The sequence below is a fragment of the Mycobacterium barrassiae genome, from assembly GCF_025822765.1.
Taxonomy (GTDB): domain Bacteria; phylum Actinomycetota; class Actinomycetes; order Mycobacteriales; family Mycobacteriaceae; genus Mycobacterium; species Mycobacterium barrassiae.
This window is the reverse complement of sequence record NZ_JACKUK010000039.1, coordinates 1-54,461: the sequence shown is the minus strand read 5'-3', so window position 1 is coordinate 54,461 and position 54,461 is coordinate 1. Positions and strand designations below refer to the sequence as shown.

General features: G+C 65.0%; 59 protein-coding genes and 2 pseudogenes (1 of these 61 running past the window's edge). 21 read left to right on the top strand and 40 right to left on the bottom strand.

Annotated features, from left to right (window positions below; genetic code table 11):
- From H7J93_RS25620 to H7J93_RS25610, 3 genes are all read right to left on the bottom strand, one after another.
- Window positions 1–251, bottom strand: the beginning of a protein-coding gene (locus tag H7J93_RS25620; protein WP_267309126.1) for an MOSC domain-containing protein. 397 nt of this gene lie to the left of the window's left edge; only the first 251 of its 648 coding nucleotides appear in the window; it begins with the start codon at window positions 249–251; the stop codon falls past the left edge of the window.
- 40 nt (window positions 252–291) lie between these two features.
- Complete coding sequence (locus H7J93_RS25615; RefSeq protein ID WP_267309100.1) at window positions 292–705, bottom strand: hypothetical protein; 414 nt, start codon at window positions 703–705, stop codon at window positions 292–294.
- Between the two features lie 171 nt (window positions 706–876).
- Complete coding sequence (locus H7J93_RS25610) at window positions 877–1,158, bottom strand: DUF732 domain-containing protein (protein ID WP_267309099.1); 282 nt, start codon at window positions 1,156–1,158, stop codon at window positions 877–879.
- 252 nt (window positions 1,159–1,410) lie between these two features.
- Between H7J93_RS25610 and H7J93_RS25605 the strand changes: the two genes are divergently transcribed.
- On the top strand, window positions 1,411–1,845 hold the full coding sequence (locus H7J93_RS25605) for a DUF4383 domain-containing protein (RefSeq protein WP_267309125.1): 435 nt from the start codon (window positions 1,411–1,413) through the stop codon (window positions 1,843–1,845).
- A gap of 3 nt (window positions 1,846–1,848) precedes the next feature.
- Here the strand turns inward: H7J93_RS25605 and H7J93_RS25600 are convergent, their stop codons facing one another.
- Window positions 1,849–2,124: a hypothetical protein gene (locus H7J93_RS25600; protein WP_267309098.1), complete on the bottom strand. Its 276-nt coding sequence runs from the start codon at window positions 2,122–2,124 to the stop codon at window positions 1,849–1,851.
- A 169-nt stretch (window positions 2,125–2,293) separates the two neighbouring features.
- Between H7J93_RS25600 and H7J93_RS25595 the strand changes: the two genes are divergently transcribed.
- On the top strand, window positions 2,294–2,659 hold the full coding sequence (locus H7J93_RS25595; RefSeq protein WP_267309097.1) for a hypothetical protein: 366 nt from the start codon (window positions 2,294–2,296) through the stop codon (window positions 2,657–2,659).
- 58 nt (window positions 2,660–2,717) lie between these two features.
- On the opposite strand, the gene H7J93_RS25590 is transcribed toward H7J93_RS25595, so the two are convergent.
- From H7J93_RS25590 to H7J93_RS25580, 3 genes are all read right to left on the bottom strand, one after another.
- On the bottom strand, window positions 2,718–4,631 hold the full coding sequence (locus tag H7J93_RS25590) for a serine/threonine-protein kinase (protein ID WP_267309096.1): 1,914 nt from the start codon (window positions 4,629–4,631) through the stop codon (window positions 2,718–2,720).
- 72 nt (window positions 4,632–4,703) lie between these two features.
- Window positions 4,704–5,360, bottom strand: a complete 657-nt coding sequence (locus H7J93_RS25585; RefSeq protein WP_267309095.1) for an FKBP-type peptidyl-prolyl cis-trans isomerase — start codon at window positions 5,358–5,360, stop codon at window positions 4,704–4,706.
- A 77-nt stretch (window positions 5,361–5,437) separates the two neighbouring features.
- Window positions 5,438–6,349, bottom strand: a complete 912-nt coding sequence (locus tag H7J93_RS25580; protein WP_267309094.1) for an MBL fold metallo-hydrolase — start codon at window positions 6,347–6,349, stop codon at window positions 5,438–5,440.
- Between the two features lie 240 nt (window positions 6,350–6,589).
- Between H7J93_RS25580 and H7J93_RS25575 the strand changes: the two genes are divergently transcribed.
- A complete protein-coding gene (locus tag H7J93_RS25575) occupies window positions 6,590–7,015 on the top strand; it encodes a hypothetical protein (RefSeq protein WP_267309093.1) in 426 nt (141 codons plus the stop codon).
- A gap of 31 nt (window positions 7,016–7,046) precedes the next feature.
- Here H7J93_RS25575 and H7J93_RS25570 read toward each other — a convergent pair whose 3' ends face one another.
- Entirely contained in the window at window positions 7,047–7,379 is a 333-nt protein-coding gene (locus H7J93_RS25570) for a hypothetical protein (RefSeq protein ID WP_267309092.1), read from the bottom strand.
- Between the two features lie 93 nt (window positions 7,380–7,472).
- A complete protein-coding gene (locus tag H7J93_RS25565; protein ID WP_267309091.1) occupies window positions 7,473–8,432 on the bottom strand; it encodes an NADP-dependent oxidoreductase in 960 nt (319 codons plus the stop codon).
- Between the two features lie 199 nt (window positions 8,433–8,631).
- On the opposite strand from H7J93_RS25565, the gene H7J93_RS25560 reads away from it, so the two are divergent.
- A complete protein-coding gene (locus H7J93_RS25560; RefSeq protein ID WP_267309090.1) occupies window positions 8,632–9,486 on the top strand; it encodes an enoyl-CoA hydratase/isomerase family protein in 855 nt (284 codons plus the stop codon).
- On the opposite strand, the gene H7J93_RS25555 is transcribed toward H7J93_RS25560, so the two are convergent.
- The 3 genes from H7J93_RS25555 to H7J93_RS25545 form a co-directional block, all read right to left on the bottom strand.
- Window positions 9,476–9,913 carry a hypothetical protein gene (locus H7J93_RS25555; protein WP_267309089.1) on the bottom strand — a complete coding sequence of 146 codons (438 nt, stop codon included), beginning with the start codon at window positions 9,911–9,913 and terminating at the stop codon, window positions 9,476–9,478. The two genes, H7J93_RS25560 and H7J93_RS25555, sit on opposite strands and share 11 nt — an antisense overlap.
- A 43-nt stretch (window positions 9,914–9,956) precedes the next feature.
- Window positions 9,957–10,772: an LLM class F420-dependent oxidoreductase gene (locus H7J93_RS25550; RefSeq protein ID WP_267309088.1), complete on the bottom strand. Its 816-nt coding sequence runs from the start codon at window positions 10,770–10,772 to the stop codon at window positions 9,957–9,959.
- A 106-nt stretch (window positions 10,773–10,878) separates the two neighbouring features.
- Window positions 10,879–11,697 (bottom strand): enoyl-CoA hydratase/isomerase family protein, encoded by an 819-nt coding sequence (locus H7J93_RS25545; protein ID WP_267309087.1) that lies wholly within the window; start codon window positions 11,695–11,697, stop codon window positions 10,879–10,881.
- Window positions 11,698–11,916: 219 nt separating this feature from the next.
- Here H7J93_RS25545 and H7J93_RS25540 point away from each other — a divergent pair, with 219 nt between their 5' ends.
- On the top strand, window positions 11,917–12,654 hold the full coding sequence (locus H7J93_RS25540) for an SDR family NAD(P)-dependent oxidoreductase (RefSeq protein ID WP_267309086.1): 738 nt from the start codon (window positions 11,917–11,919) through the stop codon (window positions 12,652–12,654).
- A 12-nt stretch (window positions 12,655–12,666) separates the two neighbouring features.
- Here the strand turns inward: H7J93_RS25540 and H7J93_RS25535 are convergent, their stop codons facing one another.
- From H7J93_RS25535 to H7J93_RS25515, 5 genes and pseudogenes are all read right to left on the bottom strand, one after another.
- Window positions 12,667–13,296, bottom strand: a complete 630-nt coding sequence (locus H7J93_RS25535) for a TetR/AcrR family transcriptional regulator (RefSeq protein WP_267309085.1) — start codon at window positions 13,294–13,296, stop codon at window positions 12,667–12,669.
- 231 nt (window positions 13,297–13,527) lie between these two features.
- A complete protein-coding gene (locus tag H7J93_RS25530) occupies window positions 13,528–14,151 on the bottom strand; it encodes a TetR/AcrR family transcriptional regulator (protein WP_267309084.1) in 624 nt (207 codons plus the stop codon).
- The gene (locus tag H7J93_RS25525; protein WP_267309083.1) at window positions 14,144–15,397 is read right to left on the bottom strand and encodes a cytochrome P450; all 1,254 of its coding nucleotides are present in this window, start codon (window positions 15,395–15,397) and stop codon (window positions 14,144–14,146) included. Before H7J93_RS25525 ends, H7J93_RS25530 begins: the two co-directional genes overlap by 8 nt.
- A gap of 165 nt (window positions 15,398–15,562) precedes the next feature.
- Window positions 15,563–16,484 (bottom strand): annotated as a pseudogene (locus tag H7J93_RS25520) (MBL fold metallo-hydrolase).
- A gap of 62 nt (window positions 16,485–16,546) precedes the next feature.
- Window positions 16,547–17,107, bottom strand: a complete 561-nt coding sequence (locus tag H7J93_RS25515; RefSeq protein WP_267309082.1) for a TetR family transcriptional regulator — start codon at window positions 17,105–17,107, stop codon at window positions 16,547–16,549.
- 85 nt (window positions 17,108–17,192) lie between these two features.
- Between H7J93_RS25515 and H7J93_RS25510 the strand changes: the two genes are divergently transcribed.
- Entirely contained in the window at window positions 17,193–18,089 is an 897-nt protein-coding gene (locus tag H7J93_RS25510; protein WP_267309081.1) for an SDR family oxidoreductase, read from the top strand.
- A 13-nt stretch (window positions 18,090–18,102) separates the two neighbouring features.
- On the opposite strand, the gene H7J93_RS25505 is transcribed toward H7J93_RS25510, so the two are convergent.
- Window positions 18,103–19,779, bottom strand: a complete 1,677-nt coding sequence (locus tag H7J93_RS25505) for a GMC family oxidoreductase (RefSeq protein WP_443677672.1) — start codon at window positions 19,777–19,779, stop codon at window positions 18,103–18,105.
- A 167-nt stretch (window positions 19,780–19,946) separates the two neighbouring features.
- Here H7J93_RS25505 and H7J93_RS25500 point away from each other — a divergent pair, with 167 nt between their 5' ends.
- The 3 genes from H7J93_RS25500 to H7J93_RS25490 all read left to right on the top strand — a co-directional run bounded on the left by H7J93_RS25500 (window position 19,947) and on the right by H7J93_RS25490 (window position 22,637).
- Window positions 19,947–20,741, top strand: a complete 795-nt coding sequence (locus H7J93_RS25500; protein ID WP_267309079.1) for an SDR family oxidoreductase — start codon at window positions 19,947–19,949, stop codon at window positions 20,739–20,741.
- Between the two features lie 55 nt (window positions 20,742–20,796).
- Window positions 20,797–21,693, top strand: a complete 897-nt coding sequence (locus H7J93_RS25495) for a helix-turn-helix transcriptional regulator (protein WP_267309078.1) — start codon at window positions 20,797–20,799, stop codon at window positions 21,691–21,693.
- A gap of 161 nt (window positions 21,694–21,854) precedes the next feature.
- A complete protein-coding gene (locus H7J93_RS25490) occupies window positions 21,855–22,637 on the top strand; it encodes a dienelactone hydrolase family protein (protein ID WP_267309077.1) in 783 nt (260 codons plus the stop codon).
- An 85-nt stretch (window positions 22,638–22,722) separates the two neighbouring features.
- Here the strand turns inward: H7J93_RS25490 and H7J93_RS25485 are convergent, their stop codons facing one another.
- Complete coding sequence (locus H7J93_RS25485) at window positions 22,723–23,325, bottom strand: TetR/AcrR family transcriptional regulator (RefSeq protein ID WP_267309076.1); 603 nt, start codon at window positions 23,323–23,325, stop codon at window positions 22,723–22,725.
- 170 nt (window positions 23,326–23,495) lie between these two features.
- Between H7J93_RS25485 and H7J93_RS25480 the strand changes: the two genes are divergently transcribed.
- Entirely contained in the window at window positions 23,496–24,281 is a 786-nt protein-coding gene (locus H7J93_RS25480; RefSeq protein ID WP_267309124.1) for a crotonase/enoyl-CoA hydratase family protein, read from the top strand.
- A 202-nt stretch (window positions 24,282–24,483) separates the two neighbouring features.
- Here the strand turns inward: H7J93_RS25480 and H7J93_RS25475 are convergent, their stop codons facing one another.
- From H7J93_RS25475 to H7J93_RS25460, 4 genes are all read right to left on the bottom strand, one after another.
- Window positions 24,484–25,821 (bottom strand): trimethylamine monooxygenase, encoded by a 1,338-nt coding sequence (locus H7J93_RS25475; RefSeq protein WP_267309075.1) that lies wholly within the window; start codon window positions 25,819–25,821, stop codon window positions 24,484–24,486.
- Between the two features lie 10 nt (window positions 25,822–25,831).
- A complete protein-coding gene (locus tag H7J93_RS25470; RefSeq protein ID WP_267309074.1) occupies window positions 25,832–28,144 on the bottom strand; it encodes a trimethylamine N-oxide demethylase in 2,313 nt (770 codons plus the stop codon).
- On the bottom strand, window positions 28,144–28,518 hold the full coding sequence (locus H7J93_RS25465) for a cupin domain-containing protein (protein WP_267309073.1): 375 nt from the start codon (window positions 28,516–28,518) through the stop codon (window positions 28,144–28,146). The genes H7J93_RS25470 and H7J93_RS25465 overlap by 1 nt, the downstream gene beginning before the upstream one ends.
- Before the next feature lie 280 nt (window positions 28,519–28,798).
- Window positions 28,799–29,008: a hypothetical protein gene (locus H7J93_RS25460; protein ID WP_267309072.1), complete on the bottom strand. Its 210-nt coding sequence runs from the start codon at window positions 29,006–29,008 to the stop codon at window positions 28,799–28,801.
- A gap of 795 nt (window positions 29,009–29,803) precedes the next feature.
- On the opposite strand from H7J93_RS25460, the gene H7J93_RS25455 reads away from it, so the two are divergent.
- The gene (locus tag H7J93_RS25455; protein WP_267309071.1) at window positions 29,804–30,628 is read left to right on the top strand and encodes an endo alpha-1,4 polygalactosaminidase; all 825 of its coding nucleotides are present in this window, start codon (window positions 29,804–29,806) and stop codon (window positions 30,626–30,628) included.
- A gap of 91 nt (window positions 30,629–30,719) precedes the next feature.
- Here H7J93_RS25455 and H7J93_RS25450 read toward each other — a convergent pair whose 3' ends face one another.
- Together H7J93_RS25450 and H7J93_RS25445 are read right to left on the bottom strand one after the other, a co-directional pair.
- Complete coding sequence (locus tag H7J93_RS25450; RefSeq protein WP_267309070.1) at window positions 30,720–30,872, bottom strand: DUF1330 domain-containing protein; 153 nt, start codon at window positions 30,870–30,872, stop codon at window positions 30,720–30,722.
- A 325-nt stretch (window positions 30,873–31,197) separates the two neighbouring features.
- The gene (locus H7J93_RS25445; RefSeq protein ID WP_267309069.1) at window positions 31,198–32,820 is read right to left on the bottom strand and encodes a cation:proton antiporter domain-containing protein; all 1,623 of its coding nucleotides are present in this window, start codon (window positions 32,818–32,820) and stop codon (window positions 31,198–31,200) included.
- 237 nt (window positions 32,821–33,057) lie between these two features.
- Between H7J93_RS25445 and H7J93_RS25440 the strand changes: the two genes are divergently transcribed.
- Entirely contained in the window at window positions 33,058–33,507 is a 450-nt protein-coding gene (locus H7J93_RS25440) for a hypothetical protein (protein ID WP_267309068.1), read from the top strand.
- Between the two features lie 8 nt (window positions 33,508–33,515).
- Here the strand turns inward: H7J93_RS25440 and H7J93_RS25435 are convergent, their stop codons facing one another.
- The 5 genes and pseudogenes from H7J93_RS25435 to H7J93_RS25415 form a co-directional block, all read right to left on the bottom strand.
- Window positions 33,516–35,009, bottom strand: coding sequence for a flavin-containing monooxygenase (locus H7J93_RS25435; RefSeq protein ID WP_267309067.1), 1,494 nt, complete (start codon window positions 35,007–35,009; stop codon window positions 33,516–33,518).
- A complete protein-coding gene (locus H7J93_RS25430; protein ID WP_267309066.1) occupies window positions 35,006–36,793 on the bottom strand; it encodes a flavin-containing monooxygenase in 1,788 nt (595 codons plus the stop codon). Before H7J93_RS25430 ends, H7J93_RS25435 begins: the two co-directional genes overlap by 4 nt.
- Before the next feature lie 87 nt (window positions 36,794–36,880).
- Window positions 36,881–37,099 (bottom strand): annotated as a pseudogene (locus H7J93_RS25425) (hypothetical protein); the annotation flags it as partial.
- A 12-nt stretch (window positions 37,100–37,111) separates the two neighbouring features.
- Window positions 37,112–37,522 (bottom strand): VOC family protein, encoded by a 411-nt coding sequence (locus tag H7J93_RS25420; protein WP_267309065.1) that lies wholly within the window; start codon window positions 37,520–37,522, stop codon window positions 37,112–37,114.
- A 4-nt stretch (window positions 37,523–37,526) separates the two neighbouring features.
- The gene (locus H7J93_RS25415) at window positions 37,527–37,907 is read right to left on the bottom strand and encodes a helix-turn-helix transcriptional regulator (RefSeq protein ID WP_267309123.1); all 381 of its coding nucleotides are present in this window, start codon (window positions 37,905–37,907) and stop codon (window positions 37,527–37,529) included.
- A gap of 168 nt (window positions 37,908–38,075) precedes the next feature.
- Here H7J93_RS25415 and H7J93_RS25410 point away from each other — a divergent pair, with 168 nt between their 5' ends.
- Window positions 38,076–38,648 (top strand): dihydrofolate reductase family protein, encoded by a 573-nt coding sequence (locus H7J93_RS25410; protein WP_267309064.1) that lies wholly within the window; start codon window positions 38,076–38,078, stop codon window positions 38,646–38,648.
- On the opposite strand, the gene H7J93_RS25405 is transcribed toward H7J93_RS25410, so the two are convergent.
- The 3 genes from H7J93_RS25405 to H7J93_RS25395 form a co-directional block, all read right to left on the bottom strand.
- Window positions 38,639–39,454, bottom strand: a complete 816-nt coding sequence (locus tag H7J93_RS25405; RefSeq protein WP_267309063.1) for an acyl-CoA thioesterase domain-containing protein — start codon at window positions 39,452–39,454, stop codon at window positions 38,639–38,641. The two genes, H7J93_RS25410 and H7J93_RS25405, sit on opposite strands and share 10 nt — an antisense overlap.
- A 33-nt stretch (window positions 39,455–39,487) precedes the next feature.
- Window positions 39,488–40,027 (bottom strand): phosphate-starvation-inducible PsiE family protein, encoded by a 540-nt coding sequence (locus tag H7J93_RS25400; RefSeq protein WP_267309062.1) that lies wholly within the window; start codon window positions 40,025–40,027, stop codon window positions 39,488–39,490.
- Window positions 40,028–40,101: 74 nt separating this feature from the next.
- Window positions 40,102–40,716 carry a class I SAM-dependent methyltransferase gene (locus H7J93_RS25395; RefSeq protein WP_267309061.1) on the bottom strand — a complete coding sequence of 205 codons (615 nt, stop codon included), beginning with the start codon at window positions 40,714–40,716 and terminating at the stop codon, window positions 40,102–40,104.
- Window positions 40,717–40,762: 46 nt separating this feature from the next.
- Between H7J93_RS25395 and H7J93_RS25390 the strand changes: the two genes are divergently transcribed.
- Window positions 40,763–41,209 (top strand): MerR family transcriptional regulator, encoded by a 447-nt coding sequence (locus tag H7J93_RS25390; protein ID WP_267309060.1) that lies wholly within the window; start codon window positions 40,763–40,765, stop codon window positions 41,207–41,209.
- Here H7J93_RS25390 and H7J93_RS25385 read toward each other — a convergent pair.
- The gene (locus tag H7J93_RS25385) at window positions 41,161–41,892 is read right to left on the bottom strand and encodes a YwaF family protein (protein ID WP_267309122.1); all 732 of its coding nucleotides are present in this window, start codon (window positions 41,890–41,892) and stop codon (window positions 41,161–41,163) included. The genes H7J93_RS25390 and H7J93_RS25385 overlap by 49 nt on opposite strands.
- A gap of 14 nt (window positions 41,893–41,906) precedes the next feature.
- Window positions 41,907–43,301, bottom strand: a complete 1,395-nt coding sequence (locus H7J93_RS25380; RefSeq protein ID WP_267309059.1) for a purine-cytosine permease family protein — start codon at window positions 43,299–43,301, stop codon at window positions 41,907–41,909.
- 98 nt (window positions 43,302–43,399) lie between these two features.
- Here H7J93_RS25380 and H7J93_RS25375 point away from each other — a divergent pair, with 98 nt between their 5' ends.
- Window positions 43,400–44,875, top strand: a complete 1,476-nt coding sequence (locus H7J93_RS25375) for an MFS transporter (RefSeq protein WP_267309058.1) — start codon at window positions 43,400–43,402, stop codon at window positions 44,873–44,875.
- Window positions 44,876–44,882: 7 nt separating this feature from the next.
- On the opposite strand, the gene H7J93_RS25370 is transcribed toward H7J93_RS25375, so the two are convergent.
- A complete protein-coding gene (locus H7J93_RS25370) occupies window positions 44,883–45,356 on the bottom strand; it encodes a type II toxin-antitoxin system Rv0910 family toxin (protein ID WP_267309057.1) in 474 nt (157 codons plus the stop codon).
- Between the two features lie 377 nt (window positions 45,357–45,733).
- On the opposite strand from H7J93_RS25370, the gene H7J93_RS25365 reads away from it, so the two are divergent.
- The 4 genes from H7J93_RS25365 to H7J93_RS25350 are packed head-to-tail and all read left to right on the top strand — an operon-like array spanning window position 45,734 to window position 49,819.
- Entirely contained in the window at window positions 45,734–46,852 is a 1,119-nt protein-coding gene (locus H7J93_RS25365) for an ABC transporter ATP-binding protein (protein ID WP_308204965.1), read from the top strand.
- Window positions 46,853–46,910: 58 nt separating this feature from the next.
- A complete protein-coding gene (locus H7J93_RS25360) occupies window positions 46,911–48,098 on the top strand; it encodes a polyamine ABC transporter substrate-binding protein (protein WP_267309056.1) in 1,188 nt (395 codons plus the stop codon).
- 3 nt (window positions 48,099–48,101) lie between these two features.
- A complete protein-coding gene (locus H7J93_RS25355; protein WP_267309055.1) occupies window positions 48,102–48,977 on the top strand; it encodes an ABC transporter permease in 876 nt (291 codons plus the stop codon).
- Entirely contained in the window at window positions 48,974–49,819 is an 846-nt protein-coding gene (locus H7J93_RS25350) for an ABC transporter permease (RefSeq protein WP_267309054.1), read from the top strand. Before H7J93_RS25355 ends, H7J93_RS25350 begins: the two co-directional genes overlap by 4 nt.
- Here the strand turns inward: H7J93_RS25350 and H7J93_RS25345 are convergent, their stop codons facing one another.
- From H7J93_RS25345 to H7J93_RS25330, 4 genes are all read right to left on the bottom strand, one after another.
- Window positions 49,820–50,170, bottom strand: a complete 351-nt coding sequence (locus H7J93_RS25345; protein ID WP_267309053.1) for a hypothetical protein — start codon at window positions 50,168–50,170, stop codon at window positions 49,820–49,822. It lies immediately after the preceding gene.
- A gap of 14 nt (window positions 50,171–50,184) precedes the next feature.
- On the bottom strand, window positions 50,185–51,057 hold the full coding sequence (locus H7J93_RS25340; RefSeq protein WP_267309052.1) for an EamA family transporter: 873 nt from the start codon (window positions 51,055–51,057) through the stop codon (window positions 50,185–50,187).
- 171 nt (window positions 51,058–51,228) lie between these two features.
- Entirely contained in the window at window positions 51,229–51,552 is a 324-nt protein-coding gene (locus H7J93_RS25335; RefSeq protein ID WP_267309051.1) for a hypothetical protein, read from the bottom strand.
- 285 nt (window positions 51,553–51,837) lie between these two features.
- The gene (locus tag H7J93_RS25330; protein WP_267309050.1) at window positions 51,838–52,374 is read right to left on the bottom strand and encodes a GreA/GreB family elongation factor; all 537 of its coding nucleotides are present in this window, start codon (window positions 52,372–52,374) and stop codon (window positions 51,838–51,840) included.
- Between the two features lie 492 nt (window positions 52,375–52,866).
- On the opposite strand from H7J93_RS25330, the gene H7J93_RS25325 reads away from it, so the two are divergent.
- Window positions 52,867–53,520 carry an Rv1733c family protein gene (locus H7J93_RS25325; RefSeq protein ID WP_267309049.1) on the top strand — a complete coding sequence of 218 codons (654 nt, stop codon included), beginning with the start codon at window positions 52,867–52,869 and terminating at the stop codon, window positions 53,518–53,520.
- 53 nt (window positions 53,521–53,573) lie between these two features.
- On the top strand, window positions 53,574–54,158 hold the full coding sequence (locus H7J93_RS25320) for a DUF5994 family protein (RefSeq protein WP_267309048.1): 585 nt from the start codon (window positions 53,574–53,576) through the stop codon (window positions 54,156–54,158).
- Window positions 54,159–54,461: the final 303 nt, after the last annotated feature.

The window sequence follows — 54,461 nt, the reverse complement described above, 5'->3', positions numbered from 1 at the left end:
AGCGGACGTTCGAGGCGCGTCTCCCACTCGTCGAGATCCTCGCGCGCATAGACGTAGACCGCTTGATCGTCGCCGCCGTGGAATTTCTGGTTTCCGATGGTGTCGCCGACGAGGCCGCTGCCGAGGCCGCCGCGCATCGGGCCGGGCGATCGGACCATGACGGCGCCTGTGGTCGCGGATTTGTCGATGCCTGTCTGCCGTGATGGCGCATCGGGATTCGCCCGGACACGCGCCAGGTTGACCGACAACACATTTGCCACGCGTACAGGGTAGTGGCGCGCCCGTGGTGGCCTAACCGGCAGGGGCGAACGCCGGGTCCGACGGCGGCGGTGGCCCCATCGGCATCTGCCGCACCGGGGTGTACGGCGCCGACGGGTTGGGGAAGAGCTTGGTCACGATGTCATTCGGATTGGTGAAGTTGCCAATGATGTCGCCGAACGACCCGAGCTCGCCGCTCTGCTGCAGCTGCTCGGCGGGTATCGTGGGCACCGTCGGCGCGCCGGGCGGCGGCGGGGGAGATGCGGGCATCGGACCACCGGCTTCCACGATTCCGGTCACCACGCCCGGAATCTGCGGGACCACGGGGTCGACGGGTACCGGCTGCGCAGGCGCGACACCGGCGCCCGCGATGGCGCCCAACGCTACGATCGCGAACCCGCCGACACCGATCGCCCAGCCAGCCGACGTGCGCGGGCGTCTGTTCATGACTGTGCCTCGATTCTGAAACCGTCCCGATGAGTTTCCCACGTCATGAGGCGTGGGCGCTACCGGTTAGCGTTCGCGCGGAACAGGCTGGGAGACAGCCGCATTGACAAGTCCGTCACTTCCCGTGCGGGAATCACCTGCTGTGCAGTCGATTCCACGTGTCGCGACGTATCAGCAGTCGAGTTCCACGACGGCGGCGCTGACGATTTCCCCGGCGGCAGAGATCGAGACGCCCAGATCGTTGCGCACCATGACGACACCATCCGAGGCCGGCATGCCGCCGCTGAGCGCGCTGCAGATCTTGGCACCTTCGGACCGCAATTGCTGTTCGGTGAGGAATGCGTAAGTGGTCTGCATCGTCTCGACGAATTCGTCCTCACTCGCCACCGCGGGTGCAGCGAACGCGACGGCAGCGGCACCGACCGACAAAGGGACCCCGACCCTGTACTTCAACTCAACACCTCCGATAGACGCGTGATCCCGCCGCACTCACGAGGAGGCGTGCACGGGATCACGGGTTGCACCTCGGCGTCCATACAGGTCGAGACGCCGAAATCTTTGCCTAAGTAAGTACAGCTTAGACGGTCTATCGGTCTTGGGCCGAATCGTCGCGGGCCAAGGGAGGGGAACGAAGTTCTTGATAGCGATCTACTACAGGACGTAGTATTCGAGGTGATTCCGACGATCTTCGACGGAGGCACCCTTGTGAGGTGGAGTTTCGCTCAGTTCGGATTGCTGATCATCTGTGTGTTCCACGTCGTCCAGGCCGTCATCGGCTTCATCGCTGAGCCGAGTTTTGCGACAGGACCTGACGCGCCGACCGCCCAGATTCTGGGGATGGATTACAACGGCTGGCATGCGGTCGCCGGCCTCGCGCTCTTCGGTCCGGGCCTGTTCTTCGTGATTCGCAAGTCGTGGTCGGTGCTGTACCTGCTCGTCGCCGCGGTGGCGGGGGCACTGCCCGGCATCTGGGCGTTCTTCTCGAACCAGGTGGCCTACATCTTCGCGTTTCCGAACAACATCACCGACGCGGTGGTGCATCTGGTGTCCGCGGCGGTGATGGTCGCGGTCGCTGCCGTGCAGATCCGGCTGGACGGCGGATTTCGAAACTCGCTCGCGGATCTACGAAACGCGCGATAGGGCTCACACTGACCCGTCGCCCTTGAGTCCGGGCGGTGGGTTCAGCCCAGGCGGCGGGTTCAGGCCGCGGGACGGGTTGAAGCGGTCCGACGGACGGGGCGGATCCGGCTGCGGGTCGAATCCCGCGCAGCTCGCGCAGGGGAGCAGTGGGAGGTCGGCGAGGGTGGTCGCGTTCGCCGCTCCGGCTCCGGAGAACAGCACTGCGGACGCCGCGGCACCGGTGACTGCCGAACCGAGCGTCGCTGTGACGAACCGCCGAAAGTGTTGAGTGGTGATCATGGTGTACTCCTTTCGGTGGGGCGCCGCCGTCGACGCCTCCAGTGCGCCAAGTAGAGATCGCCGTCGGCGCTACCGATCCCAAACTCATGTTGGGATCGGTAGCGCGGCTGTGGACGTGTACTTGTGCATGAACACAAACAATCGGAGGCGACTCATCGCCGGTGGGCTGATGGCATTCGGCGTTGTGATCGCCGGTTCGGGGCCGTTCCAGGGCACTGCTCAGGCGTTCCCCGGCGATCCGGCACCGCTGCGGTCCTGGCCCGGCTGTCCGGAGGACAACCCGTCCGGCCCATGTCGTTGGTGTCCAGGGGACCCGCCGGTGCAGACCGGCAATCTTCGTGTGAACCCGGTGATTTGGGATAACAACGTGTGTCACACGTACTGGTACGTCTACCACGGGCAGGGCAATGTCGCGTCGAACATCTTCGAGGGTGAGGTGCCACCGCCGCCGCCTCCACCGCCGCCCGGATTCACGCCGCCGCTCTCACCGGGGTGGTGCTGGACGTTGTTCATTCCGACGACGGCGTGCCCGTAACCCCCGCGATTTGTGTGCGTTCAGGAGCGCTCACCGCGCCAGAACGCACACAAATCGCTTAGGAGCCGGTGCGTTCGAATGTGTCGGTGAAATCCCCACCGCCGGCGCAGGCGCCTCCCGCCGCGACGGTTTGCTTCCCGCGTCCGGTGAGCAGCGCGATCGGGTCGTCCAACTGCTTCGGCATCGGATACTCGGCGGTGATCGTCACCTGCGCTGTGCCACCACCCGGGCACGACGTCGTACCCGCTTCATCACGCGTCCACTTGTCGTCGGCAAAGATGAGGGTGACGACCCCGTCGGGCGAGTGGAACAGACTCATGCACCGGTCCCCGGTCCGCAGACAGTAAGTGTTGGCGGACAGCACATTTCCCGGTACGACGTTGCCGTTGGTGAACGTCGTCGTCTGGCGGTAGCTGCCGTGCAGCGCCTCCGCGGGGCTGACGGCGCGCGGCGGCAGGACCGCAGGATCCGGAACCTTGGTCGGGTCAGGGTCACCGGTGCGGGTGAACTTGACCGTCCGCTTGGCGGCGCAGGCACCGTTGGTGGACGCCCTGATCGTTTCGCCGGTCAAGGTGCCGTCGGATTGCGGTTGCAGCGTGAAGATCACCCAGAGCTCGACGGGTTGGTCGCCGCCGCACTGCGCCGACGAGAGGCCGACCGCGACCCAGGTGCCACCCAACTGGTCGAACGTCAGGTTTGACAGCAGGGCCATACCCGCGCCGCTGACGTTCGCCGCGGTCGCGACACAACCGGCGGATCCGCATTCCGAGCGGACAGCCCAATTGCTCGTTGTTGCAGGCGCATTCGGGACGGGCTTGTCCTCGAGGTCGGTCCCTGGACCGTAGTCGGCGGTGTAGGTGCCGCTGAACTGCGCACCATTCGCCGCCGGCGGGCCGGCGGGGGACTTGTCACGTCCGGTGAACTCCACGACGGCGATGACACCGGCTACCAGGATGAGGGTCGCGACGAAGACCAGGGCGCCGACGAGCAGACCGCGCTTTCCTCCGGGGCGCGGAGGCGCCGCCATCGTGGGCGGCGCCTGCAGATTCGGGACACTGTGCGGCGGATAGGAGAACACCGGCGGTGCGCTCGGCGGCGGGGCCCCGCCGGGTGGCGGCGCCCACTGCGGGGGCGGCGGCATCGGAGGGTTCGGATGCTGACTGGGACGGCTGATGACTTCCTTTGCCGCAGAGGCCATCTCGACGGCGGAGGGGTAGCGTTCCGCGGGCTGCTTGGCAAGACCCTTTGCGATGACCTCGTCCAGCGCTGTCGGGACGGTGCGGCTGACTTGAGAGGGTCTCGGCGGCGGAGTGAAGATGTGACCGCTGGCGACCTTCTCGAAAGTGTTGCCGGGGAAGGGTTGTTCACCCGTGAGGCATTCGTAGAGCACACAGGCCAGCGCGTAGATGTCGGAGCTGGGGTTGGTCTGGTCGGTGCTGAAGCGTTCGGGCGCCATGTACGCCCAGGTGCCGATGGCTGAACCGGTCTGCGTCACCCCGTCCTCGGCGGTGCGTGCGATACCGAAGTCGATGAGGTAGGCGAAGTCGTTCGGTTCGAGCAGGATGTTCGAGGGTTTCACGTCGCGGTGGACGAGCCCCGTCTGATGCGCGTTCTGCAACGCGTTGGCGATCTGCTCGATGATCGCCACGGCGCGTTCCGGTTCCAGAGGTCCGCGGTCGAGCAGCGTGTGCAGATCGGTGCCGTTGATGATCCGCATGGTGACGTACAGCCGGCCGTCGATCTCGCCGACGTCGTAGATAGGCACGACGTGGCGGTCATCCAGGCGGGCGGCCGCGCGGACCTCGCGGCGAAAGCGTTTCTCGAACTCTGGGTCTTCGCTCAGATGCGGGAGCAGCATCTTGAGCGCGACGACGCGGTCGATCTCGGTGTCGTAGGCGCGCCAGACCTCGCCCATCCCGCCGCGACCCAGCAATTCGAGCAGCCGGTAGCGACCGAATGGCGTGCCTTCCACGGGGCACACGATAACCGGCCGCTCACGCAGTTCGTGACCTGATAGCGGCGCGACGGGGCGCTGAGCCGCGGCTCAGCTCGACGCGTCGAGGATCTTGATCGCGAAGACGAGCGTGTCGCCGGGCAGGATTCCGGCGGCGGGCTGACCGTCGGCGTAACCGTCGGCCGAGGTCATCGCCACCGCGACCGTCGATCCGACCTTCTGGCCCGCGATGGCCTTCTGGAAGCCGGGCACGACGCCGTTGAGCGGGAATTCCTCGGGAGCGCCGCGCTGGTAGCTGCTGTCGAACACAGAGCCGTCGCGGCCGTTGACGCCCATATAGCAGACCGACACCGTTGCCGTGTCGGCGACGACCGGACCGTCGCCGGGCTGCAGCGTCTGCACCTGGGTCTCGGTCACGCTGAATGGTGTCTCCACCTTGATGTCCGGCGCGGTCGTATCCGTCGAACCGGTGACAGAGACGCTTCCGGTGGCCCCGGGCAGCGTCCACTCGGGGGTGCCGCCGACAGCCGGCGCCGCCGTCGGGCACGTCGTGGCCGCGGCGGGAGTCGGTGCTGCGGTCGGCGTTTGCGTTTCGGTGACCGAAAACGGGTCCGCAGGGGTCGTCGTGGACGTGCTCGTCGATGACGCAACCGACTCGGAGTCGGAACCACACGCGGCCAGCGTCGTCACGAGCAACGTGGCACCGGCAGCGAGTGCAACAGAGGAGGACACACGGGAGAAATTCACGGTCGCCACGCTACATAACGATGACTTTCTGGCACCCCGCCGGTCTGGCGGGGCCCAGACAGCGGGCGGTCGGCCGGTCAGTAATCCCAGATGGCCGGTACGCACCGGAAGACGTCGCCCGCCGTCGCCACATGGCAGACGGATGGGAACGGCAGATGCGTCGCCACCATCGCTTCACCGGTCGCCGCCAGCTCCCGAAGCAGTTCGATCCGGACGCGGGCGGACTCCTCAGGATCATGTTCAAAGCCGTTGTACCACTCGGGGTTGTCGAAACCCGGGGCGAACACGGAGTCGCCGGCGAACGTCAGTGCATCACCGCCGGACGCCAGGCGCACGATGCTGTGTCCGGGGGTGTGGCCACCGTTGCGGGCGACGAGCACTCCCGGTGCGATCTCGTACTCGGTCTCAAACGTCTTTATGTAGCCGCGATATTCGTTGAGGAAGCGCGTGGCGATCGAGCGCAGCGCGTCGGGCACCGGCGCCGGCATGTCGGTGTGGGTGAAGTCGGGTGCTTCCCAGAACTCGGCTTCACGGGTGGCCACGTGGACCCGCAGATCGGGGCGCAGCCGTTCCTTGAGGCCCTGGGACAGGAGCCCCCCGACGTGGTCCATGTGCAGGTGGGTGAGCACGACGTCGGTCACGGCCGAGGGGTCGATGCCGGCAGCCTCCAGACGGTGGACTGTCTGCCCGGCCCGCGGGAAGTCGGGGAACTCCACGCCCAGGCCCGCGTCGACGAGGATGGTCCGGCCGCCGCTGCGGACCACGACGACGTTCAGCGGCCAGTCGAGCACGTCCTGCGGCAGGAACATGTCGTTGAGCCATTGCCCGTATTCGGTCGGGTCGGCGTTGGTCGCCATCGTTCGGGCCGCGATGGGCAGGACGCCGTCGCTGATCACCAGCACCTCGATGTCGCCCACCTGTACCGCGTAACGCGACGGGACCAACTCGTCGAGTCCCGTGCTACCGAGGGAAATGCTGTCCACGCTCATGTTCTCTCCTTGACCGATGTGCCCGAAATGACCCTGTCGTTTCGTGGAACGCCGCCCGAGGGCGCGATTTATCCCGCGTGCAGGACTGCGCCTCTTACCCAGCGGATAGCAAACCCTTCCCTTTCGGAAGTGGAATCTCTCGTCCCAGCGATTACGGAGGGATAGCCGGCCGTCGGAGACTTGCTTCACCACCGAAGAAAGCGGCATCCGCCGGACGCCGAGACCCAGGGAGACACCACCATGAAGCTTTCGACCACCAACCGCCCCGTCGCAGTTTCCGCGCCTTCGCGTCGGATGGCACGCACCACGCTGACCGCAGGTGTCCTTGCCCTCGCCGCAATACCTTTCGGGGCTATCGCCGTCGCGAATGCCACCTACAAAGAAGCCGACTTCGCATCGTGCCTGGAGCGCGACATGCCGACCGACTACTGCTGTGAACATGCCGGCGGCGTTATGCGCAACGGCGCCTGCATCAATCCGGATGATCTCCTGCAGCCAAGCGGAGGAGCCGTCCTCGAGACGCAACCGGATCCGCCGAAGAAGTTTCCGCCGATCGTGAGCACCGATTTGTCCTCGGGAACTTTTGTGGAGGTCCAGCCCAAACCGCCGACGAGGGTTCCATCACGTGGAGTCCTCGATGCGCCCGTGCTGACCACCCAGCGGTAACCCGCGCGTTGCGCGGGTAGAGGTGCGGTGCTCAGCAGAACTGGTACTCGACGTCCCAGGACTGGCCGTTCCAGGTCGCCGCGAACTGCCCGCCAAGCGCCGGGTTGGCGTCGTGAATCATGCCGGTGCCGCCTTCGGGGGTGAACCCCGGCGGGTCCCATGTGATCGACTCGAAAAATGGGGTGAGCTCAGGAGTGCAAGCCTCCTGCTTCGCGATGTAGCCGTCCGCGATGGCGTACACGGCATTGTCCTGCGTCGGGACAGGTTCGTTCTCAGCGCCTGCCGTGGGTGCGCCCGCGATGAGTGCACACAGGCCGCCCGCGACCAAGCCGGCCGCGGCCCTGCGATGGAACGGTTTCGACATGATTCCCCCTGAATTCAATGCTTTGGGGAAATTATGTACCGCGACCGACGTCGCCATTAGGGGATTGCAACGAGCTCCAGGCAGTCAGTTTGTTCACAGCGTCAGCACGAGGCGGCCGCGCACCCCGCCGGCTTCCAGGCGTCGGTGTGCTTCGCTCGCATTCTCAATGGGCAGGATGTCGGCAATGCGGGCGGTAAGCAGCCCGTCCTCGGCCTGCTGACGCAACTGGTCCAGCTGCGGGCGAGCACGCAGATAGTCCATGACATGGACCGGATGCCAAGTGATTTCGCGCTCATTGCTACGGGTGTAGCCACGCAGGGTGGTTATCCTGCCGCCGTCGCGAACAGCAGCAGTCACTTTGTCGTCGAGGATTGCGCCGTCGGCGAGGCCGTGCACCCCGTCGGGCACCGCCTCGCGGATATTCTTGGCGACGTCGTCACCGCGCGGCACCACCACATCCGCGCCGAACTGGGTGACGAGACCATAGTCGGCCTCGGACGCGTCGGCGATCACGCGTAGGCCGTCGGCCTTCGCCAGTTCGATGGCGTACCCGCCGAACGCGCCCGCCGCCCCGGTGATCGCGACCGTCGACCCCGGCGGCAGCGCCAGCAGGTCCAGGGCCCGACGCGCCGTCAGCCCGTTGAGCGGCAGCGTGCAGGCCGCAACGTCATCCCACCCGACCGGAGTGTGCACGACCGAATCCGCGGAGACCACCAGATACTCCACGTACGCACCTCTTGCACCGACCGGCAGCGTCACCGCCATGACGTGGTCGCCGATGGAGAGGTCATCGGGTGCGCCGCCGCCGGTCTCATCGATGACCCCGGCCGCATCCCAGCCCACGACATAGGGGCCGGGTGGGTACTGCAGGTTCGGGTCGGCCTTCTGCATCAGCGCCTTCGCCTGGCCCGATCGGGACACGGTGTCCGACGGATTGACCGCGGCGGCGGTCACTTTGATGCGGACCTCGCCGCGACCGGGGTGCGGTTCGGGCAGATCGAGTACTTCCAGCACTTCTGGACCGCCGAAGCGGTGGAATCCTACTGCTTTCACTACGCCCTCCCATGTTGATCGATGTGCCCGCAGACAGATCGACGCGGCAACTGCTCGCCATCGGCAACAGTTCGCGGGAGCGATTTATGTCAGCCTTCGATGTCAACTCGGTGAAGTAGTTTCACCGTCGTCCGCGTTGAAGTAGGGAAAGACGCCGCGGCGACGACTGGGCCGTCGTCGACAGAGAAACGAGAAGGGGATGAAAACGCAGCACTGGACCCACTTTTCAGTATCCGCTGACGACGAGCGCCTCTGGCGGGTCACCTTCGACAACCCGCCGATCAATCTGGTGACCCCGGAGATGCTCGTGGAACTGCCCGAGCTGATCAACCAGATGGAGGCGGCGCCCGAACTTCGCGTCGTGGTGTTCGACTCGGCCAACCCGGACTACTTCCTGAACCACTACGACACGTCTCGCGTCGCGGAGACGCCCAAGGACCCCGGAGTCACCGGTTATCCGCTGACCATCGACACCAGCACCCGCCTCTCGCGACTACCCGTCGCATCCATCGCCAAGATCCGGGGCCGGGTGCGCGGAATCGGCAGCGAGCTCACCCTGGCGATGGATATGCGTTTCGCGAGCGATCGCGCACTTTTCGGCCAGCCCGAAACCGCAAGCGGCAATCTGCCCGGGGGCGGCGGGCTGGAGCATCTTCCGCTGTTGATGGGCAGGGCCAGGGCGTTCGAGGTAGCGCTCTCCAGCGACGACTACCCGGCCGATCTCGCCGAGCGCTACGGATGGGTCAACCGGACGGTCGACGACGCCGACCTCGACGGACTCGTGGACACCCTCGCTCGGCGGATCGCCTCCTACGACAAAGAGTCGATCGCCGCCGTCAAGCAGCAGACCAACCGGCACACGCTCCCGTCACCGGAGGACATGTTGTCCTCACTGCAGATCTACCTGCAGTCCTTCCAGTGGCCCGGCTCGAAACGCCGTCTCGCCGCCGCACTGGCTGCGGGCCGCAATCAACCCGGCGACTACGAGATGCGCATGGGCTACTACCTGGGCACAGCGATACCAGAGACCGGAGAGACAGATCTCAAGTCGTGAGCCGCATTTCCGCGCCGGGATGGGAGCTGACTGTGACGACGATCGTGCCGCCGCCCGTGTCGAAGGTAGTGTTGGCGTAGCCGATGAAACCGTAGTGCCCATCGATCGTCGACACGGCGGTGATGTCACCACTGCCGGAGGCCCCCGTGTCGAGGTTGGTCCAGTCGGCGGTCACGGTCAGCGAACAGGAGCCGTCGTACACACCGGCGTCATAGTGGATCGCCACCCGGACGCCATCACCGACTTGGTCACCGACCTGCACCGGCGTCACCTGGGCCTCCGCGCTCACAGTGCCACCGCAGGTGGGGGAGGCGACCACCGGAACCGCCGGGAGTTCGGCGAAGGCGTCGGCATGTGCGGGGGTGGCCCACAATAAGGGCGCGATCAGGGCGGCGGCAGCAGCGCTTGCGATACGGAACACGGTCACGACACTGTTATCGGCGGTTCGGACCATCGCGTTAGCGCTATGGTCAGGCTCGATTAGCCCGCCACTTGAGCAGTCGCTCCAGCTCGGTGAAGGCGAACCCCTCCGCAGTCGGCCGGATCTCCGTGGTGATCAAGGTGGCACCTGCGTCGAGATACTGATCGGCGCTGCGTTCGTCCTCCCACACGACCGATCGCTCGATATCGCTGTCGGCCCGGCCGAACTCGGCGGCCAGATCATCCACACGGGCGGTGGCCTGCCGGTACAACTCGATCGGCAGGAACGTATGCCAGATGTCCGCGTGCCGCGCGACGGCGGGCAGAGTGCGCTTCTGGCCCGAACCACCGATCAGAATCGGGATCTTGCGTAGCGGCGCGGGATTGAGCTGACTCAACCGGCTTTCGATCCGCACCAGGCCCTCGTCGAAGAGGTCGGCCCTCGACTTCACCGTGCCGAAGTCGTAACCGTATGTGGTGTAATCCTTTTCGTACCATCCGGCCCCGACACCGAGAATGAGGCGGCCACCGCTGATGTGGTCGACGGTGCGGGCCATATCGGCCAGCAGATCGGGATTGCGATATCCGATGCCGCTGACCAATAGCCCGATCTCGGCGCGGGTAGTGATCTCACCCCACGACGCCAGCGCGGTCCACCCTTCGAAGTTCGGCACATCGGGTTGGTCGTCGGCCAGAATCGGCTTCGCATCGACGATGCCGGCGAAATTCGGGGCGTGGAAGTGGTCGTAACCGAAGACGATGTCGGCACCCAGGTCCTCAGCGTGTAGCACTGCCTGGCGCCACGTCCGGTAGTCGGGTGTTCCGCCGGGGCTTATCTGCACGCCGATGCGAAGGGGTCGCGACATGGGTCATCTCCTCAGGAAAGTTGGACTCTCCTGAGCACAAGCCGAGTACTGGACCTGTTATTCCGAAACCGGCGATAAACCCGCCGTGATTCGAAGGTGGTAACTCTCAGCGCTGGTCGTCTGATGTCGCCAGCGCCGAGGGAAACCGTGGTGGGCGCTTCTCGCGGAGCGCCGTATAACCCTCGACCACGTCGGGGCCGAGGAAGGTCAACATCTCGTATGCCGCGGACTGGTCGAAGGTCGGCCCCGCGGTGCGCAGCCAGTTGTTCAGGGTCCGTTTGGTGAGGCGGATTGCCTGCTGAGACCCGGTCGCCAGCGCATCGGCGACACGAAGGGCTTCGTCCAGAACTTGTTCGCGGGGAAGGGCTTTGGCGACAAGACCGATACGTTCTGCTTCGGCACCGGTGACCATCTCGCCGGTGAGCAGGTAGTAGCGGGCCTTGGCCATGCCGATCAACAGAGGCCAGATGATCGCAGCATGGTCACCGGCGGCTACGCCGAGTTTCACGTGTCCGTCGCCGATCCGGGCGTCTTCGGCGGCAATGGCGACATCAGCCAGCAGGGCGGCGACGGTTCCGGCTCCGACGGCAACTCCGTTGATGGCCGACACGATCGGCTTGTCGCAGTTGATGATGTTGTAGACGAGCGCACTCATCTCGTCGAGCATGTGCGAAACCCGCTCGTAGTCGCCGGCCATGCGCTCGACCATCGCAAGATCACCACCGGCCGAGAAGGCCTTGCCGGCGCCGGTGATCACGGCGACGCGGGTCTGCGGGTCGGCTGCCACGTCGACCCAAATCCGGGCGAGTTCTGTGTGCATCTGCTCGTCGGCGGCGTTGTACTTCTCCGGCCGGTCGATGGTGATGAGCAGGACGCCGTTGTCGCGGCGGGACAGTGTCAACTGTTTGTAATCGTCAAAGTTCATGGCGTGCTCCGCTCGCTTCATCATTGAGGCCACCCCCGGCGAGAACCCGTCGCCGGCGTGTAGGTAGACAACCATATCGACAGTAACTCGACCAACTGTCCTAAAGTTCGACCCTTGGGTTGACTAAATTGACTGTCCGCCGGAGTACCTTCAGAGGACCGCAATTCAGGGAACCAGGCAACCTTGGCCCAAGGGCGCTGCGACACCACGGGAGAGACCATGCAATTCGCGAACAAGGTGGCGATCGTGACGGGGGCCGCCTCAGGCATCGGCCGTGCGATTGCCATCCGCATGGCCGATGCCGGCGCCGTCGTCGCGGCGTTGGACCGTGATGCCGACGGGCTTGCCGAGACGGTAGCGGCGATCGGCAACGCCCGTCCCTATGAAGTCGACCTCGCCGACGCGTCTGCGATTTCCGCAGCTCGCGACGCGATAGTCAGAGACCTCGGCCTGCCGCACGCCTTGGTCAACGCAGCGGGATTCGACCGGGTCGAGCCGTTCATGAGTAACGACGACGAGTTGTGGCAATCCCTGGTCGCAGTGAACTTCCTGGGTCCGGTTCGGCTCACGCGCGCTGTGCTGGACGTCGTCATACCCGAGGGTGCGCCCCTCAAGATCGTCAACATCGCCAGTGACGCCGGACGGGTAGGCAGCCTGGGGGAGACCGTGTACGCCGGCACCAAAGGCGGGGTGATCGCCTTTACCAAGTCGCTCGCACGCGAGATGGCCAGGTATCAGATCAACGTCAACTGTGTGTGCCCCGGCCCCACCGATACGCCGCTGTTCGCCTCGCTACCTGACAAAGTCAAAGATGGCCTCATCCGGGCGATTCCGTTTCGCCGGTTGGCGGCTCCGGAAGAGATCGCCGACTCAGTGCTGTTCTTTGCCTCGGACAGAGCCAATTACGTGACCGGCCAGGTGCTCAGTGTCAGCGGCGGTTTGACCATGGCGGGGTAGACCGGCAGGCGCTTACTTTCCGAACATTCGCGAAGCTGTCGCCACCACGGCCTCACGTAGTTGGGCCTTCTTCCTGGCAGGCATTTCTTTCCTGATCCACAGCGACGAATGGTTGAGGACTCCGTGGAGACATTGCACGGCGACATCGGCGTTGGGACAGTCGAATTCGCCCGCAGCGATGCCCGCGAGCACCACCTTGCGAAACAGTGCGTCGTGGCGGCGACGACTGTCCTTGATGATCGGCTCGAAAACATCCGGCCATGACTTGGGCCACGCGAAAACCGCGCCGACCTCCGGTGCGGTCTCGGTCAGGATGCGGATCTGCTCGCGAATGAGTGTCTGCAGCTGCTCGAAGTGGCCGCGGTCGCCAGCCTCATCCAATGCCGTCTGCAGCCGGGTGTTGACGTGGGTGGTCAGTTCTTCCAACACCGCTTTGACCAGCTCGTCCTTGCTCGAAAAGTAGTGGTAGAGAGTGGCTTTGGCGATATCTGTCTGCTCAGCGATGTCCTCGAGGTTCATCCGCTGGTATCCGCGAGACGACAGCAGTTGGGTAGCGGTCGCGACGATCTCAGCCTTGCGTCGATCCCGGCGCCGTTCGACGCGACTCGACGAACGCCGTGCCGCCTTCGAAGGCTCGGCCATGAGTACCTTCCCTAACCGCTCGACCCCGCATCAACTGTCGCAGAGTTCGACCTATCGTACTGTTATTCGACCGATGAGTCTGGCTTAGTCATCGGATGTCATTGGTGTCATCGCCGGCGCACCATTGGACAGAGACACCCTGAAACGGCGTGGGGTATCGACCTATCGTCGGCCGGCAGATGCAGAGTGTCGCGGAATTCCACTGCCGCTAGGACCAGTGGTGAAGGCCGTCTACTCGTGGATCGACAGCGACGCCATCCGTTGGTAGACGATCGCCGGACCCAGCCACCGAGCAACGAAGCGGCGCAGTGCGACACCACTGCGCGGCGACACTCCAGGATCGGTCAACATGGACTGCACTGTGCGCAAGGTTATTTCAGCAAGGTCCTCTAGTCCAACCTTGTCGAAGCCGTGTAGCTCCCAGTCCACATCGAGTCGTCGGAAGAACGACAGGCAGAACGCCTTTGCGGTGTCGGACGACAGCGATGTGGGTGCCGCGCCGTCCTGTCGCCCGGCAAGCAGGCCCTCCAACTGAGGGTCACCCGTGAGCTTCTCAACCGCGAACGCAATGCATTCGACGAGTGCACCGACCGGGTCGTTGACGCCCTCGACGTGTTGTACTACCTGGTCGATGAACCCGTCGACGGCACGCATCCCGCTGGCGATCAGCAGCGCATCGGCATTGGGGAAGTAGCGGTAGACCGTCTGGCGCGTGACACCCAGTCTGCGGGCGACGTCGGCAAGGCGTAGCGAAACGCCATGTTCGGCGACCACGTCGTCCACTGCGTCCAGGATGCGGGCGATCGCCTCCTCGTCTGATGCGGGTGTTGAGCCCGCCCACCCGCGACTACGCATTTGCAGTCACGACCTCTGCGCGCGCGAATTCGATCGGAAGCGTTACAGGACCGGTCATTCCAAGCAGCGACTTCCACGGAGCCGCACCGACACGGCGTGGCGCAGCAAGACGGCGAGTGAGCACTACAAGTGCTTCCGCCAGCTCGCGGCGTGCGAGATTGGCACCCAAACAATAGTGCGCACCACCGCCGAAGGTCAGAATCGGCGGGACGTCTTTGCGCGTGATGTCGAAACGCTCAGCATCGCGATAGATCGCCGGGTCGCGGTTGGCGGCGAAGGTGTTCACGAGGATGAAGGTTCCTGCCGGGAACAGGTAGCCGGCGAATTCGACGTTCTCGGTGGCGGCGCGCGGCACGATACTCGCAGCCGGTGAGTGTCGCATGCTCTCCTCGACCGCCTGCATTGCTAACTCGGGATGATCGCGCAGCGTTGTCCATTGATCCGGATGCTCGCAGAGCACCTGCACCGACGCGGCCAGTTGGTTTCGCGTCGTGTCCGTTCCCGCCATCAGGAAACCGGCGACCAGCATGCGGAGTTCATCGAGATTCAGCCGGTCGCCGTCGCTTTCAGCCCGGATGAGTTCGGAGAGCAGATCATCGGTCAGATGGTTCCGGCGGGCGGCGACCATGTCGTCGACGTAGGCGTCGAGTTCGCCCCACGCCCGCATGATCGCGGACTCATCGAAGTTGACGTCTGGCTGAAAGTTGAGAGCTTTGAAGACTTCTTCTGTCCAATCTGCGAACAGCTGCCAGTCTTCGCTGGGCGCGCCGAGCAGCGCGCACATGATGGGGGTGGGGTAGGGGCGCGCGATATCAGTCACGACATCGCATCGTCCGACGTCGACCACCTGATCGATGAGGCCGTTCACCACCTCGTGGATCGTGTCTTGAAGACGTGCTGTCGCGCGCGGGGTGAACGCCTTGGAGACCAGCTTCCGTAACCGGACATGTGGTGCGCCCTCAAGGCCAAGGAGGCTGTTCGCCATCTTGTCGAACAACGGTCCCGATGTGATGCCCTGGGATGCCAGAGTGATACCGGGCGGCAAACGGAATCGGTTGTCGCGCAGCATTTCTCTGGACAGTTCGTACGACAGGATCTCCGGGCCGAAGGGGCCGATGGCGATGGGTGCACGGGCTTGTGCCCTTCGTACGTCCTCGAGGATGTCGTGAGGTGAGGCGGCAAGGTCGTAGCTGAAGGTGGGGAGAGCAGCGTCAAAGACGCTGGGCGCGGTGCTGGTCACGGTCATCAGTAGCTCGACCCTCGTCAGTGACGGACATTTCTACAGAAAGCGTATGACCATAGGGCGGGCCCGTCAATGAAAAACGCTGAGATAGTGTCAGAATCTGCTGCCAACTGTGTCGTGATCATACAAATTGCTGCAAAACGTCACTTCAGGCGACTTCCGCAGCCGTCAACGCGTCTGCACGTCGCCTATTTCGAGCCAGTCGTCGATCATGAACGCGTCGCCGCGCGCCACCACGGTGGCCCCGCCGCGCCCTGGATAGTGGCGGGATGACAGTGGCGCGACGCCTGGACGCGTCGGTGAGCACTCGCCGACGGGTCACCGCGGCCTCGACGAAGTCCTCATCGAGTACGCACGAATCCGCCGGTCTGTGCAACTGCATGGGGCTGTGGGTGAGGTCACCGACGAACACCGCGGGTCGACCCGCATCCAACCAGAGGACAGACGAGCCCGGCGTATGGCCAGGAGCGGGCCGCAACCTCAACGACTCGCTCACCTGATAGTCGTCGGCCCAGAGCTCGATCTGGCCCGTCGCATCAACTGGAATAATGCTGTCGGCGAACAGGATTCGGCTCGCGTCCAGTCGTGCCTGATGCTCCTCGGACCGGCCGGGGCCCCGCGCGTCGGCGTTGCCGGGGTGGTAGTAGCGGTAGTCGGCTTCAGGCACGAGATAGCGCGCGTTCGGAAACGTCGGAACCCATTCATCGTTTTCGCGTCGGGTGTTCCAGCCAACGTGGTCGGTGTGGATGTGGGTGTTGACGACGACGTCCACCGAGTCGGGCGTGATGCCCGCGGCGCGTAGTGCGTCGAGGAAGTCGGTGTTGAGATCGGCCAGGAACGGCATGGCAGGGCGGTCGCGGCCGTTGCCGACGCCGGTGTCGACCAGCACCGTGAGTCCGTCCACCTCGATCGCCCACATCTGCACGCCGGCGTGCCAGTTGTCGGAGTTCCAGAACGTGGGGCTCAGTTCGGATGCCAGCTCGCGCCACACCGCGGGCGGCGTCTCGGGAAACATGGTGAGCGGCAGGTCGAGGCGCCACTCGACCACCCGCGTGACGGTCGCGGCACCCAGTTGCGTGCGGTCGGTCATAGCCGACCCCTACGGCCAGTGTGCAGACCCGAATCCGGTTGGTGCTTCGGCAGTCCGCGGCGTCAGTGCCCTGTCACCGACTTGAGTTCCGCCAGCGCCTCTTGCAGATGCGCCGCGATGCTTTGCTCCGCGGGATCGTCGAGCCAGCGCTCGAACGCGATCTTGAATACGGCAGTTCCTGCCTCTGCCGCCAAGCCGGCCGCGGGTTCCGAGACTCCACGATCGCGAAGCGCCTGGCCGACCAATTCGGCCATCGTCGCGAGCTTGATCAGTTCTCGTTCTCGCAGCGCCGGATGGGCTTCGATGATGCCCTGACGTGTCTTCGAATGCGTTCGCCGGCCGTCGAAGAACTCGGCGGTCGATTCGAACGCCGCGACGACGGCATCAAGGGGGGACAGACCGCGGGGCGCGGCCCTCAGCGCGTCGGCGACGCGTTCGGCCAGCTCGTTGCCGCGGAACAGCACCTCGCGCTTGTCGGAAAAATGACGGAAGAACGTTCGCTCGGTGACGCCTGCCCGCTCGGCGATCTCGGCAACCGTGGTGTCGTCGAAGCCGCGTTCGGCGTAGAGCTCGAGCGCTGCGCGCTCAAGACGGCCCTTCGCGTCCGGCTCCCATCGACCCATGAAGGGAATAGTACGGGGATGCCAGTCGCTGACATCAGGTGTAATCCGATGACAGTCACTGTCATCCCAGCGGAAGGATATGCAGATGCATGTATTCGTCACCGGCGCGTCGGGCCATATCGGTTCATTGGTGGTGCGCGAGCTGCTCGACTACGGTCATCAGGTCTCGGGTCTCGTCCGCTCAGACACAGGCGCAGAGGTGGTGGAGCAGGCCGGAGCCAAGGTGGTGCGGGGCACGCTTGACGATCTCGACGTGCTGACGAAGGCGGCAGGGGAGTCCGACGGGGTCATCCACCTGGCGTTCAAACACGACTTCGCCGACTACGCCGGTGCGGCGGAAGCCGACGTTCGGGCGGTAAGGGCCATCGGGGCAGCGCTGGTCGGCTCGGGTAAGCCGTTCGTCAACACCTCCGGCACCGCAGTCCTCGCGACCGGTTCATCGAGCGCGTTGGCGACCGAGGAGACCGTGCCGCCGTCGGACGGTCCCCGCGTACCGTCGGAGAACGCCACGCTTGCCCTGGCAGACCAGGACGTGCGCGCTTCGGTCATTCGGCTGGCGCCGACGGTCCACGGACCCACCGACCGTCGCGGGTTCATCCCGACGCTCATCGAGAACGCACGAAACACGGGGCAGTCCATCTATATCGGCGATGGAACCAACCGCTGGCCCGCGGTCCACAACGTCGATGCCGCACGGCTTTACCGACTGGCCCTCGAGACCGCGCCGGCCGGGTCCCGATTGCACGGGGCCGCCGAGGACGGCATCCCGTTCCGGGACATTGCCGAAGCCATCGCCAAGCAGCTGGACATTCCTGCGGTGAGCGTCTCCGTGCAGGAAGCGACGGAACAGCTCGGTTTCATCGGATGGGTTGCCTCGTTGGACAATCCGACATCCAGCGCGATCACGCGGAGACTGCTTGGTTGGACGCCCGAGCAAGCGACCCTCCTCGAAGACCTGAACGCCGGGCACTACTTCGCCTGACTAAAGGCGCGGCTCATTCCAGGATCGCCCGCGCTGCGCGCTCCGCGATGAGCATGACCGGCGCGTTGGTGTTCCCAGAAGTGATGTTGGGCATTGCCGAAGCGTCGACTACTCGAAGGCCGGCCACGCGAAACACCCGAAAGTCGGTGTCGAGCACCGTGGTTGGCGACTGCGGCAGGCCGTGTGAGTCGAAGGCTCCCATCGCGCAGGTGCCCACCGGGTGGAAGATAGTGGTCCCCAACTCGCTGGCCGCCTTTTGCAGGTCCTCATCGCTTACCAGTTGCGGGCCGGGGAGCATCTCTTCGGGGCAATAACGCGCGAGGGCAGGCGCCGCCATGATCTGGCGGGTCATCCGCAGGCCGCGTACCGCGACGGCACGATCGGCGTCAGTGGACAGGTAGTTGCAGAGGATCTTCGGGTGGGACAGCGGGTCCGCATCGGTGATACGCACATGGCCACGCGAGGTGGGGCGCAGATTGCAGACCGAGGGAGTGACGGCTCCGAAGGGGTGTAGGCGCTCACCGAACTTCGGCAACGACAACGGTTGCACATGCCATTCCATATCGGGGCTGGCCAGCGCGCGGTCGCTCTTGGCGAAGGCTCCCAGTGTGGACGGCGGCATGGTCATGGGACCCGATCGCAGCAGCAGGTACTGAATTCCCATGCCCGCGCGGGTGATCCAGTTCCGGTAGAGGGTGTTGACGGTTCGCGCGCCGCGGATGCGGTAGACCATCCGAAGCTGTAGATGGTCCTGGAGGTTTTCACCGACTCCGGGCAGATCGACGGCCACCGGGACTTGATGCTCGGTGAGCAGACCGGCCGGACCCAGGCCCGAGACCTGCATCAGATGAGGGGAGCCGATGGCTCCAGCGCTCAGGATCACCTCCCGACGGGCTCGAACGTCGACGATCTGGCCGTCTTTGGGCAGTCGCACGCCAGTGACGCGGTGCTGGGCCGTGGTCCAGGCGCCACGACGGTGATCCTCGCGGACATGATCGTCCATCAGTAGCTGTAGGGCCTGGGTCTGTGCGTAGACGGTGAGATTGGGTCGGTGGCTGACGGGGTGGAGGAACGCATCGGCCATCGACCATCGTCGGCCTCGCCGTTGATTGACATGGAAGTACGCGCTGCCGGAGTTGTCGCCGCGGTTGAACTCATCGATCGGCTCGATGCCCAGTTCGGCAGCGGCGGCCTGCCAGGCGTCCAGGATCTTCCACCGCACCCGGGGCCGTTCGACCCGGATCTCACCGTCGGCGCCGTGCCACTCGTCGGCTCCGCCGAAGTAGTTCTCCAACTCCTTGTAGATCTTCAGTGTCTCACCGGGACGGTCTGGGCCGCCCCATAGCCATCGCTCGTCTCCGGTGGCTTTCGCCCATAGTTCGTAATCGCTTGCCTGCCCGCGCATGTGGATCATGGCGTTGATCGACGAACAGCCGCCGATCACACGGCCCCGCGCGTAGATGATGCTGCGCCCGGCCAGGCCTGGGTCGGGTTCGGTGTTGAAGCACCAGTCGGTGCGGGGGTTGGCGATGGTGAACAGATAGCCCACCGGGATCTTGATCCAGAACCAGTTGTCCTTGCCGCCGGCCTCGATCAACAGCACACGCCGGTCGGGGTTGGCGCTGAGCCGATTGGCGAGCAGGCAGCCCGCGCTGCCTGCACCCACGATAATGTAGTCGAATTCGGCCACGGGGTTCCTATCTGGCACGTGTCCTAGTGTGCGTGATGGCCGCGTCCTGCAAGCGCATTCCGCGGTGCTGTGGCCGGGACATTGAGCTCGCAGGCTTGGGCGGCTCTCGCAGTACCTGTAATAAACGGCACTCCCAGACGTCCAAAACGCCTGTCAACCTGTGATCTATGGCCAACAACCAATTCACCAGTCATGCAAGGCTGTTCGATCTGAGTGGGAAGTACGCCCTTGTCACCGGTGGCACCGGAGGCATCGGAATGATGATTGCGCGCGGGCTTCTGCAGGCGGGTGCCCATGTGATCGTCAGCTCACGCAAACCCGAAGCGTGCGCTCGGGCGCAGGAGCACCTGTCCGAGTTTGGCGACGTCTCAGCAATCCCTGCTGATCTGTCCAGGCACGAGGAATGTGAACGCCTCGCTCACGTCGTCACGGCCGACTCCGGGCGTCTCGACATTCTGGTCAACAATGCCGGCGCAATGTGGGACGAGCCGTTGGAAACGTTCCAGGACGCCGGCTGGGACACGGTCATCGACATCAACCTGAAGTCACCGTTCTGGCTGGTGCAGGAGCTGCTGCCAGCGCTTCGCAGCGCGGGGACCGCCGACGATCCCGCGCGGATCATCAACATCGGCAGCATCGCCGCCATACATATCCCTCAACGGCCCAACTACTCGTACTCCAGCAGCAAGGCCGCGCTGCATCAACTCACCAGAGTGCTCGCCAAGGAACTGGGCCCGCAGCACATCACCGTGAACGCGGTGGCACCGGGACCATTCCCGTCGACGATGATGGCTGCGACCCTCGACGAGTTCGGTGAGGCGATCGCGGCGTCGGCGCCGTTGCGCCGGATCGGCCGCGACGACGACATGGCGGGTGTCGCCGTATTCCTCGCCAGCCGGGCGGGCGCCTACCTCACGGGCACCGTCGTCCCGGTCGACGGGGGGATCGCCACGACCGCGTGATGCGGGGTATTGGCCGTACCTCCCTTGGTGTCCGGTGCGGGCTTACGGTGGATGGATGGCCGCCACGCTTGACCTGCGCACCGAGATCCGAGAGTTCCTGAGATCGCGTCGCGCCCGCATCGCCCCTGAGCAGGCGGGCTTGCCGGCTTATGGCGGCAATCGTCGCGTCAAGGGTCTGCGCCGCGAGGAGGTAGCGCTACTGGCGGGGGTGTCCGTCGACTACTACGTGCGTATGGAGCGTGGCAACCTCGGTGGTGCTTCCGATGGCGTGCTACACGCCTTGGCCTCTGCCTTACAACTCGACGAGGCCGAGCGCGACCACCTGTTCCATCTGGCGCGCCAATCCGGGCCGGGCAGCGGCCAACGCCGACGCAGGCCTGCCTCGGCGGTGCGTTCGACATTGCAGCAGGTGCTCGACGCCGTCTCTGGTGCCCCGGCCTGGATCTGTAACGGACGTTATGACGTGCTGGCCATGAATCAATTCGCCCGCGCTCTGTATTCGCCGGTGCTGGCCGACCCGCGACGACCCGCCAACACAGCCCGGTTCGTCTATCTCGCTCCTGAGGCGGCCAGAGATTTCTTCGTCGACTACGACCAAATCGCCGGCGACTTGGCCGCGAAACTACGCATGGAAGCCGGCCGCAATCCGCACGACCAGGAGCTGATCGCACTCGTCGGCGAACTGTCAACGTGCAGTGAGCTATTCCGGCGGCGCTGGGCATCTCAGGACGTGCGGTTGCAACGGTCCGGACGCAAGCGACTGCAGCATCCGATCGTCGGCCGGCTCGACTTGGACGTCGAGTCCCTCGAACTGCCCGTCGATCCCGGCCTGCACCTGATCGTTTACACCGCGCCCGCTGGCACGCCGACGGCTGACAATTTAGCGCTCTTGGCGTCGTGGGCGGCGACCCAACAGACGCTGGCGACCGAGCTCGAAGCATCCGACGGATAGTCCAAAGCCTTAGCCGCACGGCGATCAGGGGGAGCGGGAATTAGCGTGTAGGCCCGCAAGCGCATCCCGTCGCCACACACGTTGGGGGCTAGGTGTGAGAGTGCGATTCGCCGAGCGCGAAGCCGCAAAGGAAGTCGGTGGTCGCGCGATACCGTCAGTACATGGTCGTGGTACGGGAAGTCAGTTACGACGTCGACGGACTGACAATGATCGCCCACCTGGCTCACCCCGACGGCGAGGGCCCGTGGCCGGCTGTGCTGATCGGCCACGATGGAGTCGGTCTGGAGCATTATCAACGCAGCCGTGCCGACATCCTCGCCGAGCGGGGATACGTCGCGTTCGCGTTGGACTACCACGCGGGCAAAACGTATTTCGGCCAGCCGCAGGCAATGCTGGACCGGGTCATGCCGCTACTGGCCGACCCCGAGCGTATGCGCACGATAGGGCGTGCGGGGCTCGACGCTCTGCTAGCCGTTCCGGGCGTCGACACGGGGCGTCTCGCGGCGATCGGATACGGCGCCGGTGGCCGCATCGTTCTCGAACTTGCCCGAACGGGAACGCCGTTCGCGGCGGTCGCGGTCGTGCACCCGGCCTTGCCGGCTTCTCGCGCCGAGGACTGGACCGACGTCGGCACCGCCTTTCTGTTGTGCACGGGTTCCGAGGACCCCCTGTGCACCCCTGAGCAGCTCATGGCGTTCGCATCCGTATTGCAGGGGGCTGGACGGGACTGGCGCGTCAACATCTACGGTGGCGCTCAACACGCCTTCTGGGCCGCTCCGATGTCATCGGCCGATGCACTGTCCGATGGTGGCACCCCGGACCGCCCAGCGGCCACAGTCCCCGGAGTAGGTCACCACGCCGCCCACGCGCGACGGGCGTGGCGGGCGGTGCTAGATCTGCTCGACGACACTCTGCGCCGATCCGACGGCGACGAAAAGCTGTGACAACGCACCACGGATCGCCAAACCCGATTCCTGCATATGTCCGAAACCGGCAGCCGTGCAATGACTATAGGGCGGCGAGCCCCGGTCAAGCGGGTGGTTCGACGAGCAGTCGCAGAGTTGTCACAAGCGACGCGAGAGTGTGCTTGTCGCGAGTGGATAGCGCCAACACGAAAGTTCCCTGAATGAGCGACAGCACCGCCTCGGCGATCTCCCGCGCCGAACGGTCGGTTCGAACGTCGCCCTGCTCCTGTCCGGTTGCGAGCAGTGTCGCGAGGTCGGTGGTCCACGTTTCGATGTGAGAGCCCAGCTGCCGGCGGAACACGTCGGAAGCGGGGGCCACCTCGGTTGAAAGCTTGCCGGCCAAGCACCCGCGTTGATATCCGGACTTGACGCACATCTGCGACATCTCTTTCGCGTAGCCAACCAGCTTGTCGGACGTCGAGAGATCCTTCTTTGACGACCACTTGCCGAACAGATTGCGTTGGAACTCCATGTAACGCTCGACTACGGCTTGGCCGAACACGTCTTTGGAGCCGAAGTGGTGATAGAACGAGCCTTTCGGTACGCCAGCGTCGGCGAGTACCGCGTCGACTGTCGTGCCGTGAAAGCCGTAGTCGTAGAACAGCTTCGTTCCGCTACGCAGGAGAGCTTCCTTGTGGGGGAGAGCAGCCTTCCGTGGACTGGTCATTTCCCCGCCTCTCAACGCGATCCATGTGGTTCCCGAGTATAGGGCGACGTCCGTCGGGAGCGTCCCGCCGATCGCCTTCTTGATGATCTAGTCTAGACGATTTAGTCTACAGAGTCAGTAGACGAAACCGCCTCGGTTCCCGCGGCCTAAAGGAGATCCATCGGATGAGTATGGACAATTACGAAACCCTGACTGTGACGCGCGACGGCAATGTCCTCGTCATTGGTCTCAACAGACCCGACAAGCGGAACGCATTCAACAGGGCGATGATCAACGAGCTGGCCGAGGCACTGGGCAAGCTCGACACCGATGACGGTCTGCGAGTCGGGGTCCTCTACGGCGAAGGGAAGGGGTTCACGTCCGGTCTCGACCTGCCCGACGTTGTCCCCAGCCTGCAGGACGGTTCACTGCAGGTACCCGAAGGGGGCATCAACCCCTGGCAGGTGGATGGTCGGCGATTGACGAAACCGCTCGTCGCCGCCGTGCACGGCAAGTGCCTCACGCTGGGGATCGAGTTGCTGCTGGCTTGCGACATCGTCGTGGCGGCAGAAAGTGCAACTTTCGCGCAGCTCGAGATCGCCAGGGGGATATATCCGTTCGGTGGTGCGACCGTGCGCTTTCCGCGTGCCGCCGGGTGGGGCAACGCAATGCGCTGGATGCTGACGGCGGAGGAGTTCGACAGCGCGGAGGCACATCGTATCGGTATCGTCCAGGAGGTGGTGGCCGACGACGCACACCTCGCACGCGCGGTTCAGCTCGCGCAGGTGATCGCCGCGCAAGCGCCGCTGGGAGTCCAGGCCACTCTCCATAGCGCCCGGTTGGCCCAGCGGGAGGGTGAGGCAGCTGCCGCAGCCGAACTCGTCCCAACCGTTGTCAAGCTCTTCGGCACCGAGGATTCGCGCATCGGCCTGGAATCCTTCTTGACCCGCCAGCCGGCACAGTTCGTCGGTCACTGATGCGGACGTCTCGCGACGCCGCCGAGTAGAACGGAAACCGCTATGGCATACAAGAGTCCAGTCAGTGCCTAGGAGAAGATCGCCGATCCGCTGCGCGCGGTGACGTGTTCGTGCTCGGAACAGTGCACACATGCCGAGATCTGCTGCGGTGCTCCGATGGAGAAGGTCACAACATAGGTCCTGCTGACGCTTTGGGGCGTCACTACTTCTGCAGGAACTTTGCCAGGCTGTCGTCCATCTCATCCCACCACGGCGTGTGCGGCGCCGGTCCGACCGTGCCGGTGCAGGGTGACGAGAACGACTTGTTCCGGTAGCCGGTGATGCTCTCGTCCTTGTCGTGCTCCCACGTGATGAAGTGCTCGCGCACCAATTCCAGGTCGAAGGCGGTGTAGTCCGACAGCGCGAGAAGATCACGCACATAGTCGGTCTGGAAGTCGATCTGCTCCATGCAGCCGGACACGCCCTCGAGTTTCGTCAGCCAGTGGTCGATGTCGGCGGCCATGGTCTCGGCGTCGGGCAGCTGCGCCCGGCCCAGAATGACGTCGCGCGCATAGAACGCCTGCGCGTCGAACATGTTGAACGTGTAGTACTGATCCTGCATACCGAGGTACAGCAGCTTGGGATTGGCGGCCCACACCACACCCTTGTAGAGCCCGCCCGGATACAGCGTGTTGACGGTGGTCAGTCGCAGCTCAGGGTCGATGAACGGGAAGTGGTGCAGATAGCCGGTGCACAGGATCACTGCGTCGACGTCGCGGGTGGTGTCGTCGGCGAACGTCGCGGCGCGCCCGTCGATGCGCTGCAACGCGGGTACCTCGGTGATCCCCTCGGGCCAACCGAATCCCATGGGCGCATTGCGGTAGGCGATGGTCACCGACTTGGCGCCGTACTTGAACGTCTGCAGTGCAATGTCCTCGGCGGAGTAGCTGCTGCCGAGGATCAGTAGATTCTTGCCGGTGAACTCGGCGGCGTCGCGGAAGTCGTGCGAGTGCAGGATCCGACCCGGAAACGACTCGAAGCCTGGGTATTCCGGCACGTTGGGCACTGAGAAGTGGCCCGTGGCGACCACGACGTAGTCGAACGACTCGGTGGTCAGCGCCCGGTCGGCGAACGATTCGGAGGTGACGGAGAAGGTCTGGGTGTCGGCGTCGAAGCTGACACCGCGCACCGCGGTGTCGAAGCGGATGGCCTCGCGGACATTGCTCTTCTTGGCCCGTCCGACGATGTAGTCGTAGAGCACCTCACGCGGCGGGAACGACGGGATGGGGGAGCCGAAGTGCTCGTCGAAGGAGTAGTCGGCGAACTCCAGACACTCCTTGGGGCCGTTGGACCACAGGTATCGGTACATGCTGCCGTGCACGGGATCTCCGTTTTCGTCGAGGCCCGTGCGCCACGTGTAGTTCCACAGCCCGCCCCAGTCGGACTGCTTCTCGAAGCACACGACCTCACCGATGTCGGCCCCGTCGGAGCGGGCCTTCTCGAAGGCGTGCAGGAGCGCCAGTCCGCACGGGCCGGTGCCGATGATGGCGGTTCGTGTCATGCAATCCTCCTCAGGAACGCGGGCGGGTCTTCTCGGGGTCGTAGAAAGGAATGGGAACGACGTTGGCGGGCAACCGCTTCCGGTGGCCGTCGAGCTTGCCGACCTCAACGGCGGTTCCGGCTGCGCTGTGCTGAACTGCGATGCGGCACAACGCGATGCTGGCCCGCAGGATGGGGGAGCGGACACCGCTGGTCACCACACCCACCTGGGTGCGGCCGATGTGCACGCAGTCGCCGTGCGCCGCCACATCGTTGCCGTCGAGGCGCAGCCCCACCAGGACGCGCTGCGGGTGCGCCTTGCGTTCGATGAGCGCGTCGCGGCCGACGAAGTCGTCGGGTTTGGTCTTCAGCGGCACCGTGAAACCGATGCCGGCCTCGAACGGGTCGGTCTGGTCGTCGAATTCGTGGCCGGCCGCGACCAATCCGGCCTCCACGCGCAACATCTCAAGAGCTTCCAGGCCCAGTGGCGCCAAGCCGTGGGACTCGCCGGCGGCCCACACCGCATCCCATAGCGCGGGGCCGTCGGACGGGTGCACCCACACCTCGTAGCCCAGCTCACCGGAGTACCCGGTGCGCGACACCAACAGGGGCAGACCGTCGGGGCCGCCGAGGCGCCCGATCAAGAAACGGAACCAACCCAGGTCCCGCAGCTGCGGCTGGGTGGGCGGCGACCAGATCAGCTCATCGAGCAGGGCGCGACTGGACGGACCCTGCACCGCGATGTTGTGCAGTTGGTCTGACGAGTCCTTGATCCACACCTTCTCCAGGCCCAGCCGCTGGGCCTGCAGGCGCAGCCACTGCCCGTCGTGTGGATCACCGCCGACGAATCGGAAGTTGTTGTCGCTCAGCCGAAACACCGTGCAGTCGTCGACCACACCGCCGGCTTCCGTACACATCGCCGAGTACACCACTTGCCCACGGGACAGGCGGCGGATGTCGCGGGTGACAGTGGCCTGCAGCAGCGTCTCGGCGTCGGGACCCAGCACCTCGAACTTCCGCAGCGCCGACAGGTCCATCACCGCCACACGTTCGCGGCAGGCCCAGTACTCGTGGTGGGGGCCGAAGTTGTCGAAGCTCTCGGGCAGCCAGTAGCCCTGGTAGTCGACGAAGCGGCGGGTCAAGGCTTCGGTGCGGTCGGCGAAGCCGGTGCGTTTGGTCAGCACGGGCTCGGCGTCGGGCGTGAGTCGGTGTCCGACCGCCACAGAGAACCTCCTCGTCGAGTCGTACACGCGGACATGGATGTCGGTGGGTTGCCAGCCGTTGGCGGGATCGATGTCGTCTGGGCACGCCGACGACGCGCACACCAAGTCGGCGGCCGCGCGGAACAGGACATAGTCGCCGGGCCTGGACCACGGTTCCTCGGAGACAAGCTGGAGATCGGCGTCAAAGGTCGTGTTGTAGAAGAGATTCAGCGCGGGCCAGCCGGCGCGGGCCGCCACGCCGTACGGCGAGAGTTGGGCGTTGAAGTTGTCGGTGCAGTTGACGTGTCCCGGATAGCCCATGTCGGCGTAGTACTTGGCGGTGCAAGCCAACGCGAAGGTGTCGTGGCGCCCGACGGTGTCGCGCACCACCTCCAACAGGGGGCGGCCGCGGCCGTCGAACAACTTGCCCGACAGGCCCGGTGTCGGATACGCCGCGCCCAGCAGGGTGCGGGTCATGGTGGCGTCGAGACCATACTCGTAACCGTCGCCCAGCGCGCGGGCGTCGAACGCCAGCAGGTCGGAGCACTGCCGTCCCGCCACGTCGATGATCTGGATGAACTGACCCGCCCGCACTTCGTACGCCGTAGCGGTGGCAGCATCAATCCTGCTCTCCCACAGAGGTTCTGCGAGGGGAGTGGGCAGTTCGGAATATTCGTCGCGCGGAGACGTGGCCGCCCGCATCACCTCGACAAACAGATCCGACGGCGGGTTCTGCTGCGCGCTGTCGACGTGCATCGGGTATGCGGGCGCGGCGACCAGGACGACGGCGTCGGAGTCGACGGCGAAACTCTCCCGCGCACCGGCGGGGGAGTCGTCCCCGAACAGGCGGGCTGCCGTCGCCTCCGACTGGTCGAGGCCGTGTTCGGACAACATCGCCAGGATGATCGAGGCGGCGTAGCCCTCCTCGGTGTCTTCGTCGCCGACGAGGCGTCGCAGCACGGTGGCCGGCGAGTTGGGCGCCGCGTCGGCCACGGCCCGGGGATCGGCAGACAGCACCGTGATCTCGGCGGACTGGCGGCCGAAGAGGTCGACGACGTCGAAACGGTCACCGCCGAACACCTTGATCGCGGTGACTCCGCCGGACCGAACCCGATAGCGTTCGGCGTTGGCCCGCAACAGCATTACGGCGCGAACGACCGGTATCCGACGAAGAACGCCAGCGCGCGGTCGGGCGTGGAGAACAGGATCCGGGAGCCCTTCGGGAAGAAGATGGCGTCCTTGGCGCGGGCGATCTCGACCTGACCGGTGTCGACGTTCTCCAACCGGAACTCACCCTCGAGCACGATCTTCATCTCGTCGTAGTCGTAGTAGTAGTCCAGCGGCGCGTCGGTCTTCTCGAGTTCGAAATAGCCGGAGCACATCGGTACGCCATAGGGGTTTGCGTAGACATCGTCGATATAGCCCTTGGTGCCCGGATACTTTTCCAGCGGCATCTGCGGAAGGTTCTGCCAGAAGTCCGAAGTGACCAAGAACGGGGGAACCGAAACAGCTGTCATGCAACCTCCAGGAGACTCTCAGGATGAAACGGAGTCTGCCGTGAGGAAACCGGCGATGGGTTTCCTGCAGATTAAAGTCTGGTTGCCTCGCGGGAAGTGGGTGGGCGAGAAGGGAGCTGCTCGAGGACCCTTGAGCGCCAAGGCGTCAGCGCATCGCCAGCAGTTTCTCCCGGGCGGACTCGCGGTGGAGCACGGAGGTGATGAAAGGGGACACCTGAACGGCGAGGCGCTTGAGGGTCGTCAGCAGTGTTACCGGTGACTCTTCAAACGCGGTTCGTGATCACGCGACGCTGCTGACAATCGCAATAACCAGACCGACCAGAGTGAGTACCCCGACCATCGCCGCGGCGACGATCGCCCGGCGTCGTCGGTGCCGACGGGCGCCGTCAATCGCCACCGCGATGCCGACGAGGATCAACGCCGCATAGGCGGCCAGTCCCAACGTCAACGCCGCCGTCGACGCGGCGCTGGCCAGAACTGCGTCGTGCATGCCGTGCAGCCTACGGTGCACCCGACCGGTCTGAGCGAGCACCGGAAACGCGGGATACTCGGTGCCGGTGTTGGTCGAGTCGGCCGCAGACTGGACGGGGGTGTCCGGCTAGGCCCAGGGGTGGGTGTCGAAACTACTACTTGACATAATGTGGCTTATCGGCACTTTTGGTGACCTGCGACCTGGCCCGGAAGGGTCTTTCTGCGCGACTGAGTCTGCCGGGTCAGGTGCTCCACGGGGTGATCGCCCTCACCTGGGTGCATGCAATCAACCCGTTAGTGGTGTCGTCCCGCCGCGTGTCGGGGATCGCTGGATGACAGTGGCCGGTCACGCTAATCGATGTGTAGCGCGGACTGTGTGTTCGGGGGCCGACCCCTTCTGGTGTCGTGATAATCCCGAGCGGCGACTACCGTTCTGTCACTGTGACGTATTGCGTCGATGAAGCGGGCGCCTCCTCATGATTGGTCGAGCATGCGGGCGCGATTGTCGATGCTGACTGCGTACGGCATCGTCGTCGACATCGACAATTGACACCTTCACCGACCGTGTGACAGCAGAACGTGGGCCAACGCATTGGATGGTGCCGGGCGCTTACCCCCGGGGCGGCACTCCCCTCACTTTTGTAGCATCATCGTTGCTCGACTGGCGAAATGCCCTGATATGAAAGCGATTAACCCTATACCCTCAAAACGTCACTGTGACGCTATGGGGTTGGGATACCCTCGCCCAGAGTGCTCCGTGGCGATCAATCGTGAATCGCTCCACGAACCATACGACCAATGCCAGAGTGGACGCATGCGCATCGCGCCACGCGTTCTTTACGGCGCCATCGCTCTCGCGACTTTGACTGCGTGCGGCGGCCGTGACTCCGGTGGCGAGTCGAATACTGCCGCCAGCGACGAAGCGCTTTGGCAACCACCGGTCGGCACCACCTGGCAGTGGCAGCTGTCGGGCTTACCCGTTGACACGTCGCTGGACGTCGCCGTCTACGACGTCGATCTACTCACCACCACCGACGACGAACTGGTGACACTGAAAGTCAACGGCCGCAAGGTCATCTGCTACTTCAGCGCCGGCAGTTGGGAGGACTTCCGCCCCGACGCATCCGACTTCCCGGACGTGGCCAAAGGAAACCCGCTCGACCCTCCCTTTCAGGACGAACTGTGGCTCGACACCCGCAACGCCGACGTTCGCACACTCATGCAGCGACGACTCGACCTCGCGGTGTCGCGCGGCTGCGACGCGGTCGAGCCCGACAACGTCGACGGCTACGGCAACGACACCGGTTTCGAACTGGCAGCAGCCGACCAACTCGACTACAACCGCTTCATCGCCGCCGAAGCGCACGCGCGCGGGCTCTCGGTCGGACTCAAGAACGACATCGACCAACTCGCCGAGCTCGAGCCCGACTTCGATTGGGCGCTCAACGAGGAATGCTTCACCTTCGACGAGTGTGCGCTGTACCGGGACAACTTCCTCGCCGTGAACAAGGCCGTCTTCCACGCGGAGTACCTCGAGAGCAACCGGCTTCCCGAGGTATGCGCCGTGACGAAGCCGCTCGGTCTGTCGACGCTCATCAAGAACGTCGACCTCGACGCCTTCCGGCTGCCCTGTCCGTAACTTCCCCCTCTTGCCAATAGCGTCACTGTGACGCGTTAGGGTTGGAGGCGGCTCCGTTTAGTACGCAACGTGATGCGTTGACGTATCCCGGTCAGGTGAAATCCCAATCGGCGGTGGCGATCAGGTCGCCACGCTCGAGTGCGTGATCCCGGTGCTTGGCAATCTGCTGGTAGCCCTCGCTCGTCACCATGTCCAAGAACGCGCTTGGCGTCGGGTATTTCACGACGATGATGACATCCCACATGCGGAGTCGCTTTCATCGGCGGCACCATGAGGCCGGGAGCCGGTAAAGCACACCGACGCACCCGCCGCTTCGAGCATCGGCGCTACGCCAGCGCCGTATTCGAGATAACTCGCAACTCCGTTGGGTGTCTTGAACTTCAGTAGGTTCACCATGTACACGGGCGCTTTCGGGTCGAAATTCTGCAGCCCGGGCACACTGTCTGGCCGCATCGCACCCATCATCTTGCCGAACACCCACCTTCACTGGAATTAATCCGCCACTCCCCTTCCTCGGGGCCTATACCATCACATTTCGTCACTGTGATGAATTATGTTGGTGTGCAACGTCATTGAGCGCCACCGCTTGGCTCTTCCTCGGCGGCTTGAACGGCATCGCGGGGCCCTTCGGCGCCCACCTGATCAGCCAACTCGAGCCCGGCACCCGCATACACATTGAAGGCGATGTCGACGCCGTGCTCCTTGGCCCACTCCACCTCGTCGTCGTATCTGGCGACCGCGGCGACCCTTCCACTGAACCCCGACTCCCGTAGACACGCCAGCGCGGTGACGTTGGCGCCGTGACGCGGCATGGCGAGCACGGCGATGCGCACCGACTCGGAATGTCGTAGTTGGTGCCAGAAGTCGAGGTCGGTGGCATCGCCTTCGATGACATTCATGCCGTCTTCCCGGAGGCGTTGGACTCGCGGTCCGTCGTAGTCGACACCGACGGCGCGCAACCCATAATGATCGGTCAGTCGTTGATAGGCGGCGTATCCGACTCGGCCCATGCCGATCACCACGACCTCGGCGTCGCCGGCGTCTGCGGGCCGTTCCTCGGGATGCAGCGTGGTCTCATCCTGTGGTGGCAGCCGTGCGGCGATCTTCTCCACCATCAGATGTCCGCGCCCGTTCACCAGGGCCGAAAGAACGAAGCTGAACGCCACCGCGATCGACATCTCGACGAGCCAGGCCGGCGCCAGCAGCCCCGCCGAGACTCCGACCGACACGACGATCAGACCGAATTCGGAGTAGTTCATCAGGCTGAGCCCGGCGAGCAACGCGGTGCGGTATCGGAGCTTCATCCGCGACAGCAGCAGGACGTACCAGCCCGCCTTGAACGGCAGCAGCAGCATCATCAGCAGCGCGACGCCGATGGTCGGCAGGTCTGGCAGTCCGGTGAGACCGATGGAGACGAAGAATCCGACGAGCAGCAGTTCCTTGATGTGGAACAACGAACGCGACAGCTCAGATGATGCTGAGTGCGACGCCAACAGCACACCGATGATCAATGCGCCGAGGTCGCCCTTCAATCCGACCGCCGAGAACAACGCGTACCCGGGCACCAGCGCCATCACGATGCCGAACAGGGACTGCATCTCGCCGTGACCCAGCCTGCTCCAGATCCTGCGCACGAACCGGGTGAACGGCCACAGCAGCACCAGTGTCAGCGCCCACGGGCTTGGGAGATGACCGCTGGTAGCCGTCAGAAAGACCACCGCGACGATGTCCTGCATGACCAGGATGCCGATGGCGACCCGGCCGTAGAGGGCGTGTGATTCGCCGCGCTCCTCGAGGACCTTGACCACGAAGACCGTGCTCGAGAACGACAGCGCGAAGGCGAGCAGGGCGATGGTCTGCACGCTCTGGCCGGCGAGCATGGCCACCCCGGCCACCGCGGCCAGCCACAAGGCGATACTGCCGAGAACGACGCTGACCAGCATGTGCACGGACGTGGTCAACCAGACCTCGCGGCGCAGCAGGATCCGCGGGTTGAGCTTGAGGCCGATCGCGAAGAGCAACAGCGTGACGCCCAGATCTGCCAGCACTTCCAGCTGCGGCACGTCCTCCACGTCGAGGGCGTTGATGACGAACCCTGCCGCCAGGAACCCAACCAGCGGAGGCAGCCGGAACGCCATGGCGAGGCCGCCGAGGCCGAAGGTGATGACGAGATATATGGCGACTACTGTCACGCGCGGCCCCTTGTTCCAAGCTGTCGACGATGGCGAAGTTCTCCAAGTATCCCGGCAAGCATCGGATTCTTCTCGAGACGGTGCACGCGAGCAGACGTGAACTCCCCCTATTTCCGCGAAAAAAGGGGGGCTTCACGTCTGCTCGCGGGGGACTCTCACACCCCGCGTCCAGCCTGCGACCCTGCCGATTGGGCCAAAGGGACAGACAGTGCATTCGCCGTGCGGGACAGTTGGAAGATGACGAGCCCCAAGGTTCCCAAGCCCCCCAAACCCAAGGACATCAAGGCAGCGGCGCAGGCAGCGGCCGACTCTGCGCAAGCGGCCGCACAGGCGGCGGCGGACGCCGCGCAGGCCGTTGCGGGCACTGCGTTGCGTATCCCACCTGCGTCGATACAGCTGGCAACTCAGCTGCCCGACCTGATCGAGAATCTGGCGACGGCTACCGAGCGACTCAACCAGGCGATCGACCGCGCCGAGCGGTATCTCGCACTGGCCGACCCGATGATCCGCACGATGGACGCGATCCTGCCTCAACTCGAGGCGCTCGTCGCCACCGGTAACGAGGTCTACGGCGCGATTTCGTCCCTCCCCGGTGTCGCCACGCTAGGGCGACTGGCCAATCGAGGTACCGCCGCTGCGACCAAGAGGACGTCGCGGAGCAAGGCGGCACCGAAGAAAACGAAGTAGGGCGCAGTTCACGTCGCGTGCACCCAGTCGCGTCGGCGCACCCGCCAGGTCGCCCGCGCGTAGTCGAGTTCCGAGTGGGGCCATTGCGTGACGATCCGTCCGGTCGGCGATCGGTAGTAGCTGTCGCACTGGGTCCAGATCGTCTGCTCCAGATCGGCGGCGATCTGCGCGTTGAAGCGTGCTTCGACCTCCGGTCGTACATCGAGATGGCCGCCGTGTCTGGCCAGTCGAGTGACGGCACTGGCCATCAGCCGGGCGCCGGCCTCCAGGATGTAGATGATCGAGTTCGCGCCCTGGTTGGTGTTGGGGCCGTACAGCATGAAGAAGTTCGGAAACCCACTCACCGCGACGCCGAGATACGCCCGCGGATCCTCGCCCCAACGGTCGTGCAGGCGTTCGCCGCTGACGCCGATGACCTCGAGGCCCGACAGATAGCTGCTGGTCTCGAAGCCCGTCGCCAGCACGATCACGTCGACGTCGACCGCACGGCCTCCTGCGGTGATGACGCCCGACTCGGTGACCCGCGCGATCGGATCCGTCACGAGTTCTACGTGTGGGCGCCGCAGCGCCAGGTAGTACTTCTCGCCGAGCAGCACGCGCTTGCACCGGAATGGATAGCGCGGCGTCAACGCGTCACGCAAGGAATCGTCACCGACGTGGCGTCGCAGAAAGTTCTCCGACAACTCCTGAACCACAGCAATTTTCGGATGGTCGGGAGTCAATGCCGTGTTGTCGTGCTGCAGCTTCCACAGCCTCCACCGTTCACGCGCTGCAGCCCACGGGACCCGACGGAATCGGGTGAGCTCCTCGCCGGTGTACGGCCGATCCTCTTTCGGCACCATCCACGGCGGGGTGCGCTGAAAGACTGTCAGCTGTGCCACCGTGTCGGCGAGTTCGGGGACGACCTGCACACCACTGGCGCCGGTGCCGACGACCGCCACTCGCTTGCCCGCCAGGTCGATACCCGGATCCCACCGCGAGGTGTGCATCAGGTCGCCGGCGAACTCCGCGATGCCCTCGATGTCGGGATACCTTGGCGCCCCGAATAATCCGACTGCGCTGACGACAACATCCGCGACGAGCGTTCGCCCGTCGCTGAGCTCGACATCCCAGTGCGGTTCATTCCAGACCAGTCTGCGCACGCTGGTGCCAAGCATCAGATGGCGGCGCAGGTCGAAGCGATCAGCCACCGACTCGAGGTAGGCCAGAATCTCGGGTTGATAGGCGTAGGTGCGGGTCCAGTGGCGGTTCGGTGCGAACGAGAACGAATACAGATGGCTTTGGATGTCGCACGCCGCACCGGGATAGGTGTTCTGCCGCCAGGTGCCGCCGACGCCGTCTGATCGCTCGACGATCGTCACATCGTCAATACCTCTGCGGCGCAATGCGACCGCTGCGGCGATGCCGCCGAAACCGGCCCCGATGATCACCACCCGCGGTGGGGTTCCGCGGCGAGTCAGTGCGCGAAGACGACCGGACAGGTATCGGCCGCGCGAAATCATCGACGGCTACCTGTGCGGATCTCGAAACCCTCCGGGGCGCCGTTCCTGCGGGACGCCAGGAGAATCTCGGCGTATTCGGTTGGGGTGCCGTAGAAGAAGCTGCCCTGACGAGTCTTGGCGTTCGCCTGGCCTTCTCGGTTGTAGTACCCCGGTGTGCAGGACTTGGCGCGGCCAGCGCTCGCCGTGGAGCGGCCGATCACGGTGTCTACCCACGCCGATTCGGCGTCAGCCGACGGCTCCAGCTCGGTGACCCCGTGGCGCAACCCCCACGCGATCACCTCCGCGGCGTGTTGCGCCTGCACGTCGAGCAGATACGGAAAGTTCACGGTGAAGCCGGATTGTGCGATGGACAGAATGAAGCAGTTCGGGAATCCGTTGACAGTGAGCCCGTGCAGCGTCCGTACGCCGTCTCGCCACGCATCCGTGAGTGTCATGCCCCCGCGGCCGATCACTTCGAAGCCGGTCCGCCGTGAGTAGTCGGTGCCCACCTCGAAACCTGTAGCGAAGATCAGACAGTCGAGCTTGTGCTCGACGCCGTTGACCGCAACGCCGTCGCGGGTGATGCGCTCGACACCCTGGCCCTTGGTGTCGACGAGGGTCACGTTGTCGCGGTTGAAGGTCTGCAAGTACTCGTCGTGAAAACAAGGACGTTTGCAGAAGTAGCCGTACCAGGGCTTGAGTGCTTCGGCGGTCGCGGGATCGGCGACGATCGCGTCCACGCGAGCCCGGATGTCCTCCATCTTGGCGAAGTCGGCCAATTCGACTGTGCGCAACCGCTCTTCGTCGGACATCCCGGCGACCGCGGTCTGGCGCATCACGAACAGTTTCTTGACGATGCTCGTCCACGCGTCGTCGACAAGATCCTCGTCGGCCTCACCGCCGGCCGTCAGCAGCTGGAAGTTCTCGATGCGGCGACGTTGCCAACCCTCCTGCAGCGACCCCGACCACGCCGGATCGGTCGGACGGTTACCACGCACATCGACGGTCGACGGCGTGCGCTGAAACACCAGCAGTCGCCGGGCCGCCCTGGCGAGATGCGGTACGCACTGGATGGCGGTGGCCCCCGTGCCAACGATCCCGACCCGCTTGTCCGCCAGGTTGGCCAGATCGGATCCCGTGTAGGCGTAGTCCCATCGGCTGGTGTGGAAGGTGTGCCCCTGGAAGGCCATGATCCCGTCGATGCCGGGGAGTTTCGGCTTCTGCAGATAGCCGTTGGCCATCGCCACGAAGCGGGCGCGCATCGCATCGCCGTGATTGGTGGCGATGATCCAGCGCAGCAGTTCGGGGTCCCAACGGATTTCGTGGACCTCGGTTTGCAGGCAGATGTCGCGGTACAGGTCGTAATGCGAGGCGATGTTCTTGCAGTGCGCGAGGATCTCGGGGCCCTTCGCGTACTTCTCGGTCGGGATGTAGCCCAGCTCCTCGAGCAGCGGCATGTACACGTAGGACTCGACATCGCAGGCGATACCCGGATAGCGATTCCAGTACCAGGTGCCGCCCACGTCGGCGGCCTTGTCGATCAGCCGGATGCTCTGCACGCCCAGTTCGCGAAGCCGGGCACCGGTCAGCAGGCCGCCGAATCCAGCGCCGATGATTGCGACATCGACCTCATCCGCCAGCGGCTGACGGACGAAATTCTGGTCACACCACGGGTCCCTCGCGAAGTCGGCGAACGGGCCCGCGATCTCGACGTACTGCGCGATCCCGTCGGGGCGCAATCGACGCTCCCGCTCGAAGGCATACTTCGCGCGCAGTGCATCCATGTCGAACACCACGCCCGGCATCTTGCCGCGAAACTGAATCCTCGCAGGGGGTTACTCGCACTTTCGCTGCCGGAATTCGATTTCGCGGCAACTGGGAACAGGCGGGACCTAGCCGACGTATTCGGTGAGGTGTTGCCCCGTCACGGTGGATCGCTTGGACACCAGGTCGGCCGGCGTGCCCTCGAAGACCACCCGGCCACCGTCGTGACCGGCGCCGGGCCCGAGGTCGATGAGCCAGTCGGCGTGCGCCATCACGGCCTGATGGTGCTCGATGACGACGACGGACTTACCCGAGTCGACGAGGCGGTCCAACAGCGCGAGCAGCCGCCGTCGCCACCGTCAGGCCACCTCCTGAATGCGGACGGTGTTGCCCGCGGGGTCGCGGAACGCGCAGTCGCGCATCCCCCACGGCTGGTCGGTGGGTTCACTCATCACCTCGGCCCCGGTGGCCTGCACTCGCTCGAAGACGGCGTCGACATCGGGCGTGGCCAGCATGATGCCGGCGTAGGTCCCCTTGGCCATCATCTCGGCGATGACCCGGCGCTCATCATCGGTGATCGCCGGGTCCGCGGCAGGCGGCGTCAGGACGATGTTCATCTCGGGTCTGCCGACCGGTCCGACGGTGATCCAGCGCATGTCCCCGCGGCCGACGTCTTTGCGCACCTCGAAGCCGAGCGCGTCGCGGTAGAACGCGAGCGACGCCTCAGGATCGGTGTGTGGGAGGTAGCTGTAGTTGATGCTGATGTCCATGAGGTCACGGTAATTCGGACGCGGCAACAGACGCTTCTCGATTCCTGATGGGTCTGGTGACTTGTTTGACGATGCACGACGGCAGCTCGTTCACGTCGTGCGCGGCCTGCCGCCGGTAGGTGCTCGGCGGCATCCCGACCAATTCGGTGAAACGGGTGCTGAATGTGCCCAGGGAGGAACAGCCGACCGCGAAGCACACCTCGGTGACCGACATGTCGCCCCGCCGCAACAGCGCCATCGCCCGCTCGATCCGACGGGTCATCAGATAGGAGTACGGCGACTCGCCGTAGGCCTCCTTGAACTGGCGCGACAGGTGCCCGGCCGACATGTTCACCCCGAACGCCAGCGCCGCGACGTCCAGCGGCTGTGCGTACTCGCGGTCCATCCGGTCGCGCACCTGCCGCAGCAGCCGCAAGTCCCTCAGGCGTTGGTCTTCCACCGGCCCCCCGCTGGTCACGCACCAGATCACTGAATGCCTCTGGCGCCGGTCGATGTTGAGAATAGCCCGTGTGGCACCGCGATGAGTTTGACCCTCCGGTGCAGTCTGATCTGCGTGGGCAAACTCATCTATGGCTTCAACGTGTCGCTCGACGGGTACATCGCGGACGCGCAGGGCAACATCGACTGGTCCGACCCGAGCGAAGAACTGCACCAGTACTGGAACGACTTCGAGCGGGACACCACCCTGTCGCTCTACGGGCGGCGGCTCTACGAGCTGATGTCCGCGTACTGGCCGACCGCCGACCAAGCCCCGGACGCGACCCCCTTGATCGTCGACTTCGCCCGCGTCTGGCGCGACATGCCCAAGGTCGTGTTCTCACACACCTTGGAGTCCGTCGACTGGAACTCCCGCCTGGAACGTGGCGATCCGGTCGAGGTGGTGACGAAGCTCAAGGCCGAAACCGATGGCCAGCTGGAGGTGGCCGGCGCGACGCTGGCCGCACCGATCGTGCAGGCCGGACTGGTGGACGAATACCGGATCGTGGTCGCGCCCATCGCGGTCGGCGGCGGCACTCCGTTCTTCCCGACGCTGCCGTCATGGATCTCGCTGCGACTGTTGGAGAACCGCACCTTCCCGGGTGGGACGGTGTTGCTGCGTTACGCGGCGAACCACGCCTACTCGTAGTTGAGTCCTTCGGTGGCGAACGTCCTTGTCGTGAAGTCGATCTGCGCGGCCGGATTGGCTACCGCGGTCGTCATTCCCGTTCCGAACGGCCCCTGGTGGTCGAACAGTGTTGCGGTCCCCACAGCGATCCCGTCTGCGGCCCAGTGCGAATCGCCTTGGATGCAGATCAAGTCGTCGACCGGTAGCCGGGACAGCGCCACGGTCAGGTCACCGTTGATATAGCCGATGCCTTCTGTGCCGAGGTTGGTGACGAGGCTGGTCGCCTCGGCGACCATCACCGCTCGCACGAACGACGAAAGCTCCTCCCCCGCAACGACAGTGAGGCCGCGGTAGCAGAAGGTCTTACGGGACTCGTTTTGATGCTCTGCCGGGCTGCGGGTCCAGCCTGCCGCGCTGCCGACGTACGGCATCATCTGATTGTCCGGGGTGGGCGGCTGCGGGTGCGGTATCGGTGCGATCCACTGGCGACCGGGCGGTGCCGACGAGCGCCGGTACTGAACCAGCGTCGCTCTCGCGACAGCCCGACCATCTTGGATCACATCGCATTCCGAGCTGCGCACCCGGCGACCGTCACGTACCGACCGCACCTCCACGCTGGTCGCCGTCGAACGTGCCGCTCGGAACAGATCGACGGTCAGGCGCGTCGGCAGGAAGTCGGGCGAGCCGAAGTGGTTCTCGAGTACCTGCGCCGACAATCCCACGACGGCAGGTCCGTTGAGATGGTCGTCGCCCCAATGACTCAGCGCAAAGCGGGTCGGCACGAACTCGCCGTCCGCCGTTGGCGTGAAATGCGCAGGTTCGGCCATCCGCGCATCCTCGCACAGGCGTGTCAGCGGACCTCAACCAGAAGCGGTCTTCTCCTCCTGACGCGCATCTTCTTCGACCGGGTCGCGGTCGTTGTGCCGGCGCTCGCGCAACACGAAGGCCGACACCGCGAGCACCAGCACACCCACACTCAGTACCGCGATCTCGACGACCGCACGGGAGAACTGCGGGCCATCCTTGAGCAGCGTCGCCGCCTCCACGGAGAGCACGACGATCTCCTTGATACCCGCGAGGATTCCGACGATGAGGAACGGCTCGGCGACGATCTCATGCGATCGAAGGCATGACCGCACGGCGTACAACAGCTCCACGAATATGAAGATGAGCAGCAGCCCGTCGAGGACCTCCAACATGATGGTCGAGGCCGGGGTATTCCGTAGTCGCAGCATCGTGTTGAACTGCGCGACCAGGAGCGCCATTGAACCGATGACGAGCACGACGGCGACGGCCCAGTACACGACATCTTCGAGGAATCCCAGCACCCGGTCGGCAAGACGTTGACGTTCTTTCTCGTCGGTTTCCTCGCTGGAGCCGCGTTTGGTCGCCCTGGCCATGCGCCACCTCCAGATCGACGCCCCGGTTACCTAACCGTCAATACAGGTACCCCACGATCAGCACCATCAACCCCTCACGGTCTGACGGCCCGCACGGTCCACACCCCGCGGCGGCCCTCGCCTTGCCGACCGACCGTGACCTCGGTGAATCCCGCTGTGCGGCATTGCGCGGCAAACGATTCCGCCTGCTGCTGTGTCCAGCCGTGGCTGGCCAGACCCGTCGCACCCGGCCGCGCCCGGCGTTCAACGGCAAGCAGGCGCCCACCCGGGGTCAGAACCCGGCGCGCTTCGCCGAGCCCTTTGCCGACGTCCTGCCAGTGGTGCACGGTTGCCAGCGACCACCACACCGTCGCCGATCCGTCCGGCACCGGCACACTCTCGGCGGTGCCCTCGGTCCACTCGATGTTCGCGTCCCGACTGAGGGTCCGGGCCAGACGCAACATCACCGGCGCCGGATCGACTCCGGTGACGCGTGCGCCCCGACGCGCGGCTTCCCGCGCCGCCCCTCCGGGACCGCACCCGATGTCCACGACGTGGTCGCCGGTCGAGACGTCGGTGGCTTCAGCGGCCAGCCGCGCACTGGCCCGCCCCATCCACAGCAGCATCAGTCCGACGATCACTCCCGTCACACCCGAAAAGCCCGGATGGTCGGCGTGATGGTTGACCGGTAATACCTCTGGAGCAGTCATGACTCGAGCTTGCACGTTCAAGTGGGCTTGAAGTCAAATGAGAACGATGGACCCCATTCCGATCGGTGAGGCCGCTGCCCGGCTGGGACTGTCCGCCTCCGCGCTGCGCTACTACGACGACCGCGGGCTGGTACGCCCGGCGCAGCGGCGGGCCGGCAGGCGGATGTATGGACCGGATGACTTGCGCCGCTTGGCATTTATCAAGATCTTCCACCAGCTCGGCGTCTCGCTCGACACCGCAGCCGCCGTCCTCGACGCGCCCGCTCCGGAGTGGCGAGAGATGGTTCGCGAACAGATCTCCGAACTCGAGGACGTCGTCACGCTGGCCAGAGGCGCGCAGCAGTTTCTCACCCACGCACTGCAATGTCCGACGGAGCATCCCGCGAGTGAGTGCCCCACGATGACGAGTGCCCTCGATCGGATGGTCGAGGGCATGACCCTCGTTCAGCTGGCCCGCGAATACGACGGCCCGGCCCCGCCCTCCGGCGCCTGACCCCGGCGCAGTCGCTCCCACGGCCAGGTCATGGCGGACCACACGGCCGCGACGGCCACGGCCCCGACCACCACGTACCACGGCCACGGCCCCATGACATCCAGGAGGGATGCGGTCGCCGGTTTGCCATTGAGGAAGCCGTAGTTGCTTCCGGCGATGCTGTTGAACGTCATCGTGACCACCACCCACGTCACCGTCACCGCCACGACGAACCGATAGCTGCGCCAACTCGGCCGCATACCGCGGCCCCAGGTGAGATAGATCGCCGCCCAGACTACCAGCAGGTGAATCGCCCAGAACCCCAGGAACTGGTAGTTCGGGAAATCCGGACCTCTCAACACCGGCGAGACCAGCGCCTGCACGCTGAGCACCAGCCCCCAGTAGTAGGTCAGCACGTAGGCCCACTGCCGCTGCGACCACATCGCGTAGGCGGTGACGACCGTGGCCAGATCGGTCAGGTGCAGCGGCACCGACCACCGCACATCGGGCGGAATCAGCGCGTCGACGAATGCGGCGGCGTAGATCGCCGCGGTGAGCGCACCGACGATGCGGCCGAAGCGGCGCGCCTGACGTTCGGTCTGCCTGCGGCCGAGCCACACCAGAAACAGGGCGCCCACGACGAAGACGGCCAGTACGGCCCAGTGCGACGGGCCGTACGTCGAGAATTCGCCTGCGGTGCCGATGCCACCATCCTCACTCAGCCGGCCGCGTGACGGCTGCGCGCATAGCGGTAGCCGCCGTACAGCACCGCGGAGACGATCAGGTTGACGAAGTACGCGATGTCGGCGCCGTGCCACGCAGCGGCGACGGGTCCTTGGAACAGCGAGGTGTTCATGAACGGGACGGCCGCCGCATAGGACACGACGAATACGACGACCGCGACGGCGGCGTCGCGGCCGTCGGTCCGTTCCAGTGCGGGATTGAGGCTGGCCCGGCCTCGGATGCGCAGCGCCCAGTCGATCACGACGATCGAGACGAACGCGGGAATCCAGTAACTGACGAGCAGCAGGACGTCGAGGAAACGTGTCGCGGTGTCGGCGGCGTGCAGCCAGAGGATCAACGCGAATGCCAGTGCAGTGACGACCACCGCTGACACCGGCCGGATCACTCTGACCCCGATGGTCTGCAGTGCGAGCGACCCGCTGTAGTCGTTCATGACACCCGACGCGATCGACGCCACGGCGATGATCACCAGTGCGAATGCCCCGAGCGCACCACCGCCCATCACCGCCCGCATGCCCTCGGCGGTGTGTTCACCGATCGCATCGGCGGCCGCGATACCGATGCCTTGAATGAACGTGTAGGACAACACAAGTCCGGCAACGGTGAAGCCGAACACCCGGGCTCTCGACGAGTCGGCCGGTAGGTAGCGGCTGAAGTCGGCGGCGTAGCTCGCCCAGGAGACGGCAAGGCTGAAGGCGATCGTGACCTCGAGTATGAAGGCGCCGACGAGGTCGGCGCCCGATACCAGCGCCGGTGTGACGATCTCGTGTCCGCCAACGAGTTTCACCGCGAACACCACGAACGTCACGAACAGCACCACGGTGAGCACCGCCTGCACGCGGTGAATGAGCTCGTAGCCGAAGAACCCGACCGCGCCCTGCACCCCGAGCACCATCAGCACCGCGGCCCAGAACGGCACACCGAGCAGCCCCGCAACCGCCTCCCCGCCGAACAGCGCGACCAGTGCCGTCCACGCAATCGACGAGAACCATTGCAGCACACCGGGAAACACCACTGCTCCCCCGAACGCCATTCGTGAGTTCGGAAGTTGCCCGGTGCCGGTGCGCGGCCCCCATGTGGACAGGTAACCGACGATGACCGATCCGAGCACCGTGCCGATCACCATCGCCAGCAGGCCGAGCCAGAACCCCAGCCCGAGCACGATCGCCAGCGTGCCGCTGAAGACACCGGCGACGTTCACCTGCGGCGCAAACCACACCGTGAAAAGCCGGCCCGGTGTGCCGTACCGCTGGTCCTCACCGATGGGTGCGATGCCGTGCGTCTCGACCGACAGATCCCCGGCCCGCATGGGACGATGACCGCTGAATGTGGACTCCGTCAGCGCACTCCTGGCGCCCTCCTTCGGCATGGGGTTCATTCGATCATGACGCCCGGTCATCAGCCCGCCGATGCCGGGGAACATAATCGATGTGCGGAACCAAAGATGAGCTAACGATCGGAGCGCGGGTGGTCGAGACCGATGCGAACCGGTCGACCGAGTCCAGCGCCAAGAGCACCCGGTCGAGGTTGCTGGTCGCGGGTTTGAGCGTCGTGGTGTTGACGGTCGCGGTCCTGCAGACCGCCGTCGTCCCTGTGCTGGGCGTCATCGCCGACCAGCTTCACGCGTCCGACGTCGGCGTGAGTTGGGCCGTCACCGCCAACCTGTTGGCCGCAATCGCCGCGACGCCGTTGATCGGCAGACTGGCCGACCTGTACAGCAAGAAGCCGGTCCTGCTGATCGTCCTGGCCGTCGTCCTGGTCGGTTCGTTGCTCGCGGCCACCACCACCTCACTGCCGCTGCTCATCGTCGGTCGCGTACTCCAGGCGGCCTCCTACGCCCTGTATCCGGTCGGCATCGCGATCCTTCGGGACGAGTTGTCCGAAAGCGAGCTGATGTCGGCGATGGCGGTGTTGTCGGGGACGCTGGGGTTCGGCGGTGGCACCGGGCTCGTGGTGGTGGGCCTGCTGATGCAGGGTGACGCCGGCTACCACCGGGTGTTCTGGCTGACGACCGCGTTCACCGCCGTCGTCCTCGTGATCGCGGCCGTCGTCGTCCCCCGCAGACCGCGCAGCAGCACCGGCACGATCGACTGGCTCGGTGCGCTCGGAATCGCCGTCGGACTGTCGGCGGTCCTGCTGGCACTTACGCAGGGACAGGCGTGGGGCTGGACGTCACCGGCGACTCTTGCGTGCGCGTGCGGAGGCGTGGTGGTGCTCGTCGCCTGGTGGATGTGGGAACGACGGGCCAAGCAGCCGCTGGTCTCGACCGCGATGCTGAAGCGCCGCCCGATCCTGCTCACCAACCTCGCCACCGTGTTCGTCGGCATGGGTCTGTACTTCGCGTTCCTCGGACTCACCCAGTTCGTCCAGATACCCAGGGAGGCAGCGGGTTACGGCTTCGGCGCGACGGTCCTGGAGGCCAGTGTCGTGTTCCTGCTGCCCGGTGTGGTGACGGGGTTCCTGGTCGCCTTGTTCAGCGGTCGGGTCATCGACCGCTACGGCGCCCGCCCCGTCCTCGTCATCGCGGCCCTGGCCGGTATCGCCGGGTTCCTGTTCATCGCCTTCGCCCACTCGCAGACCTGGCAGGTGATGGTCGCGGGCGTGCTGACCAACGCGTACATCAGCCTCGGCTACGGTGCACTACCCGCCCTGGTGGTCAGCGAGGTCGACGGCAACGAGACAGGCGTCGCCACGAGCATGAACGCGATCGCCCGCACGATCGGCAGCTCGACGGCCGCAGCCCTGGTCGCCGTGCTCCTCAGCCGCTTCATCGCCGGTACCGACCTGCCGCTGGAAAGCAGTTTTTTCGTCATCTTCATCGGCGGCGCTGCAACGGCAGTCCTGGCGATGGTGCTCATCGCGTTCTCACGCACCACTGCTCCCCCGCCGGAATCCGTCGAGGCGCGCTACGAATCCCGTGCGATGAACCACGAATGGGGCTGACCGTACGTCAGCGCAGCGCCGCCAGATTCGACACCGACCGACGGACATCGGACTCGAGGACCTTGGCGACCAGGTTTCCGATGCGGGTGTTGAGCAGCCCACCGGTGAGTTCGGCGACGACCTGGAAGACGGAGCCGGAGGCGACATTGGCCGAGGAGCCGGATTCGGAGTCGGGCGAGGACCCCGGCACCTCTTTCACGCACAGCCGCAGCGCGATGCAGACGGCCGGTTTCCCGCGGCCGACCATCTCGATCGCTTTGGGCTCGTCGTAGCGGGTGACCCGCCAATGGATGACGTTCCGAAAGCCCTTTACCTTGATCGCCGACGACACGGTCGTGCCGACCTCGACCTCGGTGGGAACCGGACTGCGCCATCCGCCGAAGATGGTCAGCCATTCGTCGAACCGGCTCAGGTCCGACGCGAGCTTCCACGCTTCCTCCGGGGTGAGATCAGACGACACCGAGACATCCACCGTGGCCATGCCTGTCCACTACCCCGACGTGCGCCGGCGGTAAACGAGTGATTGGATTTCGCCGATCGGACAGCGAACGGCTGCGAAACTGGACGAGCGAGCATCGTGTCCTCTCCCGCAGCCGGCCACCGACGGGCCCGGCGGTGGGCGTTTACGCGCCCTTCAGCGGATTCATGCGGTTTTCTGCGTGTGTGACGAAGGATTCCATTGTCGATATGTAAATTCGTTGCGGAATCACTTGCGGAGGTCGGCTTGATCGGCGATTGTTTATCCACAGCTTTGGGGGGTTGTTCTGAGGAGGATCCGTTCTGACCGGCTCACACACCACCGCCGTAGATCAATCGACGGGAAAGGACGGGACTGACCGCGTCAAGGGCGGTCCGGTCATCGAGATCGACCACGTCACCAAGCGGTTCAGCGACTATGTCGCGGTAGCCGACGCGGATTTCTCCATCGCCTCGGGCGAGTTCTTCTCGCTGCTCGGTCCGTCCGGCTGTGGGAAGACGACTACGTTGCGGATGATCGCGGGCTTCGAGAGCCCGACCGAAGGGGCCATCCGCCTCGAAGGGGTCGACGTCTCCCGCGTGCCCCCGCACAAACGCAACGTCAACACGGTGTTCCAGCACTATGCGCTGTTCCCGCACATGTCGGTGTGGGACAACGTCGCGTACGGGCCGCGGAGCCGCAAGATGGACAAGGGTGAGGTCCGCAAGCGGGTCGACGAGCTGCTGGAGGTCGTCCGGCTTACCGACTTCGCCGAGCGCAAGCCCGCCCAGCTGTCGGGTGGCCAGCAGCAGCGCGTCGCCCTGGCGCGTGCGCTGGTCAACTACCCGAGTGCCCTGCTGCTCGACGAACCGCTCGGCGCGCTCGACCTCAAACTGCGGCATGCCATGCAGTTCGAGCTCAAGCGCATCCAGCGCGAGGTCGGGATCACGTTCATCTACGTGACGCACGATCAGGAGGAAGCGCTGACGATGAGCGACCGGATCGCGGTCATGAACGCCGGCAACGTCGACCAGATCGGCTCGCCGACGGAGATCTACGACCGCCCGGCGACGGTGTTCGTCGCGAACTTCATCGGACAGGCCAACCTGTGGGCCGGCCGCCAGACCGGGCGCACCAACCGCGACTTCGTCGAGGTCGAGGTGCTCGGAACGACGCTGAAGGCTCGCCCGGGTGACACCACGATCGAACCGGGTGGGCACGCGACGCTGATGGTGCGACCCGAACGTGTCCGGGTGTCGGTCGACGCCCCGACCGGCGATGTCGCGACCGTGAGCGCGACGGTCAAGGATCTGACATTCCAAGGCCCGGTGGTGCGCCTGCTGCTCGCGGCACCCGACGATTCGACGGTCATCGCCCATGTCGGCCCCGAGCAGGATCTGCCGATGCTGCGTCCCGGTGATTCGGTGCACGTGGCTTGGGCGCCCGATGCCTCGCTGGTCCTTCCCGCCGCCGATATCCCCACCGCCGAAGACCTCGAAGAGATGCTCGACGACTCCTGATCGACCCGATCGCCTCGACCCGCCTCCCTTTTTCACATCGACGAAAGGCACAGTCGCCATGTCCTCCAAGAACATCGACCTCGAACTCGCCGCCCGGCTCGCCGCCAACAGGACCTCGCGCCGCCGCTTCATCGGCGGTGGCGCCGCGGCCGCTGCGGCGCTCGCGCTTGGTCCGTCCTTCCTCGCCGCGTGCGGTTCGAACGGCGGTGAATCCGGCGAGACCGCAGCACAGACCGGCGGCCCCGCCACCGGAACCCTGCGGGTCTCGAACTGGCCGCTGTACATGGCCGACGGATTCGTCGCAGCCTTCCAGACTGCGACCGGCGTCACCGTGGACTACAAGGAAGACTTCAACGACAACGAGCAGTGGTTCGCCAAGGTCAAGGAGCCACTCTCGCGTAAGCAGGACATCGGTGCCGACCTCGCGGTGCCCACCGAGTTCATGGCTGCACGCGTGCACGGTCTGGGTTGGCTCAACGAGATCAGCGACGCCGGCGTGCCCAACCGCAAGAATTTGCGTAAGGATTTGCTCGACTCCAAGGTCGACCCCGGCCGAAAGTACCTCGCGCCCTACATGTCCGGCCTCGTCGGCATCGCCTACAACAAGGCCGCGACCGGCCGCGAAATCACTAAGATCGAGGACCTCTGGGATCCGGCGTTCAAGGGCCGGGTCAGCCTGTTCTCCGACACGCAGGACGGCCTTGGCATGATCATGCTCTCCCAGGGCAACTCTCCCGAAGATCCGAGCACCGAGACGGTGCAGAAGGCCATCGACCTGATCCGGGAGCAGAAGGACAGGGGCCAGATCCGACGCTTCACCGGCAACGACTACGCCGACGACCTCGCCTCCGGCAATGTGGCCATCGCCCAGGCGTATTCGGGTGACGTGGTGCAGCTGCAGGCCGACAATCCCGATCTGGAGTTCATCGTTCCGGAGTCGGGCGGCACTACGTTCATCGACACCATGGTGATTCCGTACACCACGAAGAACCAGCCTGCCGCCGAGGCCTGGATCAACTACATCTACGACCGGGCCAACTACGCCAAGCTGGTCGCGTTCACCCAGTTCGTTCCGGTGCTCTCGGATATGACCGAGGAACTCCGCAAGGTGGACCCCGCGGCGGCGGACAATCCGTTGATCAACCCGCCGCAGTCGACCCTGGACAACGTGAAGTCGTGGCCCGCGCTCACCGATGAGCAGACCCAGGAGTTCAACACGCTGTACGCAGCAGTCACCGGCGCCTGATCGATGGCAGGTGTCGCCACCAGCAGTCGGCAGCGGAGCAAAATCGCCCCGTATTTGATGGTCCTGCCGGCGCTCGTGTACCTCGGAATCTTTTTCGTGGTCCCGTTTTTCACCCTGGCGAGGACGTCGCTGTCGACATCCGGTGGGTCGGTGTATCTGCCGACGCTGACGTTCTCGTGGGACTTCGCGAACTACCTGGACGCGTTCAGCCATTACCAGGACCAGATCGTCCGGTCGTTCACCTACGCCCTGGCGGCAACGGTGTTGTGTCTGGTGTTGGCGTTCCCGCTCGCCTACGTCATCGCGTTCAAGGCGGGTCGCTACAAGAACCTGATCCTCGGGCTGGTGATCCTGCCGTTCTTCGTGACGTTCCTGATCCGCACCATCGCGTGGAAGACGATCCTGGCGGACGAGGGCTGGTTGGTGAGCGCGTTGGGCACCATCGGTCTGCTTCCCGAGGAGGGCAGGCTGCTGTCCACGAGTTGGGCGGTGATCGGCGGGCTCACCTACAACTGGATCATCTTCATGATCCTGCCGCTGTACGTCAGCCTCGAGAAGATCGACCCGCGGCTGATCGAGGCGTCCAAGGATCTGTACTCGTCGAACGTGCGCAGCTTCACGAAAGTCATTCTGCCGCTGTCGATGCCCGGTGTGCTGGCAGGCAGCATGCTCGTCTTCATCCCTGCCGTGGGTGACTTCATCAACGCCGACTATCTGGGCAGTACGCAGACCACGATGATCGGAAACGTCATCCAGAAACAGTTCCTCGTGGTCAAGGACTACCCCGCCGCGGCGGCGCTGAGCCTGGTGTTGATGCTCATCATCTTGGTTGGCGTCTTGCTCTACACCCGCGCGCTGGGCACGGAGGATCTCGTATGACACTCGCTGCCATGGAGGCCGCCACCAGCCCCGCGCCCGCGAAAAAGGTCAAGGGTAGTCCGCGGTGGGGCGACCTGCTGATGCGGATCGTCGCCGGGTTGGTGTTGCTCTACCTGTTCCTGCCGATATTCGTCATCATTCTGTTCTCGTTCAACAAGCCGGCGGGCAAGTTCAACTACACGTGGCAGGGCTTCACGCTGGATAACTGGGCGAACCCGTTCAAGTACCCCGCTCTGACCGAGGCGCTCAAGCTGAGCCTGAACGTCGCGGCGGTGTCGACCGCGATCGCGCTGGTGCTGGGCACGTTGGTGGCCATCGCCCTGGTGCGGCAACGCTGGCGGGGTCAGAGAGCCGTCGACACCTTCCTCATCCTTCCGCTCACCGCGCCAGAAGTCGTGATGGGTGCGGCGCTGTTGACGCTGTTTCTCGACTTCGGGTGGGCCGCGGGATATACGACGATCCTCATCGCACACATCGCCTTCGAGGTCAGCTTCATCGCGATGACGGTGCGCGCCCGGGTACGTGGCTTCGACTGGACGTTGGAGGACGCGTCGCTGGACCTCGGCGCAAGTCCGCTGCGCACGTTCTTCAAAGTGACACTGCCGCTGATCATTCCGGGGATCGTGGCGGCCGCGATGCTGTCGTTCGCACTCTCGCTCGACGACTTCATCATCACGTATTTCGTCAGCGGATCGACGGTGACGTACCCGCTGTACGTGAACGCCGCCGTAAAGGCCGCGGTGCCGCCACAGATCAACGTGTTGGCCACCGCGATCCTGGTGGTCAGCCTGATCCTGCTCGCCGCCGGAACCCTGCTGCGACGCAAGAGGTTCGAGGGCTGACTACAGCGTGACCGCCACCGACACCCGGCCGGCGGCGTCACGGTGGGCGACGGCGTGGCCGGTGCGGTCCTGGCCGCCGTCGAACTTCACCAGGGTGATCGGGGCACCGTCACCGAGGAAGTTGCGCCACCACGTCTTGTTGTCGGGCGACATGACGTTGATGAGTATCCCGTCGGCGGTGCGCCGGTAACCGATGGGGGTCTCGATGGTTTTGCCGGAGCGGCGTCCGACGTAGCGGATGTTGATCATGGTGCGCCGTACCAGCGATCCGAGGACCGGCGCGTTGATCAGCGCGCCGAACATCTTGTTCATGGGTCCGATGAAGGGAGAACTGAAGAATCCACTGGCCATGGATCCGAGCGTAGTTAGGAATTGACTCCGGCGGGGACAGGCGCCTGCGTACGCGCACCGCTACGCGCGGCCCCGATCCCCGCGGCGACCACGAAGCCGATCCCGACGACCCCAGCGGCGCCCGGCATTTGATGCAACACGATGAGCCCGATGATCATCGCGAATGCGGGTTCGAGCGCCATCAGCGTCCCGAAAGCGGCAGCGGTCAATCGCCGCAGCGCCAGTAGCTCGAGGGCGAACGGCACGACGGGTAGCAGGATCGCCAGGCCGATACCGATCAGCAGGATGTCGGGCGTCATCCGCGGCAACACGGCAGGCCCGACCGTGACAGTGGCCACCAGTGCGGCGACAGGCATGGACACCGCGAGACCGCTGATGCCGGCCACCTGGTCACCGACGCGCTGGGTCAGCAGGATGTAGGTCGCCCAGCACACGGCCGCGCCCAAGGCGAACATGACGCCGACGGGATCGATGACGCCGGCCCACGGCTGGGTCAGCAGCACGACACCGAGCCCTGCCAGGCCCGGCCAGACGAACCGCTGCCTGCCCTTGCCGTGCGCCACCGCGACGCCGAGTGGGCCGAGGAACTCCAACGCGCTCGCCGTTCCCAGCGGGATCCGGTCGAGGGCTGCCATGAACAGAAGCGTGATGGCCGCGGTGACCACACCGAGCACGACGCACATCCCGAAGCTGGAGCGCGTGAATGCGGCACGCTTGGGCCGGACGATCAGCAGCAGCAGAACCCCGGCCCACGCCAGGCGCAGCCATGCCGCGCCCTCGACGCCGATCCGGTCGATCAAGGTGACCGCGATCGCGAGGCCGAGCTGAACGCAGAGCATCGAGCCCATCGCCATGAAGGCTCCGGTGCGCGCCTGGTTCGTGGTCACTCCTGCATTGAACGGGACCGGTACCGTTCACGTCCACGTGATTTTGCCTGATATACCGTTCGGTAATCATGAACAATTACGAAGTGCTTGTGACTCCATCTCGTGCGAGCCGGCGAACGGAAACAGGCCCCTTGTTCAAAGGGGCCTGCCGTCCGGTCGCAGCTGCGATCATCAACAGCTGAGCGTCACGTACGCCGTCTTGTTCATCACAGTCGTGGCGATGTTGGGCCCAGGCGTACCGAGCATGTGTCCAGGCACGCCGGAGTCGGTGCGCGAGTATGTCTGGCCCGGGCGGACTGCGACCACCGCGCACTGATCGGTTGAGCCGGTACCGGTTCGGCTGACGATCACGTTGTATCCCTCGGATTGAAGTTGGCTGATGGTCTGATCGGCTGTGTCGGCGCCGCTGGGCGCGGCGCTGGCGGCGCCGGCGGCGCTCAGGCCGAGCGCGGCGGTTGCGACAATCGTTCCCACTGTTGCGGCGATATTCTTCATCTCAATCTCCCTCTCTACGTGTCTATTTCGCTGCCCTCTAGGTCACGCCGGCACACCAAGCAGGCCCGACAAACTGTGTGTCGAGACTGAATGTTGTTGCAGTAGTTGGCTGCCGGCGTCCGCGCAGCGGCGCGTTCGACCAGGGCTGATTCCATTCAATACGACAACCGCCGCGCTTGCGCTATCCGATCTCGACAAGGCTAGACAGTCTTGTTGTCGCCAGCGGGCAAGCTCAGATCAGCGCCAAAGCTGTTGCAACTCTGTGCGTTAGCCCTGCGAGCAGGATCACGCCACGTCTGACCGGCTCGATCTGGCACTAGAGGCGCTGTCGGCGCGACCGTGGCGCCGAGAGCGGCATCTCCTCGCACCCCTGGACACGGCAGGCCGGACGCTGAGCAATGTCACCGCGATTGCCGGGCTGGTGAGCAGGCGCAACGTGCGCTTCTCCCCTGGGCGGGCGCCGGCGATGGCGCGCCCAATCGGCGACCGCAACGGGTAGATGTTGTTGTCTTCGTCACCGGCGCCGTGGCCACCGAGGATGAATGTCACTGTGCCGCCGCTGTCGTCGTAACGAACGGTCAGGACCATGCCCGGCTTGGCGACGTCATCGTCGGTCAAGTCGTCATCAACGCGCGCCTGCGCGAGCACATCTTCGATGTGGCGGATGCGCGCCCGGCGTGCCAGGTAGCGGGAACGGCTTTCGGGGGTCTCGATGTAGTCGTCGGGCACCTCGACGCAGGGCCGCCTACGAAGTGACGTCAATTCATTGGTCAGCCGAATGCGGTCCTGGCGGGTCAGCGGAACATCATGGGCACTAGTCATATTCATGGTATTCACTTCTCGCTTTGACAATGGTGTCGCCAAGGGCAGAGCGCAACGGCGGACGCCCGCCCTTGGCGACCGGGTTGCCCGCCGAGGCGGGCGGCTGGAGCAGCAGCGTCGATCGCGGCTCGCAACGGCGTTGCGCACCAACCCCGGTCACTATCTGGCGGTCAGGTGTGCGATCTAGTCTGCTTACTAGCTCCATGATGCTCGCGCGGGGCGCTCCAGCCGTTGCGCTGTCAGGACAACCATGAGGTGGCTGGTTATCGCACGACGACAATCCGGCCGCGGCACTGCCTCACGGGGCTGTGCTGTCACATCGCGACAAAGCCCAGCCGTAACGTTGTTCGGCACGGGCAAGCCAGGGCCCGCCATCCCCGCCACGATGGATGTGAACCCAGACGGTGTGAGAGGTCGAGGCGTGCTGGGCGGTGCAAGCCGACACCTACTCACCCCATGCCATGCAAAGCTGCTCGCCACGAGAGGATTTCAATGACTGCCCCGCGTCCGCATGATCGATTGATCAGCGACCACACGACGGCTGAGGAAGCCCTGGAGACCTTCACGGTGCGGTTGCCAGAGTGGCCCGTCCTTGCGCTGTTTCGCCGTAATCCGCTGCTACGCGCCAGCGATCGGATCCAGGCGCTGGTCCTGGCTGTGGCCGTCGTGGTGTCGCTCGTGACCTTCCCGGTCGCCGCCGCAATCGGCACCGCCGTTTACGACTCACGCCGCGACATCTACGCCCAGCAGCACCAGACTCGGCACCTCGTCAGCGCGACGATCACCGACGACGCAGCCGCCCAGGATATTTCGCAAACAGAGACTGCCACCATGATGGCCCGGTGGACGGCTGCCGGATCCGAGAACACCGGCGCGGTCGAGGCGCAGCCGGCGAGCAAGCCCGGCAATCACGTCACGATCTGGGTCGACGACAGCGGGGCGCTGACCGATGAACCGACTCCGACCAGCCGCGCAGGGGTGGATGCGGTCACGGCCGCGCTGTTCATGTGGGCAGGCGTCACCGCCGCCATGGCGCTGCTGGTGGCAGTTGTCCAGGTGGTGTGTGACCGCGTCCGCGCCATCAGATGGCAACGCGCCCTTGACACCCTGATCGGGGGTAGCGGACGTAAACCCAGCGAGCCCTAACAGGCCACCGCACCGCACGAACCCCAAATTCCCGTCTACAGAAGAGCAGAATCATGTCCGCACCACCCTTATCCTTCGACATCTCCCAAGTTCGCCGATGGACGATCGCACATCCCCGACTGCAGCTGAAGCCCGAACGCGGCGCCGCGGGCGTTGTGCAGGGCGGCTGGTGGCCACGAACCGACCAGCTGTACCTCGAACTGCTCGACCTGCTGCCGGCTCTGACGTCGGGATCAGGGATCATCGAGCGGGTTATCTACGATGAGAACGCTTGGGCCTCAGCATCATTGCGGATGGAGTTTCGCGGACACAGCGTGATCCTCGAGCCCAGCAGTACCTCGCCGAACACGCTGAGCGTCAGCGGGAAGAAGTTCGGAACCCTTGTATTGCTTGTGGTTCCCCCGGACACCGACCCGGCCGCTGCGCGCGCCGCGGTGATGGCCGCGGCCGACCCCGACGACGTATCGACCCCCGAAAAGCTGCTGGCCATCGCGACGCGCGGTGCGAAAACCGCCCACGATCTACCGACGGATCACCCACGGGGCGAGTCCGATGAGACTGCTGTGCGGTCAGAAGACGCTGACGCTCTGCAACCCATCACGTACATCGAGGGACATCCGGTTCACCTCAACCAGTAGTGCCTGATTCCTTCGACACCTTCCACCAGGGTTTACATATCAACTTCCCAGGTTTCGTTTAGCTCGCTCTCAACCGGCGGACTTACGTTTGCCGTGTTACACCAATGCCCCGATGAGCCGCGCCCCCGAAGGCTCGGAGGGGCTGCGGTGCAACCAGAAAGGTGGTCTCCTCCGACCACCCCGGTTAGACATCCCAAGTGCGCAAGTTGTCAAGCGGCCTTTGCGGTGGGGATGTTTTGGCGGTGCGACCATGCTGTCTGCTCGTCGTATGCGGTGCGGTGGCGCAGGCAGCCGTGGAGGATG

Bases quoted from the DNA above. Each gene is read 5' to 3' on its own strand.
- H7J93_RS25615 (WP_267309100.1), bottom strand. From the start codon at position 705: ATGAACAGACGCCCGCGCACGTCGGCTGGCTGGGCGATCGGTGTCGGC.
- H7J93_RS25600 (WP_267309098.1), bottom strand. From the start codon at position 2,124: ATGATCACCACTCAACACTTTCGGCGGTTCGTCACAGCGACGCTCGGT.
- H7J93_RS25595 (WP_267309097.1), top strand. From the start codon at position 2,294: ATGGCATTCGGCGTTGTGATCGCCGGTTCGGGGCCGTTCCAGGGCACT.
- H7J93_RS25580 (WP_267309094.1), bottom strand. From the start codon at position 6,349: ATGAGCGTGGACAGCATTTCCCTCGGTAGCACGGGACTCGACGAGTTG.
- H7J93_RS25575 (WP_267309093.1), top strand. From the start codon at position 6,590: ATGAAGCTTTCGACCACCAACCGCCCCGTCGCAGTTTCCGCGCCTTCG.
- H7J93_RS25570 (WP_267309092.1), bottom strand. From the start codon at position 7,379: ATGTCGAAACCGTTCCATCGCAGGGCCGCGGCCGGCTTGGTCGCGGGC.
- H7J93_RS25560 (WP_267309090.1), top strand. From the start codon at position 8,632: ATGAAAACGCAGCACTGGACCCACTTTTCAGTATCCGCTGACGACGAG.
- H7J93_RS25550 (WP_267309088.1), bottom strand. From the start codon at position 10,772: ATGTCGCGACCCCTTCGCATCGGCGTGCAGATAAGCCCCGGCGGAACA.
- H7J93_RS25545 (WP_267309087.1), bottom strand. From the start codon at position 11,697: ATGAACTTTGACGATTACAAACAGTTGACACTGTCCCGCCGCGACAAC.
- H7J93_RS25540 (WP_267309086.1), top strand. From the start codon at position 11,917: ATGCAATTCGCGAACAAGGTGGCGATCGTGACGGGGGCCGCCTCAGGC.
- H7J93_RS25535 (WP_267309085.1), bottom strand. From the start codon at position 13,296: ATGGCCGAGCCTTCGAAGGCGGCACGGCGTTCGTCGAGTCGCGTCGAA.
- H7J93_RS25530 (WP_267309084.1), bottom strand. From the start codon at position 14,151: ATGCGTAGTCGCGGGTGGGCGGGCTCAACACCCGCATCAGACGAGGAG.
- H7J93_RS25525 (WP_267309083.1), bottom strand. From the start codon at position 15,397: ATGACCGTGACCAGCACCGCGCCCAGCGTCTTTGACGCTGCTCTCCCC.
- H7J93_RS25515 (WP_267309082.1), bottom strand. From the start codon at position 17,107: ATGGGTCGATGGGAGCCGGACGCGAAGGGCCGTCTTGAGCGCGCAGCG.
- H7J93_RS25510 (WP_267309081.1), top strand. From the start codon at position 17,193: ATGCATGTATTCGTCACCGGCGCGTCGGGCCATATCGGTTCATTGGTG.
- H7J93_RS25500 (WP_267309079.1), top strand. From the start codon at position 19,947: ATGGCCAACAACCAATTCACCAGTCATGCAAGGCTGTTCGATCTGAGT.
- H7J93_RS25495 (WP_267309078.1), top strand. From the start codon at position 20,797: ATGGCCGCCACGCTTGACCTGCGCACCGAGATCCGAGAGTTCCTGAGA.
- H7J93_RS25490 (WP_267309077.1), top strand. From the start codon at position 21,855: ATGGTCGTGGTACGGGAAGTCAGTTACGACGTCGACGGACTGACAATG.
- H7J93_RS25485 (WP_267309076.1), bottom strand. From the start codon at position 23,325: ATGACCAGTCCACGGAAGGCTGCTCTCCCCCACAAGGAAGCTCTCCTG.
- H7J93_RS25480 (WP_267309124.1), top strand. From the start codon at position 23,496: ATGGACAATTACGAAACCCTGACTGTGACGCGCGACGGCAATGTCCTC.
- H7J93_RS25475 (WP_267309075.1), bottom strand. From the start codon at position 25,821: ATGACACGAACCGCCATCATCGGCACCGGCCCGTGCGGACTGGCGCTC.
- H7J93_RS25470 (WP_267309074.1), bottom strand. From the start codon at position 28,144: ATGCTGTTGCGGGCCAACGCCGAACGCTATCGGGTTCGGTCCGGCGGA.
- H7J93_RS25465 (WP_267309073.1), bottom strand. From the start codon at position 28,518: ATGACAGCTGTTTCGGTTCCCCCGTTCTTGGTCACTTCGGACTTCTGG.
- H7J93_RS25460 (WP_267309072.1), bottom strand. From the start codon at position 29,008: ATGCACGACGCAGTTCTGGCCAGCGCCGCGTCGACGGCGGCGTTGACG.
- H7J93_RS25455 (WP_267309071.1), top strand. From the start codon at position 29,804: ATGCGCATCGCGCCACGCGTTCTTTACGGCGCCATCGCTCTCGCGACT.
- H7J93_RS25450 (WP_267309070.1), bottom strand. From the start codon at position 30,872: ATGTGGGATGTCATCATCGTCGTGAAATACCCGACGCCAAGCGCGTTC.
- H7J93_RS25440 (WP_267309068.1), top strand. From the start codon at position 33,058: ATGACGAGCCCCAAGGTTCCCAAGCCCCCCAAACCCAAGGACATCAAG.
- H7J93_RS25435 (WP_267309067.1), bottom strand. From the start codon at position 35,009: ATGATTTCGCGCGGCCGATACCTGTCCGGTCGTCTTCGCGCACTGACT.
- H7J93_RS25430 (WP_267309066.1), bottom strand. From the start codon at position 36,793: ATGCCGGGCGTGGTGTTCGACATGGATGCACTGCGCGCGAAGTATGCC.
- H7J93_RS25420 (WP_267309065.1), bottom strand. From the start codon at position 37,522: ATGGACATCAGCATCAACTACAGCTACCTCCCACACACCGATCCTGAG.
- H7J93_RS25415 (WP_267309123.1), bottom strand. From the start codon at position 37,907: ATGGACCGCGAGTACGCACAGCCGCTGGACGTCGCGGCGCTGGCGTTC.
- H7J93_RS25405 (WP_267309063.1), bottom strand. From the start codon at position 39,454: ATGGCCGAACCTGCGCATTTCACGCCAACGGCGGACGGCGAGTTCGTG.
- H7J93_RS25400 (WP_267309062.1), bottom strand. From the start codon at position 40,027: ATGGCCAGGGCGACCAAACGCGGCTCCAGCGAGGAAACCGACGAGAAA.
- H7J93_RS25395 (WP_267309061.1), bottom strand. From the start codon at position 40,716: ATGACTGCTCCAGAGGTATTACCGGTCAACCATCACGCCGACCATCCG.
- H7J93_RS25390 (WP_267309060.1), top strand. From the start codon at position 40,763: ATGGACCCCATTCCGATCGGTGAGGCCGCTGCCCGGCTGGGACTGTCC.
- H7J93_RS25380 (WP_267309059.1), bottom strand. From the start codon at position 43,301: ATGCCGAAGGAGGGCGCCAGGAGTGCGCTGACGGAGTCCACATTCAGC.
- H7J93_RS25370 (WP_267309057.1), bottom strand. From the start codon at position 45,356: ATGGCCACGGTGGATGTCTCGGTGTCGTCTGATCTCACCCCGGAGGAA.
- H7J93_RS25360 (WP_267309056.1), top strand. From the start codon at position 46,911: ATGTCCTCCAAGAACATCGACCTCGAACTCGCCGCCCGGCTCGCCGCC.
- H7J93_RS25355 (WP_267309055.1), top strand. From the start codon at position 48,102: ATGGCAGGTGTCGCCACCAGCAGTCGGCAGCGGAGCAAAATCGCCCCG.
- H7J93_RS25350 (WP_267309054.1), top strand. From the start codon at position 48,974: ATGACACTCGCTGCCATGGAGGCCGCCACCAGCCCCGCGCCCGCGAAA.
- H7J93_RS25345 (WP_267309053.1), bottom strand. From the start codon at position 50,170: ATGGCCAGTGGATTCTTCAGTTCTCCCTTCATCGGACCCATGAACAAG.
- H7J93_RS25335 (WP_267309051.1), bottom strand. From the start codon at position 51,552: ATGAAGAATATCGCCGCAACAGTGGGAACGATTGTCGCAACCGCCGCG.
- H7J93_RS25330 (WP_267309050.1), bottom strand. From the start codon at position 52,374: ATGACTAGTGCCCATGATGTTCCGCTGACCCGCCAGGACCGCATTCGG.
- H7J93_RS25325 (WP_267309049.1), top strand. From the start codon at position 52,867: ATGACTGCCCCGCGTCCGCATGATCGATTGATCAGCGACCACACGACG.
- H7J93_RS25320 (WP_267309048.1), top strand. From the start codon at position 53,574: ATGTCCGCACCACCCTTATCCTTCGACATCTCCCAAGTTCGCCGATGG.